Raw genomic sequence first — 57671 nt, forward strand, 5'->3', positions numbered from 1 at the left:
GAAGCGGTAAAAAATTCAGGTATCAATCTTGAAACAATCAATAAAGACCGTGCTGGTGTAATATGGGGCTCTGGAATTGGAGGTTTAGACACATTTACTTCGGAAATTTCAGAATGGGCAAAAGGAGACGGAACTCCGCGCTTTAGCCCATTCTTCATTCCGAAAATGATTACAAACATGGCATCGGGATTATTAGCAATTGAATACGGACTCAAAGGCATTAACTACACTTGCGTATCTGCATGTGCCAGTTCAAGCCACGCTATGGTCGATGCAATGAACTATATTCGCTGGAACAAAGCCGACGTGGTATTAACAGGTGGCTCAGAAGCAGCTGTTAACGAAGCCGGCGTTGGAGGTTTTAACAGCATGAAAGCTATTTCAACCAGAAACGACGATCCAAAAACAGCTTCACGCCCATATGATGCAGATCGTGATGGTTTTGTTATGGCAGAGGGAGGTGTTAGCCTGATTTTTGAAGAGTACGAACACGCTGTTAAACGCGGTGCAACCATATTAGCAGAAGTTATTGGTGGTGCAATGAATTGCGACGCACACCATATGACTGCCCCAGATCCTGAAGGAGATGGAGCTGCTACAGTTATGAGTCTTGCTATTCAGGATGCAGGGTTAAAACCAACTGATATTGACTACGTTAATACTCACGGAACTTCAACAGGATTAGGTGATATAGCAGAACCTAAAGCACTGCTAAAAACTTTCGGAGAACACATTTATAAATTAAGTGTAAGCTCTACAAAATCAATGACAGGACACATGTTAGGTGCAGCTGGAGCAATGGAGGCATTAGCATGTATTAATGCTCTTCGCGAAGGCATTATACCACCCACAATCAACCTGTTCAATCTTGACCCGGAAATAGATCCGAAGATTGACTTTACTTTTAACAAAGCTAAAAAACGTGATATTAAAGTAGCTCTTTCAAATAATTTTGGATTTGGAGGGCACAATGCTACCATAATATTCAAAAACATGTAACATTCTCTTACATGCATAAAAGTATTAAAGCTTTAGTTTCAATATTTTATTGCAGTAATAGTGGATTAAGAAAAAAGTTAAAGAAAATAATTGGATTTAATCCGTTAAACATTGAGTATTACAAGCTAGCCTTAATTCACAAATCGGCTTCCTTCGTTTCATCAGACGGCACTACAATAAACAACGAACGCCTTGAATTTCTTGGCGACGCTGTGCTTGGTATGACCGTAGCCGAGTATCTCTACAACAAATATCCCGATATGACAGAGGGAGAACTAACTAAAATACGTTCAAGATATGTGAATGGCACTAATTTAGAAAAGTTTAGTAAAGATTCAGGGATTGATAAAATAATCGTTACACGTGCCAATCTACGAAAATCTATTCACTTAACGGGTGATGCTGTTGAGGCTCTGATAGGTGCAATATTTCTCGATAGAGGATTTGGTAAAGCAAAACTCTTTATAATAAACAAGTTTTTACCCTCATGTATATCTGTTCAAAACAGAAATAATGCAATATATAACTTCAAAAGCGAATTGATTGAGTGGTGTCAACATAAAAAAATTGATTTCAGATACGACACTATACTACATCCTACATCAAACAACCATAGACCGCTTTTTATATCAAATATTTACATTAACGATAGAATAATGGGTGTTGGGGTTGGACGCTCAAAAAAAGATGCAGAACAGGCAGCCTCACGCGAAGCTCTCTACGCTTTTCAATAATAAGTAATTGCAAAATTACTGAACAAACAGCATGGCAAAAAGGAACATAATAACAACACCCGATATTACTAATGATGACAACATTATAATAGGTCTTGTGACAGACATTGTCTCATATATGGCGTGTTATCAAATAAGCTCAATAATGAACTGTCACTTATCAATACATTATTATGAAGATAATGAATCATCAGACGAAACTATATATTTTGAATATTTTAAATGGAGTTCTGAGACTAAGGGTAAAAAAATTTTAGTTATTCCCAATATTCAAAGCTTTGATACATTCGAGAAATCGCCCACATCATCACTTTACGCTAATGAAATAACTATCACAACAAAAGATTACACATTACTTCCTGTATGGAAACATGTAAAATATATTATGCGCTTCGAAGGATATGAAAACAAAGAAATTATTGACATAGCGGAAAAAATTAGGGGGTCAAAAAAAATGCAGCTAGTTATAACAAACTACGCATCAGAAATCGACAATATTTCTGTAATATATTTTTTTAATTAATTACGCAACTTTTTAGTTTTCAACTCTTTTTCTATCACTTTTACCATTTGGTTAAAGCTATCTAAAGTAAAACCATAGCCCTGATATATTAAAACTCCTTTCTTGTTAATAATATAATTTCTAGGTATCATTTTCTCAGCATACATACTATAAATCTTTCTGTCGGGGTCAGCTGCAATATTGAAGGAGAATTTCTTATTACGATTAAATATTTCAAGTTCTCCGATTTGATGCTCTCTGCCTATAGAGATTATCACAAACTCATCATCACTATATTTTTGCCTAAGTAAATTTATATGAGGCATTTCCTCCATACATGGGCGGCACCACGTTGCAAAGAAATTTATAAGAATCACTTTCCCTCTCAACTTGTCAATATCTATAACTTTCCCATCAATGGTTCTGACAGTGAAAGTTGGAGCTGATTTCCCTATATTAACAAACGAATAAGCATCTTCGCTCTGAGAACAAACAAGAAGAGGAAAAGATATGATAATAAAAATAATTACAGACTTAATCATCTCAATAGTATCACTGTCTTGGTATCGTCTCAAAAATCGTGCAAAGTGTAATTTTTTATATCATTAAATTAATCATTATGGCAATAAAGACGTGTTTTTATGCACCTTTGGAAACAGCATTCCAATGTATTGATTAATCCTCGATAATACTAAATCTAATAAAAAAGCAGCCGAACCTGTCGGCTGCTTTTAATCTATAAATAAATTGCTTTCCCGTTAACCTACAATTGATGTAAATACGGCATCGCTAAAATATTTGAAAAACTCTAGGTCTTTTTTAGCATATTCTTTAAGCTCTGGTAACTTTTCACACGCTGTGCGTAAATTGTTCATTGTAAGATCTGAATCTTGACGACGAGCACCAATAATAGCTTTCAAGTAATATACATAAGCATCTTCTTTGTTTTCAACTTTATCAAGAATTTCAAGAGCAGAGTCGTAAGCTCTTTCATTTTGTGTTTGACTGTAGCTTACTACTTTTTGTAATGCATTGTTGAAAGTATCAAATCCTGCTGAGTTGAAAAGATTTCCTGCTTGCTCATATTTTCCTTCTTTCAATGCTATTACAGCTTGGTTGTAACTAGCTTCTTTCGAGCCTGAGCCTCCTGCACTTAAAGTTTCTTTAGCTGCAGCATAATCTTTGCGCATCAATTGGCATGCGCCAACGTTATTTGTTACAGTAGCATTCTTTTCAACATCACCTGCAGCTTTAAAATATTGTTCAGCTTCGTCATATCTACCTTGTTTAAATGCTGCCCAACCACAGTTGTTGTGTGTTCTCCAATCATCTGCATAAAGCTCAGCTGCTTTTTTGTAGATATTATATTGATTGTCTAAATCACCTTCATATAAAGTAGCTGCAAATAAAATTTCTTCGAGTTTTAGTGTATCAGGATTATTGATTGCTAAGTCTTTCAACTCTTCATCTGTATAACCACTTACAGTTACAATAACTTTAAATTCTGCACGACGAAGGTCGGGTAAAATTTGTTTTTTAATTTCTTCGAAAGCAGCAGTTATGTTTTTAATCTCTTTTTCACGTACAACGGGATCGGTGTACATTGAAAGAACTCTCAAGATTAAATCTTTATCTTGAATGTCAGATTCCTGCATTAATTTTTGGAAACCTTCCCAGTCTTCTGCAGTAGAACGAGCTTTATATGCTTCTGGAGCAATCTCAATTTTAGCTTTTTTATATGTTTGATTCAAGAATTTTTGAGAAACATCTTTACGTTTTTCCGAAAGTTTGGTGTTCAACTCTATTGGACCATCGGGAGATGCGTAAGCTTCTAAGATTATGTCTTGAATTTCAACTCTTTCTGCTTGTGAAACTTCAACGATATAATCTTGCAATGCTTTAATCTCTTCTTTTTTCAATTCTGAAGAACGAATGTCTGATTGATTGATAAGGAAGTTGATTTTTGCTCCTTTTTCTTCGCTTGTTGTACGAACGAAATTATCTGAAGCGCGAACAACCATTGCATCTGCTTGAAGCAACAATGGTGTAATTATTACACCGTCAGCAATTTTCTTGTCGAAAATTCCAAGCGTTTTACCTTTCATAGAACCTTCTCCTCTTGCAAAAAGTTCTGCTTGCATCATGCCTTCTTCATATGCGAAGACACCTTCGATTTCAAAGCTTCCTCCTGTATCAAACGATATCGTTTGATTGTTTCCTTGGACATCTTCTCCTTGGAATTTTTTAGAAGGAATAGTAACCTCTTTTCCAGCGAATTTTAGCACTGGAGTAACTTCAAGCTCAGCTTTTTTAATGAAGAATTTCGGAGGAAATGTTCCTTTGATTTTCACTTTTACGCTATCGCCGTGCAATTCTAATATTTGTGGTGTTACCTCAAATCTAACATCGTCGGCTAGCTTTTTCATTTTTTCAAGGTTTTTACAACCGCCAAGTGCAACAACTGAAAGTGCTGCAGCTGATAGTAAAATTAGTCTGATTTTTCTCATATTCATTTGGTGTTTATGTGATTAATATCAAAAATTATTGTTTTAAAAAATTATTTTCAAGTACATGATTACTAATACCAGTGTACAAATTTATTAAATCATTTTTAATAACAAAAACTTTGAGCAAAAAATCTATTTATCTTATCATTTTTATTACATTATTTTTTATGTTGTTAACCTCATGATAATTTGTTTTTAACTTTGTTAAGACTGCCAATAGAGTGTTTAAAAAATTGCTAAATACCTTATTTTCACTACTTTCTAAAATTTCAATGGCTCTATCTGGATCCCCTTTTACCCCTCTATATTTACCTAGTCCAACAAAAACATTTTTTAGCGTATTTAAGTCTTTATAAAGAGTCAACCACTTGTTGCGAACAAAAAAGGGCAACATTACTTTACCTTTAAGTGGTATTATGGAAAAATTTTGTAACAAAATAGTGTTTATTTTTTTTTGAAAATCAAATAATGATAGTTCACAAAATTCTTTCCAATGTTTTGCCAGCACATAATCATATGCCATGTCGGCAATTATTCCGCTGTATCGTCCATGTGATTCAACAAAAAGCTTCTTTACTTCTCTATACTCTTTGTTTCTATCGGTAACAAAATCAATTTGTCTGTGCATAAGTATCCCGCGCGATATTTCAGAAGGGTATTCCTTATATTTGCTTCCTTTAACAAAATCGGCAATAAAATTACCAATCATCAAATCTTCATCTTCGTGTCCTATATATAGATGTGCCAAATAGTTCATAAAATACTGTTCATCAATATCTAATGTTGTATAATATGTTTCTTAACATATACGCTGTGTTAATAAAATGAACACTAATAGTGTTTAATTTTCTTAAATTTGCTAAAAACAAAGTTAATTAAAAAAATAAAGGAGGATTTACTTATGTCTAAAAAAAATGTGATTATTATTGGTGCTGCTGGCAGAGATTTTCACAACTTTAACACTTACTATCGCAATAACGATCAGTTTAATGTGGTAGCATTTACAGCTGCTCAAATTCCCGATATTGACGGCAGAAAATATCCTGCAGAACTAGCAGGACCTTTATATCCACAGGGAATTCCAATTTACGCTGAGAGCGAATTAATGGACTTAATCAAAAAATTTAAAGTTGATGTATGTGTGTTTTCATACAGTGATGTTACCTATCAATATGTTATGAGCCTTGCTGCAAAAATTAACGCTGCAGGAGCAAATTTCGTACTATTAGGAACTAAAGGGACACAAATAAAATCAACAAAACCCGTAATTGCTGTTTGTGCAGTTCGTACTGGTTGTGGTAAGTCGCAAACATCTCGTCGTATTGTAGAATTACTTGAAGCAAAAGGATTAAAAGTTGTTACCATTCGCCACCCAATGCCATATGGAAACATTGCAGCGCAAAAAGTACAACGTTTTGCAAAAATTGAAGACTTAGCTAAACATAAATGTACTATCGAGGAGATGGAAGAGTACGAACCACACGTAGTAGCAGGCAATGTTATCTACTCTGGCGTTGATTATGAAGCTATTCTTCGTGCAGCAGAAAATGATCCCGATGGTTGCGACGTGATTCTTTGGGACGGTGGTAATAACGACTTCTCATTTTATGAAACTGACCTTATGGTTACAGTAGTTGACCCACACCGTGCTGGTCATGAGCTAAATTACTATCCTGGCGAAACCACTTTAAGATTAGCTGATGTTGTTGTAATTAACAAAATTGACACCGCTGATGCTGCAGATATTCAAACGCTACGCGAAAACATTCAAATGGCTGCACCTAAAGCTGTTGTGGTTGATGCAGCGTCTCCAGTCACTGTAGATAAGCCTGAAATGATTAGAGGTAAAAAAGTATTGGTAGTTGAAGATGGTCCAACCTTAACACATGGTGACATGAAACTTGGTGCTGGTATTGTCGCAGCTCGCAAATTTAGTGTTGGTGAACTTGTTGACCCAAGACCATACGCTGTTGGAAAACTTGCAGAGACATTTAAAACATATCCAAATATTGGAACACTACTTCCAGCAATGGGCTACGGAGAACAACAAATCAAAGACCTTGAAAAAACTATTAACGCTACTCCTTGTGATGCCGTTATTATTGCTACTCCTATCGATTTAAGCCGTGTTGTTAAAATTAACAAACCAACCATAAAAATTGGATACGAGCTTCAAGAGATTGGAGAGCCAAATTTGGCAGGACCAATTAACGATTTCATTAAAAAACACAAATTAGGAAAATAGTTTTGTAGTTTAATAACTAAAGCCGGCACAAATAATAATTTGGTTGCCGGCTTTTTTATGATGTTTTAAAACATATCACAATAATTGGGAATTTCGCTTAATTGCGATGTGTTGCCTGTATCAAAATTAACTTTATAACCAAATAGAACCAATCCATTGGTAACTAATAGGTATTCTGCCTTAACTGTTAAGTTGTAATTTGCAATCTGCTCCAAGGTTTCTTGAGTGATTTTTACAACTGGAGCTTTACATTCAACAATCATAACTGGTTTACCAGTTTTGTCACAAACAATAATATCAGTCCTACGCAATCCAACATTACTTTTGTGAGCGGCTTCTGTTTTCATCAAAGCCAATGGATAATTTCTGTGACTAATCAGAAAGTCAACAACATGTTGTCGTACCCACTCTTCTGGAGTTAATACAACCCATGTTTTACGAACTGGATCGAGTATGTATTGTCGATTATCCTCCGTTTTTATTTTTGGATTAATAGGAGGGAATATTAAATCCTGCACTTTATAGAATAATATTTGACTGATTGAGTTAAAAACTTTGTTTTAGTACATTTAGCCATAAAAATAGCTAAACCCATTAGTTTGATTTTTTAAATATATAGTATTGTTTATAATTAATAGGTAATTAATATTTCAACAGATTTATGATTTTCCTGTAAACCATTATTATATAGTAACAAAAATTTGTATCCGATTGTATCACGAAAAATGTATAAAACTTTATTAATAAAATTATCTTACAATGAGCTGTTTATTAATTGCATTGATATTTGATCAATCCAACCTGTTTTGGTTCTTAGCCATTGGTGTTTACGACCGCAAGAAACAAATCCGAGCGACTCAAATAGTTTGATACTAGGTTCATTATCAGCTGGGATTGTACAATAAAGTTGTTTAAGTAGTAATATGTCAAAAGAGTAGCGTACCAACAGTTTAAGAGCTTCTGAAGCGTAGCCTTTTCTACGATTTTCATCGGCAGCAATTAAGATTCCTACTCCTGCACGTTGATGCTGTGGGTCAAAATCATACAAATCAATAGAACCTACAGTTATTGCTTGATTGTCATTAGTTTCTATCATTAAGCGGAGCTGTCGCATTGCAAAAATATCTCTATTTGCTGTTTTAACATATCGAATTATCTCATCTTTGCTAAATGGAGCTAATGTAGTGCTAATAAGCCAAACTTCTGTATTGTTCTCCCACTCAAAAATAATTTCAGCATCTTCAGGTTCTACTGCTCGCAAACGTATTGAATTACCTGTTAATGAAATGCTCATATAAAAACTATTTTGTTATAATTAAAATTGCTGTGCTACTGAATCCCAATATTTTCAGCTGTTTTTGCATCTGCTTAGCTGAGTTTAAATCTTCAAACGGATAAATATAACGATAAATTCCATTGCGATCTATTATCGTACAAATATTTTGAACTTCTGGCAGTATAGAAATATCTATTGGTTGAGCCGAAGCCCAAATTTGAACGTAAAAGATCTGATTTTCAGTTTGATTTGTTGGTATTTGACCCTCTTTTATGGGCTTTATTCTTTCTCTATATTCGTCATAAACAGCAATATAAGCCCGCTTAAAATTACCATTCGATAATTTTGACATCACGATTGCCGCCTCCCAATAATTTTCAAATATTCCAAGACAATAACGTGGATTCCTTCCTGAATTATCAATCCAAACATTTGTGTAACCTAATATGTTTATTTTATGATATCGCAATGCGTTAACATCTTCAAAATTATCAGATAAGACAATTGTGTATTTTTGATTCTCGGCACTGTTTCTAAAATATTTTGCATCTGAAATATCAATAACAGAATATTCAGGATAAATGCGCACAGATGAAGATATTGTAAAAATTCTATTTTCCGGAAAAATATCCAAGTTACTATTAATTGCATTTACACTATTTGAAAAATTAGCAGTCTCTTTAATAGAAATATTTTTGTCAGATATTCCATTGTCAACCAGCAACTTTCCAATATAATTCCATCGCTCAATAGCAATTTTCGATTTGCTGTTTTTTACCGCCTTGCTCCTACTGATTGAATAATTCCCTTCCGATATTTTTGTTGTCTGTAGCCATGTTTGCAATTCGCTAAGTTGCATATTATCAATGATACCTACATTCTGATTAAAAAAAACGTCGAAGGAATTATCTGTTTTGTTGTTAAAACTTGCAGCGAAATCAACAATATAAAGAGGGTAATTATATTTTGGCGGGATTTTTATATCACGTGTGATAGTTCTAATCTCGTTGCCAGAAATGGTAACGTAAGAGTTTTTATCGCTGTTGTTATCTATTTCAAAAACTTTGGAAATGCCATCTATAACTGTTGTTTCTACTAAAATCCCAAGCGAATCTAAAACTGAAACTTGTATATTTTCACTCTGATTTTCAGACTTACAAGCTACTATCCCTTTGACTTCAGGATAAAAATCACTCTTGTTTTTTGCCGACCGAGATATATTCAACTTACTAGATGTTTTAAATTCAACTTTAACGTCAATAACTTCATTCTGTTGCAATGTGGCATCTATATCTCTCCTTGTGATAATTCCCATTTTTCCATCATCAAATGTAAAAAGGCGAACGTCACTTTTTTCTGTATTTATGTTTGAGCCAATGTTTAAGGCTTTATTCCAATTGCCAGCAAATGAACTGGTTGAGTAATAAATATCAAAACCTCCAAAGCCTCCTTCCCTATCACTTGAAAATAGTAAAACCGAGTCGTTTTGAGTAAATTGTGGATAAATTTCATTGTAAGTTGTGTTTATCTCAAGCGATATACTCTTGATTGATAACGAGTTTTGATTATCCTGCAAGATTACATAAAACAAATCGTAACCTCCCACACTACCCACACGCCGACTCGAAAAAACAACAGTTTCTCCTTTCATGTCAATAGTTGCCGAGTGAATTGGGAATCCACCATTAGAAAAACCCTTTATAAGTGTGGGTTTAGAGTTGCGCGATTTATTGGTTTTTAAGGTATAGAGTGATGTTCTTGTTTTTTCATCTGTAAACAAAATTATTGAGCCTGTCTGACTTGAACCCACAATAACTAATTTCTCTTTTTTATAGATATAAGGCGTGCGAAACTCAGGCAATCCCCAAACAGAATCGACAAATGCCGAAACAAATGGAATATTTAACTTAATAGGGAACTCTGTGTCAATACCTTTATGTGTTACGGTTTGCTGAAAAAGTATTGTTTTATCGTTTGCCAGAACTATCGGAAAATCAGCATTTTGAAAAGCTGAAACATCGCTAAAAATAGAATCCTGACTAATTTGATTTGACAAAACAGCTTCATAGTAAATGCTGATTTTTGAATTGCAAAAAAACGTTTGCACTACTGTCAAAAACAAATAAGTAAAAGCTAGTTGTTTAAACATAATAAACTGATGAAGTAGTGGCAAATTTACTCTTTTTAAGTATAGAAAAGTTTTCTATTGCCTAAAATCAGTATTTGGAATTAATTCAACAATGGTTTTTATTATCTTTGTTGCTCTAATTAACGCTGTTTTGATAAAAATCTAATTATTATGTTTTTTAAACTATTGGCAATTTGCCTTTTATCACTTTTAATTACTGTAAACAGCGTAACATCCCAGCCGTATTTTTCAAACCCTTTAGATATTAATCAAACCTTATCGGGCAGTTTTGGCGAACTTCGCTCTTCCAACTTCCACTCCGGCATTGATATAAAAACCAATGGTGTAACAGGTCATAATATTTACGCAATTGCTGACGGATTTGTAAGTCGCATAAATATTTCCCCTTTTGGATATGGGAAAGCAATTTATATTGACCACCCTAACGGTTACACATCTGTTTACGCACATTTAGACGGCTTTGTGTTGCAAATTTCGGACTACATTGAAAGAGAACAGTATGAAAAACAGTCGTTTGCTGTCAATCTGTTTTTAGAGCCAAATGTAATGCCCGTTAAAAAAGGAGACATTATTGGGTTTTCTGGAAATAGCGGTACAAGTATGGGACCGCACTTACACTTTGAAATACGCGATACAAGAACACAGAAGGCATTAGATCCACTCAAATTTAATTTCAATATAGTTGATAATATTCCACCAAGATTTTACAATCTATATCTATATCCATTTGGGGAAAACAGCCATGTCGACGGTGAAACTCAACGCATTAGAAAACACATTGTTAGAAAAGGTAATACATTTCAACTTGCCAATAACGATACCATAAAAGCCTTAAATCGAATAGGATTTGCGGCACACGTTAACGATAGGGTAAATAACAGTAATAATATTTGTGGCATTGTTAATCTTATTGTAGAAGTAGATGACATTAAAACGTTTGAGTTAAACATATCTGAAATATCATTTAACGAAGTACGATACGTGCAGTCGCATATCGACTACGAATTATACCAAAAACAAAAACGTTTAGTACACAAATGTTTTATTGAACCTGGCAATAAGTTTTCCAATTACACCAAAATCAACGGAAACGGGTATATGCAAGTTGGGCCTACTGACACATTGGATGTCAAGATTACAGCATACGATAGCAATAAAAATCGTTCAACAATAAAGTTTGTAGTTTGCGGCTCAAAACAAGTTACTGGAAAAGTTCACGAACAAACATATATTCAAAAGTTTGTTCCAAACAGTTCTAACATATTTGAAGATAGTATATTAAAAATAATTACTCCTGCTAATGCTCTTTACGATACCGTTTTGTTTAACTATTCTGTTTTGCCTAAAAAATCTAATACAGCAACGTCTGTATATCGAATAGGAAATCCTAATACTCCTTTGCATAGACCCATTGAAATTGCACTAAAAAACTTATCAATACCGGTAGAGTTATCAGACAAAGTTGTTTTAGTAGATTGTTCTACAGAAAAAATCACTTCGATTGATGCCAAACCTACTGTGAATGACAATGAAATTATTGGAAAAACCAGAGTGTTTACTGATATATCAATAGCTTACGACACAATTGCACCAACTATTACTCCTCTCAACATCAAAAACAATGAAAATATTACCTCAAAAAAGTCAATAAAATTAAAAATTATTGATAACTTGAGCGGCATAAAAAGGTACGACGGTTTTATTGACAACCAATGGGTTATGTTTGATTATGACGCTAAAAACGATTTATTAGAATACACCTTTGATTCTAGATTCCCCAGCGGTATAGAGCACGTCTTAAGAATTACAGTTTCTGATAATGTGGGAAACATATCAGAACGAGAAATTAAGTTTATAAAAGAGATGCAAAATGACTAAAAAGAAAACCTATTGTATAGGAGTAATGTCGGGGACATCACTCGATGGCTTAGATATCGCTTTATGCAGCTTCTGGGAAGAAGACAATAAGCCAAAATTTGAAATCATTGAAGCAGAAACCGTTAACTATTCAAACGATTGGTATTTTAAGCTCTTATATATGCATTATTTTTATGCGTACCAATTTTCATTGCTAAATAACCAATACGGACAATTTATTGGCAAACAAGTAAACTCTTTTATCGAAAAACACCGTATAAATAAGAAAGATATCGCTTTCATTGCCTCACATGGTCACACTGTTTTTCATACTCCAGACAAAAACATAACAGTACAAGTTGGTGACGGCTCGGCGATTTATGCCGAAACTGGTATTAAAACTATTTACGATTTTCGACGATTAGACATTTATCGGGGAGGTCAAGGTGCACCATTAGTCCCAATTGGCGATCATTTACTTTTTTCCAATTATGAATTATGCCTAAACTTGGGTGGCTTTGCTAATATTTCATATGCAAGCGACAATGGCAGAATTGCTTACGATATTGTTCCTGTAAACATCGTTCTTAACGGTATCGCTCAAAGTGTTGGATTAAAATATGATGCAGAAGGCGAAAAAGCCTCACGTGGCCACACAAATGAAGAGTTATTAGAAAGATTAAATTTATTAGAATATTACACCAAAAAACCTCCTAAATCTTTGGGACGCGAATGGGTAGAACAGAATATTAATCCATTAATTGAAGTAAACGATATCAATGTAAAAGATATGTTGCGAACATATGTCGAACATATTTGTATCCAGATTAACAATGCTGTTTCGAAATTTCCAAAAGGAAAAATACTCGTTACCGGAGGGGGAACTTACAACACATTCTTAATAAATCGGTTACAAGAATTATGTAAACATGAATTAGTTATACCTGAAAAAAATATAATTGAATATAAAGAGGCCCTAATTTTTGCATTTTTAGGATATTTAAAAACCACGAGCCGTGTTAACACATTAGCAAGTGTAACTGGTGCAATCTGCGATTCTATTTCAGGCATCGTTATTGAAGAATAATAAAACTGTACCCAAAAGTTAAATAATGCAGCTACAATGTTTTCAGATTGACGCTTTTACAAACAATTTGTTCGGTGGCAATCCTGCTTGTGTTGTTCCTCTCAACGAATGGCTGTCTGACGAGATTTTACTTAAAATAGCAAAAGAAAATGCAGTTGCAGAGACTGCTTTTTTTGTCGACAAAGGAGAGAAAATCCATTTAAGATGGTTTACTCCCGATATTGAAATGGATTTATGTGGTCATGCAACATTAGCGACAGCTCACTGTTTGAAAACAATTATAGGGTACAAAAAAGAGAGTATCGTTTTTGAAACTCTGAGCAGAGACTTGACTGTTAATGTAGAAGGAGATATATACAAATTAAATTTCCCTGCAAGAGTGCCACAGCCAGAAAATTTGCCAAAAACTATTAAACAATCACTCAATATTCAACCCGAAGAGGTGTTAAAATCACGTGACTATCTGCTCGTATATAAGAGTGAAAGCGATGTTAAAAACATAAAAATCGACAAACAGATTTTTAACCAAATAAACATTGATCCGGGCGGCGTTATTGTTACTGCTAAAGGTGATAATTGCGATTTTGTTTCAAGATTTTTTACACCACAAGCCTCTATTTTAGAAGACCCTGTAACAGGCTCTGCTCACTGCTCGCTAATTCCTTTTTGGGCAAAAAGACTTAACAAGAACATACTTTCTGCCACACAAATTTCCGAACGAAAAGGCGAACTATTTTGCGAAAACAGAGGAGAGAGGGTAATTATCGGAGGTAGGGCAAAAACGTATTTAAAAGGTACTATCTATATAGATTGAAAAAGATTGAACACTGAATAACAATTGATTAAAACTATAAGTAAATGGAAATTTTCAATATATACAACCCTGTTAATGTTCATTTTGGAAAAGACGTCCTCAATGATTTTGAACAAACTGTTGCTCAATACGGTAAAACTGTTCTGCTAATTTATGGAGGCACTTCAACTACAAAACACGGTTATGTCGATTTAATAAAAAACAAATTAATCAATCATAAAATTGAAGTTTTTGAATACAGCGGTGTTAAACCAAACCCGACAGTTGAACAAGTTGCCGAGGCTCAACAAATTGCAATAGAAAAATCGGTTGAATGCATTGTGGCACTTGGCGGAGGAAGCGTAATAGATGCTGCTAAAATAGTATCAATTTGTGTTCCCGAAAAGTTAAACCCTTGGTTAGTAATGACTCGTAAGCAAAAGGCAACCAAAGCATTACCTTTAATTACTGTATTAACATTAGCTGCTACTGGAAGCGAAATGAATAATTCTGCAGTAATTCAAAGTCAAAATGCAGGTAAAAAAATAGGATTAACTGACCCTTTAATTTATCCTAAACACTCGTTTCTAAATCCTGAGTTTACCACCACAGTACCGGTCGAACAAACCGCCTACGGAGTTGTTGATACAATTGCTCACGCTATAGAGGCGTGGTTTGGAACGGGAATGCCAAATCTTACTAAAAAGTTTGTATCCTCGATTATCACAGAAACCATGCACTATGGACCTCTAGCTATAGCTGACCCTAAAAATTACGAATACAGATTTAACCTTATGTTAGTTGCAACCTGCGCTCTTAACGGAATTACCGAAATTTGCTGCAGTTATGGAGATTGGGGTGTGCACAGTATAGGGCATGAGCTTAGTTTTCAGTTTGATATTGCCCACGGTGCAAGTTTAAGTATAGTTTTGCCAGCTTGGTTAAGACATCATGCCAAACATCTCGACAAAGAGATATCTCAACTCGGAACATACCTTTTCAATCAACCAGACACAATGAAAACCATTGAGTTATTAGAAAAATTCTTTTCTTCAATTGGTAGTCCTACATCACTCCCATGGAGAAACATAACGAAAGAACACAAACAACAAATTATCGATGGTCTGAATAAAAACCGTGCCGGAGGGTATGTTCACAAACTAACCGATGATGATAGAGCATCAATAGTTAATTTAATGTTTAAATAATTATAACTGCCAAAACCTACTTACCGAATTAATATTTCACTAAAAAACAGCAACTTAGATGACAAAGTAGCATAAAAGTAAAACAAGCACGGTATTTGCATGCTATATTTTACATATCTTGAATTAATGAAAATACAGAGAGAAAACTTATACGAAAAATTGCGTTTGATTTTATCTGAAGGAGATCAAAGGGTTAATATTTTGCAGGAATCTGTTGATGTCCTACAGCAGATGTCGTATTATAAATTAACAAGAAAGGCGAAGAAAAACATTAAGCAAGATGTTGATTATCTGTCAGATGTGGCGCAACTTTACGATCCTGAGGTGGATTTATCAAGAAAGAAACTGCTTTTATGTACTCTTGCTTCTATAGATGATCCCAAATACTTCAGGGCTATCGAAACATTTAAAGAAAATGCACCAGAAGAGTTGAAAGATTGGACAACTTTAGCTCTTCAAGAGAGTAAAATGTTGTTAGAGTCATCGCTATTAGATACTAAACAGCTGTATATCAGTACAGGACTTGGAGGCAAAGGCGAATCTTTGCGATTTTTTGCTGCTATTATAAACAAAACTGGCACTCCTTTCGATAGTGCGCAACGCGAAATCATCGAGAAAGAGTTTGACTTTCAGTTCAGACAGCAAAATGGCGAAATTGAAGAGATTGAGTTCAATGATAAGTATGCTCAAATAATGTGTCTTTTACCTTTAGAACTCAACGTCGGAGATGTCGTAAAAGGAGCTGTCAAAGAGTGCAATACATACGGCGGATTTATTGAAGATAACTTTTTGCTTACAAACGTTAAAAAGTTAAATACAGAGGAAATCAATCAATTACTTGAAAATCCGAAAATGGACGATGAAGAAGATGATGACGAGCTGTATATGGATGACTTTGATTTGGAAGAAGAATAGGCAATTTGCAATTAGCAATGTGCAATGAACAATTGAGTTAAATGCATTGCATTGAGCGTAGCCGAAGTGTTAAAAGTTTGTAAAGCGGTGCACTGAGCGCAGCATTTCGGTAAGCTCAATAACCACCGAAGTGTTGAAAGTAGTTGGAACACAGAACACACAGATTAGACAGATAATCACAGATTTAATGTTGGTGAGACTGCTGTAGTCGCACAAATCTTAATGATTCAATGTTGGCAATTAACTAACAGCCAGTTGCTTTCAGCTTTTATTTTTATTTTGACAACAAATCTAAGGTATATTCAAGCACTGTGTCTTTTCCCTCTAAATAATCTTCGGCAGACTGACGGACTAAATGGTGAGGTTCTATACCAACTCCCTCCATCGGAAAGCCCTGTGGAGATATTTGCATTTTTTTGCGCGTAGGTATTCTGAAAACGATGCCGTGCGAGGTTTGAAATTCACGCGGTCTATTTCCTGTATCTCCGCCTGTGGGTTCGCCAATTACAGTTACGTTTCCACTCTCTTTCAAGTCTATAACAAAATTTTCAGCAGCAGAAAATGTTGCATTCCCTATTAATAAATAAACTTTTCCTTTGAAAGATTCTACAACAGGCTCTAATTGTTGACCAGAGACACAAGCCGTTTGAGGTTTGGCGATAAAATATTTTGCAATTTTTTCACTCGTACCACTGTTCCCACCACCATTTTCACGCACATCAATTATTATATGTGAAGCATTACTCAAACTTGGATAGACTTGTTGGAATTGTGGAAAAATACGATTTCCGCCCATAGTTATAATCTTAAGATAAGCAACACTGTCATTCAACATTTTTCCAATAACATATAGTGTGTCTATGTCTGATTTCAAGTCTTTATACAATGGAATAGTAACCTCTGATTCACCCTCTGCATTCCGAATTTTAAAGGTACGAACCGTATCCGTATAGCTGGTAAAAATGTGATATGTTAATTTTGTAAGTCGGTGTTCTAGAGTTGATGACCCTGCAAAAAGTTTTTCTGCATCCAGCCACTCACCAATAGGAATGTTATTAATGGCTACTATCTCATCTTTAGGCTTAATTATTGTTGGATTTAACTCCTTATTTATCACGCCGTCCACAAAAACGCGATTATCTATAATCGTTGCCCAATAATTACCTTTGTAGCAATAAAAATTTACAGATGTATGCCCATTTTGTAATTCAGCAAAAAACTGAGCTAATAAATTGGTGTATTCAATTGAACTTTGGGTATTTTCCACCTGTTTAGCATATTTCTCAGCGAGTTTATCAAAATCTATTCGCTGAATAACAAAAGAGTTTGTTCCTTTCAGTATTTTACAAACTTCTTCAAAATCACTCACTCGCTCACTTTCCGAAAGAATAAGTTCATTCATATACACCCAAGGATATGACTTTTGTTGATATGCAATTTTCAAATAAACAAATAAGCCCACTAAAGATATCACGAGCACACCTATTACGATAAAAAACCACTTGAGAATTTTCTTTATTGCTTTTTTCATTGTTGTTATTGTTTTTTTACACTTATATAATCCAAAACAGATACTGTCCAATAAACTTGTAAAGACTAACCAAACTAAATACAATAAAAAGAAGTAGGTAGATTCAACTATCTTTGCTACTGTCTTGGTTTGTATTCAGGTTCTTTTTATTTAACAGAACTCCTTGTTTAGCACTTAACGAAGAGATTGCTTTTTCGCCTGTTTTTGCTTCCAATTCAAGACGTGCATTGCGCGCTATTTCCCCACCCTGACGCGCTACATTGCTGTGTTCTTCCATTGTTTCTGGATTTGAGGTTTCTGATATACGTGTAGTTGACAATTCTGCTAACATATTCAAAACCAACTCGGTATTTGTCATATTATCTCGCAAATTTTCCTTTTTCAACCCCTTGAATTTCTTATACTCCTTAGCGGTTTTGCCAGCCCATGTCTTGTAGATAATATCGGTTAGGGAAGCAAACTGAACGCCCTCTTGCAACCCACGTTTCTTCCATTCATCGGTAAGATCTTTTCGTATTTCAATACTTTTCAAGCGTTGATTTATCCAATTGTCAGAATAACCCAAACGTTTATAATCTTTCATTGCTTGATCTATCGACAATTCAGGATCTTGCAGCTGATCCAAGCGTTCGCGGGCTACTTGCGCAATCCACAGCTTAAACGGCTCAGCTTTAGGAGATGGTATAGACTGAATTAATCGAAAAAGTTGCTCTGTATCAGCTACATCTGTTAATCTCATTTTGCCATCTGCAGCACGCATTTTCAAACCGTGACAATTCGTCACGGTTTCATTGCCCTCTTCTTTTAAACGTTGCTTTAGTTTTCGCCAATAGGCGGTAGGATCTACGCTATCCGTGAGTATAGCAACGGTATCTACAATAGAAAAATACCATTTTTCCTGCTCCTCGTCCCAAACGGTGCGAACCCTTTTCTCCTCAAACAGTTGTACAGCTTCTCGCTGTGTCATATTATTCTCTTTCTTTAACTTGGTTAATGCAATTTTGAAGTTTTTACTTCGCCTCAGCCGGCGTTTTCAAAAACTTTACAAATCTTTTCCAAAAACGAATCACTTTTTTCCGCTCAATAATTCCCCAAACTATTAGCCCTGCTAATACTATAAGTGCCACAACGCCAACTGCTTTAATCCACGCAATCATAAGATTATTGCTGTGCAATAGCTTAGTATGCTGTTCAGGTGTGGCAAAAGATAATTTCGCTATTTCTGCAATCTTTGTCAACATCCGATTAGGAATAGTGCCTTTTGGAATATCTATATGACATGCTACACAAGAATTTTTGCGAGTCAATAAATCACGCTGCGATTGTGTTAGCGGTATAGAGGTAGGCCAGTGAGTATCAATAGTTTGTACTTGCTGTCCGTCGGGGGTTAGCAATCGCATAAAATCTCCGTGTAACTCGCTTATGGCGGCTATTTGTACCTGTGTATATTTACTCACATTATTTCCCTCAGCGTCAACTACATCGGCATAACGAGGTGTGCCCGGCGTTGCGTCATAAATTCCTCCATCAATGCCGTATCCTGCTGCAACAGGGTTTCCATGACAATCGACACACTCTCTTGATTTTAAAGAAGTTGTATGTGGATTGAGTGGAGCCAATTCTATAGCGTCGTAACCCTCTTTCGTTTTGGCTACATGGTTCCACACAACGGTTTCACCATCTTTGTCAATCACCGTGCTAACTGTTTGAATTACACCAACTAATGGAGAAACTCTTCCCTCGCCGTTGACACCAAGCGGGGCGTTCTCCCAACGGATATGGCTGTAGTCACCATAAGTAGGTGCGCCCGGCTGCATTGCAAACTTCTGATGATAATCGGCTGTTGTTCCGTCCTTTCCGTAGAGTTGTGGCGAGCGTAACCAGTCTGTAGATGATTTGGAGTAGTCAATCACGTATCTATACCCGTAATATTGTGGCATCCATGTAGCATGACAAGCATAGCACTCCAATTTTTCAATGTGTTTGGTGCTAACCATTGCTACTTTGGCATCTATCGGATTTTTCCAACTCTTTTTCTTAGCTATCTCTTTTAGCGTGATAAGTTCAAACTCATTGTTGCTTCCGTCAGAGTGCACAATAACGCGGTCGCCACGCCTTACTACGTTGCCTAACGGATTTCCTCGCGCCGATAGCAAATAGCCGTCCTCTTTTGGATAAGTGATACCAAACTCTTGGGTAACCTTAAGTGGCTCATCGGCTACTCCTCGGGCTTGCTTCATATCTAATGTTTTATCAAACTCGTCGCCGTAGCCCAATGGAAGTTCCCATGGATAGTGAGTGGGCGTTCCGTGACAGTCGGCGCACTCAATCTCTATCGCACCCAAAGAGGCAACATCAATATTTCCATTACCATGTATGCCTATGGTTGTATGGCAATCCTGACACAGAAGTCCGTTAACCATTTTGCCATCTTTTTCTATTTTTCGGTGAACGTCTCCCTGCATATATTTAAAAACATAACCTGCATTGGGCTTTTGCGGTAACCCTTTTTCATCGAAAGGACCTTTATTATAAGAGGATTCCAATGGCATAAACCCTTGGTAAGAGTGACCAATTCTGCGTCCGCCGGCATGGCAAGCGGCACATGTAGAGACTTGTACACCACTTAATTTTTGGTCGTTAAAGTTTATACTCGACTTTCTTGTTCCTTGCATGGCGTGTACCATCAAGTGTCCGGGTCTGTTTTTGGGGATTTCGGGGTCACCACCCTCATAATAGCCCTCATTGCTGTAAACACTGTGACAAGCTGCACAACCCATTCCCCGATAATGTCCTCTGCCCTGATTTCCTTTATTGCTCAAGTGACAAGCATTACAGTTGCGCAGGTAGGTAAATGCTGCAAGCTCTGGGTTTGTCTTTATATCTTCGGCAGAAACAGTGGGAATCTCTTTTAGTTCAGATGGGAACTGTCCTGGGAAAGTAGCTGCCATCTCTTTCATGTAATCAATGTATTGTTGAGTCCCAAAACGGGGTGTTGCTCCGTCAGTATCAACAAGTGTACTGTTGGCATAAACATGGTCGTAATTTTCGGTGCCAATGCCGAAGCTCCATGCAATTGCTTTCATCTTGCCTGCATCGCTGTTCATCATTGATAGTCGAACATTATAGACATGATCCTCATGACACTGTCCACAAGTATTTTCATTTACTTGTAGTGCTGCAGGAACAGGCGTAAACGCAGCCAGCAAACTTCCTTTAGGAACTCCGCTGTGTGCCCTGTCTTTATTGTGCAATTCAGATGGTGTGCCTCCATGACAAACAACGCAACCGTTGGGATCGCCAAGCGATGCGCCTTTTTCTAATATCTGCTGCATCATCTTCGAGCCGATGGGACGTGCAGGTTCTATCCCCTGATGACAGGCGAGACAGTACTTGTCTTCGGCAGGAAACGGCTTTTCTGCTACAATTTGCGAAATATCAGGGTGTACATAGTGCTCTGACAAGTCCTGTGTTGATTGTCCACTATCTGCACGTGACTCGCCGATAAGATTGGCATAATAAGCTAATATCCAGCCTACTACAAATAGAACAAAAACCATTAATAGCAGGCTGCTTATTTTTCTTTTTCGTGTGTTCTTATTTTGTTTCGACATAATGCATTCTTTTAATATATTTGTGCAATATCACTATTTTTTTTCAAATAAACATTTAAAACTTATTAATAAATCTTAATAAGATTATCCACAATAAATTCGTCTAAAAAGCGAAACTAAAATTAAAACATTATGAATAGGATTTTCACATTTTTCATTGCAATCATTTCAACCACTCTTGTAGGTTATCTAAACTGCTCGTCTCTGTTGGCTCAAGCAACTGACCAAGAGACATCTATCACCGATTCTTCTGCGCAAAATACAAAGCAATCTGTGGATGCCGCACTACACCTGCGCCCCGCTTATCACGCACAATTCGCAGGGAAACCCATGGGGTTTGACGATGGCTCATTCCGTTTCGACCACGTAATGATTGACTTTGCAGGACAAATTGTCCCAAAACTCTCTTACAAATACCTACAACGATTAAATAAGGTTTCACCGATTTTTTCAAAAGAAAACTTGCCTTCCTCGATCGATTACGCCTATTTAAAATATGCGTTTAACGAACAATTTTATATGATCGCCGGAAAACAAGCCCTTTCCATTGGAGGTTTCGAATACTACAAATATCCTGTAGAAGTTTATGATTACAGCGGTATAATAAATAGTGTAACGTGTTATCTTACTGGTGCACAGATAGCGTACGCCCCTACAAAGAGTCAAGAGCTGACCTTTCAGGTTCTCAACAACCGTATGGGTACTTGGGAAGAAGCTGTAGGAAGACCACAGGTAGGCTTACAGATTGAGGCACCCACCGTGCCACTATACTATTCGCTTGGCTGGAATAGCAACTATTTCAACAACGCTCTGCAACTTCGTTATGCTGTAAACTACACTTCACCTGCAAAAAACAAAACACTATTTATGGTAAGCGGAGGACAAAAGTTTCAATCAGGTCCTTTTAGCATCTATATTGATGCTTTCTACCAACGCTCCGAAATTGACTATCTTGGCGAAATTAGAAAACTGACTGCTGATCCGATAAATATTGCAGAGTATGTTGACTATCTTTCGGTGCTTGGCGAAGTAAATTACAGATTTCATTCCAAATGGAATATTCTTTTGAAATGTTTTTACAACGATTTTTCTACTTATAAATCAAGTGGTTATTTAGACAAAGGCAGTTGTCTGACTTCGCTGAATTATCAAGCTGGTATTGAGTACTATCCTTTAGAAGATGACAATTTGCACTTCTTTTTCACCTCAACATTTAAACAATATAGCGAATCAAAAATGGTACAAATAACCACGCCTGCCGATGAACTCAGACTCTCGGTTGGCTTAGTTTATCGAGTTCCTGTTCTTTCGCTAAAGCGTTGATTTAGTATATACGTAACGAAAAACGTTATTTATGGAAAAAACTAAACGCTACCTTTCGTCATACAAAACAACAATAGTCTTGCTACTGACTTACGCGGCAGCAATGGCTATTGCTACTTTTGTCGAAAAAGATTACGGAACAGAAATGGCAAAAAAGTGGGTCTACTACTCTCCCGCTTTTTTCCTCTTGCAGTTTTTGTTAGTGCTAAATTTTATTTTTGCATGGAGAAGATATGGCTACTTAAAGCAGAAGCGTTGGGCTCTTTTAACCGTGCATCTGGCTTTTGTTGTGATTTTGGGAGGTGCACTAACAACGCATCTTTTTGGGAAAGAGGGCACTGTACATATTCGCGAGGGAAGTAAAACCGACGAAATGATTGTCCGCACAGGCGACAAGCTTAGCATTGAGAAGTTGCCGTTTGTGTTGGAACTGACCGATTTTCGCCTAAATCGCTATCCCGGTTCGGCAAGTCCTTCATCATACGAAAGCGACTTGTTAGTACATGTTGACGGCAAAACACAAGAGGCAAAAGTATTTATGAATAACGTTTTAGACGTGAAAGGATTCCGATTTTTTCAAGCCTCGTATGACCAAGATGAGCTTGGAACAATTCTATCTGTAAACAAAGATGTGGCAGGCAGAACTATAACTTACATAGGTTACCTTTTGCTTTTCTGTGGATTTTTACTCGGCTTTATAACGAAAAACTCTCGTTTTCGACAGTTAAGCCACCGGCTTAAAAGTTTACGAGAGGATAGTAAATATCTTATAATCACTTTATTATTCTTGCTGGTTGGAGCAACCGCCATACAAGCACAATCCACAGAGAACGTGCAAAATGTTACAATTCCACAGGAACATGCCGCTCAGTTTGCTGCATTACCCGTGCAATCGGGTGGTAGAATTATGCCACTGCACACACTTTCATCAGAAATAGTGAGAAAAGTTTACAAGGAGCAAAAAATGGCACAATTTAGCCCCGAACAGTTTTTGCTAAGCTTCCTTGCAATGCCACGAGTGTGGATTAATGAACCATTTATCGCAATAGATAATAGCGAAATCTCATCGCTCTACGGGTTACCCAAAGATTATGCCTCTTATGTTCAGTTTTTCGATGAAAATGGTAATTATAAGTTGCTTAATCAGATGCAAAAGATTTACGGGAAGTCTCCTGCTGAACGTTCAGCAACCGATAAGGACATGATGAAATTAGATGAGAGAGTCAACATTGTCTTTCAGCTATTGGACTACAGTCTGTTACGAATTTTTCCCGACCCAAACGATGAGACACACACTTGGTATTCGCCAAACGTTAATCCGTCTATTTTTCCAAAAGAGGATTCTCTGTTTATTGCTTACTCTTTCAAACAGTATCTTGTTGAAGTTAACAACTCGCTACGAAGCGGAGAGTGGAGCAAGCCCGAACAGTTACTTACCGAACTGAAAGAGTTTCAATTGAAAAACGACATCGGAAAGCATATTGACGATGGAAAGATAAAAGCAGAAATCAGCTACAATAAACTGCGAGTTTTCGACCGGTGTAAGTTGTCATATTTTATTTTAGGTGGTTTACTACTTGTTTTTGCCTTTATGCAGTTGCTTAAAAAGCGAAAATGGGAGAATATCGGCATTAAAATTTTGACTATCGCTATCTGGTGCATTTTCTTATTTCACGCTTTCGGCATGGGAATGCGTTGGTATATAGGCGGTTATGCTCCGTGGAGCAACTCCTACGAGACAATGGTGTATGTAGCTTGGGCAACTGTTTTGGCAGGAATTATCTTTGGCAGAAAAAGTGCCATTACAATGGCGTTAGCAACGCTTTTCGGCGGGATAATTCTGTTTGTTTCAGGATTAAACTGGATGGATCCAGAAATCGGGACGTTGGTACCTGTGCTTAAATCGCCTTGGCTGATGTTTCACGTGGCAGCTTACGGTTTCTTTGGTATTGGCTTTTTATTGGGAATTGCTAACCTTTCTTTGATTGCTTTTGCAAAAAAGAGCGAGTTAATTCGCTTCAGAATAAAGGAGTTGAGCATTACAAACAATATGGCTCTGCTTGTGGGGCTTGCACTGATGACTATCGGCACGTTTCTCGGAGCCATCTGGGCAAATGAGTCGTGGGGACGTTACTGGGGCTGGGACCCTAAAGAAACCTGGGCACTTATAACGGTGGTTGTTTACACCATTGTAACGCATATTCACTTAACTAAAAAACGAGATAATATTTGGATTTTTAACCTATTATCTGTACTTGCATTCGCCTCGGTTTTAATGACTTTCTTTGGGGTCAACTACTTGCTGAGCGGCATGCACTCCTACGGAGTAACGGAAGGAGTCTCTGCTGTATTTATCTATATTGTCCTTGCTTTTGTGGCTTTAGGCGTGTTGGGTGTTATTTCTTATCAGAAGAAATATTTGAATCAAAGGTAGAGACAGGGCATGCCCTGTCTCTACGTGTCGATATTGTCCTAAAACATGTTTACATTTAAAAGAGGACAATAAAATGGTTTGGTGATATTTTATTTAGCACCGCCAACAACAATTACTATTTCGCCTCTGGGAGCATTTTCAGAAAAATATTCGATAAGTTCAGACAATGTTCCCCGTTTTATCTCCTCGTGCAGCTTGCTTATTTCGCGGCATACAGCAGCTTTTCTATCTTCTCCAAATGCCTCCTTAAATAGTTCCAAACTTTTAACAAGGCGGTTGGGCGATTCGTAAAAAATCATAGTACGCTGTTCACTCTTAAGCATCTCTACTAATTTGTTTCTACCTTTTTTTTGAGGTAAAAACCCTTCAAATACAAACTTATCGCAGGGCAGTCCACTACTTACAACAGCTGGAATCATTGCAGTTGCACCGGGTAGGGTAACTACCTGAATATCATTGCTAATTGCTTCTCGTACCAACAAAAAACCCGGGTCGCTAATTCCGGGTGTTCCTGCATCGGAAATCAAAGCTAATGTTTCACCTTGCAACATCTTATCAATCAATGATGTTACTATTTTATGCTCATTAAACTTATGAAAAGATATCAAAGGTTTTGATATTGAGTAGTGTTTCAACAATATCCCACTCGTTCGAGTATCTTCAGCAACAACAGCATCAACTTCTTTAAGAATTCTAATTGCTCTTAAAGTAATATCTTCCAAATTACCTATCGGTGTGGGAACAACGTAAAGCATATTTTATTGTATATATCGGCGATAAACGATGTCTATAAACATTTTAAAATTTTCCGAATCCTGGTCCCACACAAAGTTTTCGCTCAAAAAACTGAATGCCTGTTCAAAATCCTCAAAGTTATTTAACTTATCAATTGTATTAGCGTACAGTTGTGCATCTCCTGCAAAAAGCTCACGAACAAAACCAAGTCTTTCGTTAATTTTTATGGCTTTATTAATATCGCTAACAGGCTTTTGACCTAAAGATGATGCTCTGTCAGTGGTTCCCCCCGGTTGGCCCACCATTTCATTGAGCGAGAAATTTTTATCGATATATTGATCAGCTAGTGTTTTGCGACTAACACCACCATCCTTTGTTGATTCAACTTTTGTTTGATTTTCAACTTTTACCTGAACTTGCTTAACAGTATCTGACTTTGACACTTCTGGTTCTTTTACTAATTTTTCAGCTGGTTCTGATTTTTTGACCTCAATAACTTCTGCTTTTTTTTCAACGACCAATTTATCAGATTTTGATTCAGACTTATTTTTCTCAACTATAGAAATATCCGTTTTTTCATCACTTGCTTTATGAGTAATAATCGCCTCTGTTGACTTTTTTACAACTGTTTTGGAATCAATTTGTAAATTATCTTTACTATTATCATCCTTACCAATTGACACTTTTGGTTTGTTTAAATCATTATCAACAGCTGCCAAATTGCTTTTTTCTATAATTTGGCTCAATAAACTTTTAATTTCGTTAGATAAACTTGTTATTCTGGATTTAAGGATTTGTACCTCAATTTTACTTAAACAGTACCCCGGTTCAAGTATTTCTGCAATATCTTCTAAATCAGACAGATCTCGTAACAAAATGTTTTTTAGCGATTCTATTTGCATATTTCTAATTAATAAGTTATTTCTATATCAAATTTTTGCAAATTTAACGATGTTTAAGTCAATTAGCAAAACATAAAAGTACTACAAAAATGAGTTATTAGCTACACAATATTATATAATTACCATCAAAACTATAAAAAGTTAATTTACGATATTTGAATTATAATGTTTTTTAGCGATATTTGAGGGTTGTAAAATGTGAATTTTCAATTTTTTGAAATCAAAACAAAACAATATGGCTGCAAAGTTTTTCAGAAATCTAAATATCAACGGACAGATGTTGATATTTGTACTAGGGACTACAATGTTGATTTTTATACTTTCAATAGTGTACGTCAGCTACAGTTCACGGCATATGGCATATAACGAATCTGTAACATTGGTAAAAACCGTTTCTAAATCATCGGCTTTACAAGTAGAAAATGAGCTTAATAAAAGTATGGATGTAGTTCGAACAATGGCACAAATGTACAGTGTCTACAACTATTTACCTGAAGAACAGTGGAAAGGGTTATTCATTAAAATGTATAAAAATGTTTTTAAAGACAATTCACAATTTTATAAACTTTGGGACAGCTGGGAACTAAAAGCAATAGACTCAACATATACAAAAGATCACGGAAGATACGTAGTCACTTACTTTCGTGAAAACGGCAATATTAGACACCAAACAAATTTAAGAAGTTTGGAGGGAGACCCTACAATATATGCAAAAATCAAAAAAGAAACTACGGAATTGATATGGGAACCATACTGGGATCAGTTTTCCGAAGATGTTGGTACTAAAAAATTTATGACATCGCTTTCCGTACCGATGATAATTGGTGGGGAATATACTGGTATTGTAGCCGTAGATATCACTATGGATAAAATTCAGGAAGATGTTGAGAAAATAAAGCCTTTCGACGAGAGCTACGCTTTTCTCTTATCAGCAGAAGGAGTGTTTGTTAGCTATCCTGACAAAGAGTTTATTGGCAAAACTTTTGCCGCTCAAATGCCTGAAATAGAAAGCAAATACAATATTACCGATAAAATTAAACGTGGTGAGAATATAGATTTGGTGTTGCATGATCCGCTAACTGGCAAAAATGTTTTAATGGTTTTTAATCGTGTTCAAATAGGGAAAACCACCACACCTTGGTCAATTGCGATTACAGTTCCAATTGAAGTTATAATGAGCAAAGCAAATCGAGGTTTTGTAATCAGTATGATTGTTGCCCTGATAGGATTAATTATTCTGTTTGTAGTTATTTTTAGAATCTCTAGAAGCATCAGTAAATCAATGCAACACACTACACAATTGCTGAAAAAAATGTCTTTAGGAGAGATAGATTCAGTTGAACAACTAAAAACAAACAGAGCTGATGAAATTGGACAAATGACTGAATCCTTAAATAAACTTATAGAAGGATTAAACAGAACTGCTCACTTTGCAAAAGAGATCGGAAAGGGTAATTTAGAACAGGAATTTCAGCCTTTAGGAAATGGTGATGTTCTTGGCAACGCACTTTTAGATATGCGAAAAAGCCTAAAAACAGCTGCAGAAGAAGAAGAAAAACGAAAAGAAGAAGGCGAAAAACAAAGATGGGCAACGGAGGGTCTTGCAAAATTTGGCGAAATTTTAAGAAATAACAGTAACGATTTGAAAAAACTCTCGTTCCAACTAATGTCAAACCTTGTCAACTACCTAGAAGCAAATCAAGGTGCCTTATTTGTTATAAACGACGATAATGAAGAAGATGTTTATTTTGAAATAACAAGCGCAATTGCCTATAATCGTGAAAAGCTTGTAAAAAAACGTATAAAAATTGGTGAAGATTTAGTTGGTCGTTGTGCTCACGAGCGCATGACAATTTATATGACCGATATTCCTGAAGATTATATTGAAATAACCTCAGGAATGGGAACAGCAAACCCAAGATGTTTAGTTTTAGTGCCCGTTTTGCTGAATGATGAAGTGTACGGAATAATTGAAATTGCATCATTCAAAAACATTGAAAAGCATCAAATAGAATTCCTTGAAAAGATTGGTGAGAGCGTGGCTTCAACAATCTCGAGTGTTCGTGTAAACGAAAAAACGCAAAAGCTCCTTCTTCAATCACAACAACAGCGTGAAGAGCTTTCTGCACAAGAGGAGGAAATGCGTCAAAACCTTGAAGAATTACAAGCCACGCAAGAAGAATCTCTACGAAAAGAGTTTGAAATGCGCGGTTTAGTTAGGGCATTAAGTACTTCCACGTGTACAGTAGAATATGATCTTGACGGCAGGATAACGTCAGTTAATGAGGGTATGGCACAGCTTTTAGGAGTAAATCCAGATCAAATTGTTGGAGCATACCATAAAGACGGTTCCGATTTCAAAAACCTTACTCCAGAAGAATACGAGATTTTCTGGAGTAGTTTAAAAAACGGTGTTACCCAAAAAAGGGTCACACACTTCGTACACAATGGACGAGATATATATCTATCTGAAACGTACACCCCAATACTCAATGACGACGATGTGCCATATAAAATTTTAAAAATTGGTTTTGAAATAACCGATTTGCAGAAAAGAGATTTTGAAGCCAAAAAGTCAGAAAAAGAGATAATCAAATTAAAAAATGAAATTGAAACACAAAGCGAACTAATTGAAAAATTAGAAAATGAAGTCGAGGAATTAAAACAATCTGTGGATAATCAAGTAGATGCCAAACCCGATAAAGATACTCAAGAAACAAATGCCAAAGACAAAGGCAAACTTGCTCCTTTAGTTCCAGAAGGAGAACCTTTTATTGAAAAATCACCAGAATTAGAGACTGGAATAAACGAAATAGACGAACAACACAGTCGCATTATAACATTGGTCAACCAACTTTATGAAGCATTTATCGCTGAACGTTCCAAAAAAGAGATAAGAGAAATAATTAAAAATTTATCGGATTTTTCGTCATATCATTTCAACACAGAAGAGCGATACTTTAAACAGTTTGGTTATGAAAAAGCTTCTGAACATCAGCAAAGTCATAATTTATTTACTGACGAGCTAGCTAAGTTCAGAAAAGCTTATCAAGCCGGAAAATCTTTTGATATAAAAGAATTTATGTTATTCTTGCAAAACTGGATATTAAAGCACTTTAGCACAGATGATCAGGATTTTGTTGAGTTATTTATCCAAAACGGTCTTTAAAGTGTGATTTTAAACCATTAAGGCATTAAGAAAAACAAGTAGAGACGTCACATTGTGGCGTCTCTACTATATTTTGATTTTCAGTTATTTATTCGCAAATTGTTTCCAAATTCAAGCTAAAGACCAAAACACGTGTGTCAACCCTACCAACCAACGACTTAAAAGTCGTTTGCTATTGATGTAACAATCACCCTATCAACTAATTGTTAATTGATAATTGTACATTGCTAATTGCCTAGTCTCTACGTCCCATAAAAATAGCAATATAATAAAGCAACGTTGCAAGTGACGACAATGCTGCAACCACGTACGTGTAAGCTGCCCAACGCAATGCCTCTTTAGCTTTCGGATGAGACTCAGATGTCGTTATTCCTGCAGAATTAAGCCAAGTCAATGCTCTTTGGCTGGCGTTAATTTCAACTGGTAGCGTTATAAATGAGAAAAGTGTTGTAAGTGCAAACAAAAGTATTCCAATAAAAAGTATTGCCGGAAATGATTCAATTAACAATATCCCTGCTAATATCACCCACTGTACCCACTGCGAAGCAAAACTCACAACTGGCACAAGAGCCGAACGCATCTCTAAAAATGCATAAGCTCTGGCATGTTGTACGGCGTGACCACACTCATGTGCTGCAACAGCAGCGGCGGCAACATGTCGTCCGTTATAGACATCTGGACTTAAGTTAACTGTCTTATTTTTAGGGTTATAGTGATCTGAAAGATAGCCCTTAACCGAAACAACTTTCACATCGTAAATGCCGTTTTCTTTTAGCATTTGCTCGGCAACCTCTTTGCCACTCTGTCCGGCACTTGTTGGTATTTTCGAATATGCAGCAAATTTCGATTTAAGTCGAGCTCCGACAAGCCAACTTATACCCATTGTTGCAAAAAATATGATCCAAATCAATGACATAATATTAAATTTTAATTACGTAAATTTTTTTATAATGTTGTCGCAAAAACTTTACCAATAGTTAATACGCCAAATTGACAGTAATAATTGTGTGTTAAGACAGACAACCTATTCGCAATCAATGTGTTTTGTTTAATTTTTGCAAACTATATTAAACCCTTATTCTTCTTTTCTCTGATTTTTTCCAACATATCAACTGTCATTGAAGCCAAATCGTATGTAGGTTTCCAGCCCCACTCTTTTCTTGCACAGCTGTCATCAAGGCTGTTGGGCCAGCTGTTGGCGATTTGTTGTTTTACAGGGTCAATTTTGTAATCCATTGTAAACTGTGGGATATGTTTTTTAATCTCGTTGGCGATAATTTCAGGGTCGAAGCTCATTGCCGTGACGTTGAAAGAGTTTCTGTGAACAAGTTTGTCGGGATTAGCTTCCATCAAATCAACACATGCTTTAAGGGCATCGGGCATATACATCATATCCAAGAAAGTTCCTTTTTCAAGATTGCATGTATAGCACTGTTTTTTAATGGCTTCGTAGTATATTTCAACTGCATAGTCGGTTGTTCCACCACCGGGAAGGGTTACGTTTGAAATTAATCCTGGGAAACGCACCGAACGAGTATCTACGCCAAAACGGGTAAAATAGTAGTTGCTTAGTAATTCGCCTGCTACTTTGCAAACACCGTAGATTGTTGTTGGACGCATTATGGTGTCTTGTGGTGTATTATCGGCTGGAGTGTTTGGTCCAAAAGCTCCTATTGAACTTGGGGTAAATACGGCGCATTTCTCCTCTCGTGCTATCTCTAAGCTGTTTTCTAATGCACCCATATTGATTTTCCACGCTAACGTTGGGTTTTTCTCTCCTGTTGCCGAAAGCAGTGCAACTAAATTATAGATAGTGTCAATTTTATATTTTTTGACTATCTCGTGAAACTGCTTACTATCGGTAGCATCCAACTTCTCAAAAGGTCCAGATTCTGCTAATGCTTTACATTTTGTTTCATCAAGATCTGCTGCTACGACATTCTGCGCACCATATATCTTACGTGTGTAAGGGACAAGTTCCGAGCCTATTTGACCGCCGGCTCCGATAACTAATATTTTTTTCATATCTATACTGTTTTATATGTGAACGTAATCAATTAGCAATGAACAAAGATAGTAAAAATGTTGCTGATATTGCTTATAGCACTTCTACAACATACTAACGTGTCTTTTATTTATGTGTAGTAATACCGATTGTAAAAAACAGTGTTATTAAACATCAACCGTTTTGTTCTTTATACCAACCGGCGTACATTAAATAGTTGTTGGCTATTTTTTCAATCATATTTTTCGACTGCTCTGGCTCTATCTCCTTTACTTTTTTTGCAGGGATACCTGCATAAACAGAGTTTGGCTCAACAACCTGACCTGCTAAAACTACCGAACCCGCTGCAATTATTGAATTGCTACCTATTCGGGCATCATCTAACACAACAGCTCCGATTCCTACTAAAACATTATCTTCGATGATACAGCCGTGTAAAGTGACATTATGGCTTACCGTAACGTTGTTTCCGATATGTATTTGCGATTTCTGATACAACGTGTGCAAAACCGCACAATCTTGGATATTTACACGGTTTCCTGTTCTTATAGAATTAACATCTCCGCGTAGTACAGCATTGTACCATACACTACATTCATTGCCAAGAATAACATCACCAACAATTACGGCTGTTTCAGCAAAAAAACAGTTTTCGCCATATTTTGGAACAAATCCACGGACTTCTCTAATAATAGCCATGACTTAAAATTTACATTAATTGATTAAAAGTCCATCACGCATCTCAATTCGTCTGTCAGCCATTGTTGAGAGTTCACTATCGTGGGTAACGATTACGAAAGTTTGCCCATACATATCGCGAAGCTTAAAAAAGAGTTGGTGCAGTTCTGTGCGGTTTTTAGAATCGAGGTTTCCACTTGGCTCGTCAGCGAGAATAAATGATGGATTATTCATTAATGCACGGGCAACTGCTACACGCTGCTGCTCTCCACCTGATAATTCGGAAGGTTTGTGATTTACTCTCTCACCTAACCCAATTTGAGACAACAACTCATGTGCTCTCTTTTTTGATTTTTTTAGGCTTGCTCCTCCAATCATTGCAGGAATACAAACATTCTCAAGAGCAGTAAATTCAGGCAATAGACGATGGAATTGGAAAATAAATCCAATATTACTGTTTCTAAACTCCGATAGCTTTTGATCTTTCAGGGAGCTAATTTTAACACCTTGAATAAAAACCTCACCCTCATCTGGTTTATCGAGCGTTCCAATAATATTCAACAAAGTTGTTTTTCCTGCACCCGATGGACCTACAATTGCAACGACCTCGCCTTTGCTTATCTCTAAATCAATACCTTTCAAAACGGTTAAGGTGTCATATCTTTTAACAATATTTTGAGCCTGAATCATAATCGAGGGGTTAAAGTGTAAATAAAAGCAAAGCAAAACTACCCTTGCCGAAGAGTTCGATAAGGGTAGTTTTTATATTTAAAAGGATAGTTGTATTTCTATTTTACTTTTGGTCTTCATCTGCTTTAATAGCTTTCCTTTTCATTAAATCGTAAGTGATTGGAGATGCGATAAATAGCGATGAATATGTACCAACGGCGATACCGAGCATCATTGCAAAAACAAATCCACGTATCACTTCACCTCCGAATGCAAATATTATAAACAGCACCAAAAATGTTGTTGATGACGTAATTATCGTACGGCTTAATGTTGCGTTCAATGATTGGTTCATAACAAGACCTATCTCTCTGTTTTTGTACAATCCGAGATACTCTCTAACACGGTCGAATACAACAACAGTATCGTTGATTGTGTAACCAGCCACAGTCAGAATTGCTGCTATAAAAGATTGGTCAATCTCCATTGAGAATGGCATTGCGTAGGCAAACAGTGAATAGAATCCCAAAATAAAGATTACGTTGTGTGTAAGACCAACAACTGCACCTAAACTGTAACGCCAATTTGAAAAACGTACTAAAATATATAAGAAAATAACAAACAGAGCAGCAATAATTGAGTAGACAGCTGATGTTTTGATATCATCTGCAACGGTAGGTCCTACTTTCATCGAACTCATTCTACCTATTGATTTTTGTCCATCGCTAACAAAATCGTTGTAGCTTAAATCAGTGTAGAATTTAGACAAACCATTATACAGTTTGGCTTCAACAATATCGTTAACTTCTACTGTTTTTTCAGGGTCGTTATTTCCTGATATTATGCGATATTCTGCTATCTCCTCATCGGTTAGTTCGTGGTCGGGGTCAATCAAGTGTCGAGTTGTGATTTTTACTTGATCTGTGCCTCCGAATGTTTTAACATCAGGTGTGGTTCCATATTCTTCTTCCAAAGCATCACGAACATCTTGTACCGTAACTTCCTTATCAAACCGTACTATATATGAGTAACCTCCCGTAAAGTCAACACCTAAATTAAATCCTTTGACTACTAAAGAAATTATTGATATAATCACAATAGCACCAGAAATTGTATATGAAAATTTGCGTTTCTCAAGGAAATTGAATTCTGTGTTTCTAAACGCTTTTTCTGAAATTTTTGTAGATAATGTAATTGGTTTGTTCCTTTTTAGCATTGCTTCAAAAACAAGCCTTGTAATGAAAATTGCTGAGAACAACGAGGTTAAAATACCAATTCCCAAAGTAATAGCAAAACCATAGATAGGTCCTTTGCCGAAATAACCAATAATAATGGCTGTCAGCAATGTTGTAATGTTGGAGTCGAGAATGGCTGAGTAGGAGTTTTTGAAACCATCGGCAATTGCTGTTTTAATGCCTTTACCTGCTAAAAGTTCCTCTTTTACACGCTCATAGATTAGAACGTTGGCGTCAATCGCCATACCCATTGTCAGCACAATACCTGCAATACCCGGCAACGTTAGAACAGCTCCAAGCGATGCTAAAACTCCCATTAGGAAGAAGAGGTTGGCTAACAATGCAATATTGGCTACTAAACCTGCGTGTCGGTAGTAGAACAGCATAAACAGAAGAACTGCCGCAAACGCAATAACGAATGACCACAACCCTTTGTTTATTGTCTCTGTACCAAGCGATGGACCAACAATTTCTTCTTGGATAATTCTTGCTGCAGCAGGCATTTTACCCGATTTAAGGATATTTGCCAAGTCTTTTGCTTCAGCCACAGTAAAGTTTCCTGAAATTGATGAACGACCCTCGCTTATTTCCGTTTGAACAACCGGATAGCTGTAAACATAATCATCAAGAACAATTGCTATTTGTTGTCCAATATTGTTTTTAGTTAAGCGCGCCCATTTTTTTGCACCTTCGCTATTCATCACCATTGTTACTTGTGCCGTAGCTTGGCGATCGCCGAACTCTTCACGTGCATCAACTATAACGTCACCAGATAGAGCTGCAAGCCCTTCGCGGTTATTTACTTTGATAGCTATAAGTTCGAAGTAATTCTTTTCAGCATCAATAGGTTTAACACCCCACAAAAACCTAATACGCATTGAGCGTGGGAAAATGTTTTTAACCTCTTCTAAATTTAACATCCTATTTACTAACGCAGTATCTTTTTTATGCGCATAACCAACTGCAGCTCCCTGACCTATTGAGCCATCTTGCATTACACGTGGGTTAAGTATAGCAAAAAGCGGGTTTTCTTCTTTCCATTTATTGGCGTCAAACTCCTCTTTTGCTTCAACTTGAGTTGTATCAACGATTTCTAAAAGTGATTTACTCTCTTCTTCAACTTTTTCTTCTTGAACAACAGCCACACTATCAGCAACTACATCAGCTTTTTCGGCTTCATCGGTTACAATGGATTGTTTAGCGAGGTTTATTTCACGTATCCTTTGGTTTGCTTGAAACAGATATTGGTAAACCTCTTCATTTGAGTATGTTTCCCAAAACTCAAGGCTTGCCGTTCCTTGCAAAAGTTTTTTCACCCTTTCGGGGTCTTTAATACCGGGAAGTTCAACCAATATTTGTCCATCAACACCGAGTGGCTGGATATTTGGTTGTGCAACTCCAAATCGGTCGATACGATTTCTTAAAATAGTAAAAGAGTTGTCAATAGCTGCACGTGTCTCCTCTTCAATTATCTTTAGCACTTGTTCATTAGTGCTATTGAAGCTGATTTTTTCTTTTAGGTTTTTTGTTCCGAAAATAGCCGCTAATTGTCCATTAGGTGAAAGCTCAGAATAGGCACGTCCGAAAAGGGTTACAAAACTCTCTTGGCTATTACGTTGATAGCGTTTTGCTAATTTAAGTGCTTCCCGGAATGTACTGTCTTGTGAATTATCGGCTAAGGCAACAATAACGTCTTCAACTGCAACTTGCAAAATAACGTTCATACCGCCTTTAAGGTCAAGACCGAGTCCGATTTCTCTATCTTGTACTTCTGCGAAGTTAAATTTTCTAATCCACAAAAAATTATATACCGGTTCACTTGCCATTGAGTCAAGATAAAATGCTTCTCTATCACTATCAACAAGATTATCGGGTCCGGTTGCATATTCTTTTGCCTGTTTGCGTACTTTGCCTGCTATAAAAGTGAAAGACAACTGATACAGACATACTAAAGCTAATGCAATAGCTACAAATTTGATTGCTCCTTTATTTTGCATTGTAATTTATGTTTAAAATATCTGACAAATTATTTTTTCAAATCGAAGCGCAAAGGTATCTAATTTTTTACAATTATTTTGTTACTATCTGTTTTTTTTCAAACCGTAACAGTTTTAGACATTTTGTTCTGCGTTTTCGTTTACTGTTTTTTTATTTTTATCTATTGTTTTAAAAAATTTGCTTTGAAATAAAATTAGGTATATAACCCCGCAAGTTATTGCACTGTCAGCAATATTGAAAACCGGACGGAAAAACAGAAAGTGCTTATTAGCCCAAAATGGAAACCACGATGGTAGATGTGTATCAATAATCGGAAAATAGAGCATATCAACTACATGTCCTTGAAATAGAGGCGCATAGCCACCGGCTGCGGGTAAAAATTCGGCTACTTGACCATAACTTGATGAAAAGAGAACTCCGTAAAAAACACTGTCGAAAATATTGCCCATTGCTCCCGCCAAGACAAGCGAAACGCCTACAATAACACCTTTTGGAGCGTTGTGCTTTTTAATTAAATAATTCAAATACCACAGTATTCCAATAACAGCAGCAATTCTTATAAGTGTTAACACTATTTTCCCGAAAGTTCCACCGAATGCCATTCCAAAAGCCATTCCGGGATTTTCTGTAAAATGTATCAAAAACCAATTTCCAAAAACCGAGAACTCCTGCCCAATAACCATATTTGTTTTAACCAAGATTTTCGACACCTGATCGATTATCAATGTGGCTGAAACAACTAATATTATAAGGTTTTTTGGTTTTTTAAAGTTTAACTTCATAGAATCACAACAAATCTACATGCCTTACAATCATCTACTTGTATATCAAGTTTTGATTGGCATGTAATTTTAAGACAAATTTATCCACAACAATATTTAGTTTTTGTTTTGGGCATTTTTTGCTTCAATGCTCAATGTTGCATGTGGCACAGCCATTAAACGTTCCTTTGGAATTAGTTTTCCTGTCTCTCTGCAAACGCCGTATGTTTTGTTTTCAATACGCACTAAAGCAGCTTTCAAATGCTGAATAAATTGCAGTTGTCGTTGTGCTAATCTGCTTGTCTCTTCTTTCGATAAAACAGCTGCCCCCTCTTCAAGCACCTTGAATGTTGGAGATGTATCTTGTGTATCATTTCCATCGTTATGTGCAAGAGAATCACGTAATATTTCATAATCGTGCTGAGCCTGTTCTAACTTTTTTAGAATAACTTCCTTAAACTCGGCAAGTTCTTCTTCGGAGTATCTTGTTTTCTCGCTCATTGCCCTTCCTCCTTATTTTTTAGTTAACTTTTTCGATTAATATTTGGGTTGTCAAATCTTCTTCCAACTCTACATCTTTAGCATCTTCAACTTCTTGATCATCAAAAAGTACTATTTCTGCTGCTAAGACTTGCGTTGAAATATATTCACTATGATTATTTACAGCCGTATCTATTAGTTTGTGACGACGAATATACAACTTTATTTTATCAGTCACATCTAAACCGCTATCTTTTCGCATATTTTGAATACGATTAATCAACTCTCGTGCTATTCCTTCATATCTAAGCTCTTCGCTTATCTGAATATCTAAGGCTACTGTAAGCTGACCTTCCGATGATACCGCCAATCCGGGAATATCTTCCGAAACTATCTCAACATCATCAATTCCTATTTCAAACTCTCCTGACGCTCCTTGCAAAACAATTTTGTTTTCAGCTTCAATCTGATTGATTTGCTTTTGTGTCATTGCTGTGATTGTAGCTGCAACATCTTTCATCTGTTTGCCAAAGCGAGGTCCGAGCGTTTTAAAGTTTGGTTTTACTTTCTTAACCAAAATATCGTCTGAACTTAAGATATACTCAATTTCCTTAATATTTACCTCCGACAGTATAATGTTTTCAACCTCTGCGATATCATTTTTCATGCGCTCATCGAGTACAGGTATCAATATTTTTTGTAGCGGTTGACGAACGCGTATATTGACTTTTCTTCTTAGACCCAAAATCATTGAAGATATTCGTTGAGCCAATTTCATTTTGCGCTCCAAGTCGGTATTAATCACCGAGTTATCCGCCTTTGGAAAATATGACAGGTGTACGCTTTGTGATTCTTTGCCTGCATTAGTTAAATCGCGGAATAATCTGTCTGAGAAGAATGGTGCTATAGGTGCCGACAATTGAGCAATTACCTTTAAACAGGTGTATAGTGTTTGGTATGCTGCAATTTTATCAGCGTTGTACTCTCCGCCCCAAAAACGTTTTCTGTTCAATCGAACGTACCAGTTACTTAAATCTTCATCAACAAAATTGGCAATCAAGCGTCCAGCACGTGTTGGCTCGTAGGTGTCGTACAACTCTGTAACCTCTTTGATTAGAGAATTTAATCCGCTTAATACCCAACGGTCAATTTCCGGGCGATTTGCAACAGGTATTTGCTCTTCCTTGTTTGCAAAGCCGTCAACATTGGCATATAGCGCAAAGAATGAGTATGTATTATAAAGTGTGCCAAAAAACTTGCGACTTACCTCTGCAACTCCCTCAATATCAAACTTTAAGTTATCCCAAGGCTGCGAGTTTGTTATCATGTACCAACGAAGTGGGTCGGCACCGTATTGATCAATAACTATAAACGGGTCAACGGCATTGCCAAGTCGCTTGGACATTTTATTTCCATTTTTATCTAACACCAAACCGTTGCTGACAATGTTTTTGAACGATACGCTATCACTTATTATCGTGGCGATTGCGTGAAGCGTAAAAAACCAACCACGAGTTTGATCAACGCCTTCGGCTATAAAATCTGCCGGAAATAGTTTGTCGAAATTCTCCCTGTTTTCAAATGGATAGTGCCACTGCGCATAAGGCATTGCGCCCGAATCGAACCAAACGTCTATTAGGTCTAACTCGCGTTGCATTGGTTGCCCTGTTTCGCTTACCAACAAAATATCATCGACAAATGGGCGGTGAAGGTCTATTTTTTCGTAGTTCTCTTTAGAGTAATCGCCAACGGTAAATCCTTTTAACGGATTCTTTTTCATAACGCCCTTAGTAACAGCCTTCTCAATTTCTGAATACAACTCCTCGACTGAGCCAATACATTTAATCTCTTTCCTGTCGGCTGACATCCAGATAGGTAGCGGTGTTCCCCAGTAGCGTGAACGAGAAAGGTTCCAATCTACAAGGTTTTCTAACCATTTACCGAAACGTCCCTCGCCTGTAGATTGCGGTTTCCAGTTGATTGTCTTGTTCAACTCAATCATTCTGTCCTTTACTGCGGTGGTCTTAATAAACCAAGAATCAAGAGGATAGTACAGAATAGGTTTGTCCGTGCGCCAGCAGTGTGGATAGTTGTGGACATATTTCTCTATTCTAAATGCCTTGTTCTCTTTTTTAAGCATTACGCTTATATCAACATCGGTATTCTCTTCCGACTTTCCGTCCCATGCAGGGTCGTATTCGTTTTTAACATATCGTCCGGCAAAATCGCGATATGTGTTTATATCAACATATTTTTTTACAAAATCGTCGTCTAAATCCTCAATGCGATAAAATCTCCCTTTTCTGTCAACCATTGGTTCGGGGGCTAACGCTTTGTCTCTCAATATCAGAGGAGATATGCCGTACTGTTTGGCAACGCGGTCGTCATCGGCACCGAAAGTTGGCGCGATGTGGACAATTCCGGTTCCCTCTTCTGTTGTAACAAAATCACCAACAATTACCTTAAAGGCGTTGCCTTCGGGTTTAATCCATGGTATAAGCTGGTTGTAGCTTATACCCTCTAACTCTTTTCCTGTGAATTTGGCTAATACTTTAAACGGAATTTTTTTATCGCCCGTATTGTACTCATTCATAGGGATTTCAGCATTTGCAGGGCTGAAATATGTGTCTAACTTATCTTCTGATAATATTACCGAAATAGGCTCGCCTGTATAGGGATTAAATGATTTGACAAAAACATAGTTGATGTTTGCTCCTACAGCCAAAGCTGTGTTAGACGGCAGTGTCCAAGGTGTTGTCGTCCAGGCTAATATATAAACCTCTGTATCGGTTTTGTCAAAAAGTATTGATGATTTTTTATCTTTAATGACTGAGAATTGCGCAACAACCGTTGTGTCTTTTACATCACGATAGCAACCGGGCTGGTTCAACTCGTGGGTACTTAATCCTGTTCCTGCGGCGGGTGAAAAAGGTTGAATGGTTTTGCCCTTGTATAGCAATCCTTTATTAAATATCTCTTTCAGCAGGTACCACAATGTTTCGATATAACGGTTATCGTAAGTGATATATGGGTTATCCATATCAACCCAGTATCCCATTTTATCGGTAAGCTCTTCCCATGCGTCTGTAAAGCGCATAACGTCAACGCGACAGTGGTTGTTGTACTCCTCAATAGATATGGTTTTTCCGATATCCTCTTTGGTGATTCCGAGCGATTTTTCAACTCCAAGCTCTACAGGAAGTCCGTGAGTATCCCACCCTGCTTTTCTATCGACTCTAAATCCCTGCATTGTTTTGTAACGGCAGAAAACGTCTTTAATGGCGCGCGCCATAACGTGGTGGATTCCGGGCATTCCGTTTGCCGATGGCGGTCCCTCGAAGAAGATATATTCAGGACCATCTTTTCGTGTCTCTAAACTTTGTTCGAATGCCTTTTCACTCTCCCACTGTTTTAGTATCTCTTTGTTTACAGATGGCAGGTCAAGTCCTTTGTACTCTTTGTATTTCCTTGTCATGAGAATTGTATATGCTTGTATCAAAAATTCGGCAAATATACGAATTTACGGTTTAAATGCAAGGGGGTTTTGGGATTTATAGTAAACGGAGTTGTTGGTTTGTATTAGCTACCTAAATTGTCGGACAGTATTATAGGAAATAAACTGTAAATTTGTAGCAATAAAGAAGAGAACTTTCTGCAAAAACGATACACGAATTATTAGTTTTACGTTTAGGATTGTATTATATTTGTTTCGTAAATTATACGTTAGCACCAATTAAAACAACGAACCAAACAACAGTCATAAATAGAAAATATTAAAATGGCAATACCTGACTTTCAATCATTTTTTTATCCCGTTTTGAAATATAGTTCAGAACACAACGAAATTTCTTTGAACGAAATACGCGAGTTTTTAACTCATTATTTTTCTCTGACAGATGAAGATAAAGCTGAACGAATTCCAAGCGGGACACAGACAAAATTTGACAATCGTATTTATTGGACAAAAAGTTATTTTTCAAAAGCCAAGCTAATTGAAAATACAAAGCGTTCACATTTCAAAATAACTGATAGAGGACGCAGTTTTTTGAAAAAGTTTACCAACTATATTTCAATCAACGACTTAAAAACTATTGATGAGTTTAGAGAATTTAACGAAGGAACAACTTCAACAAATGAACAAGGTACAAAAATCACAGATACAACAGTAACTGAAACTGTTACGAACATTGAAACAAAAACCCCACTAGAAAGACTTGAAGAAAGTTACCAGTTCATAAAACGTGAATTAGCTTCTGACCTTTTAGAAAAAATTCGTGTAAACACTTGGCAGTTTTTTGAAGACTTAGTTATTGACCTAATGGTAAAAATGGGTTATGGTGGTTCACGAAACAAAGCAGGCGAATCTATCAAAAGAAGAAATGACGAAGGCATTGATGGAATCATAAATGAAGACAAACTTGGCTTAGACGTAATTTACTTACAGGCAAAAATGTGGAAAGAAGAAACGAATATTGGACGACCAGAAATTCAAAAATTTGTCGGTGCTTTACACGGACAACGAGCAAAAAAAGGGGTTTTCATAACGACAAGTTCTTTCGCAAAAACTGCAATTGACTATGTAAAATCAATAGACCCTAAAGTTATTCTTATTGACGGAGAAACTTTGGCGAATTTAATGATTGAATATAATGTTGGCGTGACACCAATTGAAACGTATCAAATTAAAAAATTAGACTTGGACTATTTTGAACAATAACTGGTGCTAACACGGGTTTTGCGTCATGCGGGGTTAGTTGCAAATTTAAAGTTTTGTCGCCCGCACCAGCGTTCGCCTCGTGTTGACAGGACTTCGTCCCGCAAACCAGCCCGAACGCAAACCCCCGTCCGTTACCCCAAAACTACTACACAAAACAAAAGGGGGCTAACCCAATATAAAGCAACCCCCTTTCTTTATTCTATAAACTTTTACATTTCTACCCCCTCCTCTTAACAAACTCCTGAGCAATAAACGACGCCACATCATCAGCATAGGTGTTCATGCCGAAACCTGCATCGTAGCCAAGCTCTTTGGCTAACTCGTGCGAAATGCGTGGACCTCCGCAACAGAGTATTACCTTGCTTCGTAAGCCTTCGGCTTCTAACATCTCTACTAACTCTACCATATTATGTATATGCACATCTTTTTGTGTAACCGTTTGAGATACTAATAGTGCATCGGCTTTTAGCTCAATTGCTTTAGCAATAAACTCCTCGTTTGCTACCTGACTTCCTAAGTTATGCGCTTCAAAACCCTCGTAACGCTCTAATCCGAAATGTCCGGCGTAGCCTTTCATGTTCATAATGGCGTCAATACCAACTGTGTGCGCATCGGTGCCTGTGCTTGCTCCAATTACTATAAGTTTACGACCGATGTTCTCTTTTATATATTGGTCTGTTTCAGCCATATCCCATGTTGTTGACTCAACCTTAGGGACGTGTATTGAAGTATAATCAACCGTGTGCACGCATTTGCCATAACAGTTGAAGAAAGTATATCCTGGGGTTAGCTCCTTGTAGAATACCACTTGTGGCTCGTCGAAACCCATTTTTTTCATTAAAAGTTTTGCTGCCTCAATAGCCTCGTTACCGGCAGGAACGGGCAAAGTAAAGCTAAGTTGCGTTTTGCCGTCGTTCATGGTATCGCCATAAGGCTTTATGTTTTTAAGATCAAGCGTAGTGTCAAACGTACGCTCCTCCATTGAATATAAACCTCCGCTCATTTTTGTTCAGATTTTATATGATTTATTTTCTATTCTTCATTAATTCAATAAACGGGTTGCTATAGTTTGCACCTCGTTCTACAACTCCATCAAGTCCTTTACCACCTGTACGCGGGCGTTTTACAGCACCAAACTTACCTTGCTCCAAAGCATTAAACAAACCTTCTGTTTCCAGCACCTCTAAAAGTTTGATAGCATTTTCGAGTACCTCTTTTGCTCTATTGCGGATTATACCGCCCTCTTTAAACTCAACCTCGCTACCAAGATCTTTCATATTGTTGAAAATATATTTGGCGTTCTCAATAGCAAGATATCTGTCCGACATAAACGGTGTATGAACAGCCTCGGTAAGCATTCCCAAAAGCTGTATCCCTTGACCTGTCCAGATTGATATTTGATTGAAAAGAGCGTTCTGTACGTGCCCTAAGAAAATATTACCTGTCATAAACTTTGTTGGTGGCATATATTTAAGTGGTGCTTTCGGGAAAATCTCGCGAGTCATCTGCGCCTGCGCCAGTTCGTAAAGAAAACCGTTTTCAAGTTTCGGATCCATCTCAAAGGCGTGTCCAAGCCCCATTTGCTCCTCGGGCAATGCTGCTGAAAGTGCCAGCTGTTCGTTAATTAGGTCGGATGCGAGCACCGTGTGTGCCTCATCGTAGGCGTCAGCAGTGGTAAGATAGTTGTCCTCGCCTGTATTGATAATAACTCCGGCGTATCCGTTAATAATCCTCGAAAAATACTGGTCAACAAGCGTACGCTGCATATTGATATCGCGGAAGAGGATACCATAAAGAGCGTCGTTAAGCATAACGTCAAGACCCTCTAAGGCTCCCATTGCTGCTATCTCAGGCATACAAAGACCTGAACAATAGTTACATAGGCGAATATATCTACCGACCTCTTCACCAACCTCGTCTAAAGCTTTACGCATAATGCGGAAGTTCTCCTGAGTTGCATAAGTTCCGCCGAAACCCTCGGTTGTAGCGCCGTAGGGCACATAGTCCAACAAACTTTGCCCTGTTGTTCGGATAACTGCAATAATATCAGCACCTTGACGTGCGGCGGCTTGCGCTTGAACAACGTCTTCGTAGATATTTCCGGTGGCTACGATAACATATAAGTATGGTCGCGCTCCTTCGCCAATTGTTTCCAAATAGTGTTCGCGCCGTGCTTTGCGTTTTTTTATACGATTGAGCGTCTCTGTAATAATTGGTTCAAGTGCCTTATTAATCTTCTCTTGGGGGTTAATTTTAAGGGTCGTCAAATCCAATTTTCCTGCGTTAACCTGCTCTGCTATTTGCTGTGGGGTCAATCCTGTTTCAATAATAGCATTCCCTATATAGAAGATAACTCCCTGTCCGAGAACACCTTTATCTTTCAGTGAGTCGACCACGATATTTGGCAGAGGCACGGCGTTTTCGTCAATTCCGTCAATACCTAACAGTCGGCACAATGTGCGCTCAACAGCGACTGTCGTATAATTTTCCACAAAATTTTGAACATCGTCAGCAATATTTCTGGCGAGGCTCCTGGCGTACTCCACTCGTTTAAAATCGAGTCCTAATTTACTGTTCTGCATATTATATTATTATTAATCTGACTTTCTAACTTATTTATTATCAATCAATCGCGCCGCTTCGGAGATTATCTCACTGTCGAAGTCAAGGATTTGAGCAATCCTAAGTGCCTCGTGCGGGACATCAGTTTCGTTATCCTCTATCAGCGAGTAGTCGATAAAATCGCCAATATTTTGTAATGTAACTTGCGATTGATCACTATCTTCTACAAATCCTTTGACACGAAGTTTACGACACTGTGTACTCAATCCTCCATAGTGAGTTGTTATTACTGCTTTGACATTCAGCTGGTTGAAATAGTTTGCCACTGCACTTACAATCGCTCTGCCCTCGGTTGGATTGGTTGTCCTTGCAAGCTCATCAATTAACAAAAGCAATGGGCTCTGTTTTTTAGATATCTGTACCATTTCGTTTACGCACATCATCTCGGCGGCGTAAGAGGATAGCCCTGACAAAACGCTCTGATTATCGTGAAAGCTGTACATTATTTGGTTTACCAACACTATCTTGGCACTCTCGGCAGGCACGAAAAAGCCGAATTGACACATCGCTTGGCTTAACCCTAAAGTTTTCAACAATACGGTTTTACCTGCCATATTTGCTCCTGTAATCAAACACGAGCCGTTTAATAGCTCAATATCAATCGGTTGACAACGCTTGTTCTGTTTGTTTAAAGCATCTTTAAGCTCTGGGAAAAAGAGACCTTTGTATGATGTTACATCAGTAGCAATTTCAGGCTTAACAAACTTGTACTCAATCACCTGCTTTGCCTTAGCAATAAGTATATCAATATCTGCAACGGCAGCCAACGAGTCATTAAGCTGCGAGACGTGAGCAAACAACTGTTCAGAGAGTTCTGCTCTAATCTTATCCTCTAATTCAGTTATCTGGTTTCTTATATCGTTCGACTGTTGATAAAGCTCTGAGTCGCCTCCACTTATATCTCCAAGGCTCTCCAACAAAAACTCTACTTTAATTAGCTCCTTGCGCAGTGCTCCAAGGTTTGGGTCAAAGGCATTGCTAACATAAAACGATGGTGTTCTTGACTTTTCAGGGTCAAGAATCTCTATTACAGCGTTGAGGTTGGGTATTTTGGTATGTATAAAATCTATATCTGAAAAAAGCTCTTTGATTTCGGAAACTAAAAGCGCGAAGCTTTTTACCTCAAACAGCTCTATATCGTTGAGGGTTAAGCGTTTTTGAATGTTTTTTATAGTCCCTGCAATATCCCTAATTTGCGCAAGTTTGATTTCAGCTTTATCGAAAACGGATTTTTTATCTCCTTGCTTGTAAATATTTATCGTTTCGTCTATCTGGTTTAACTGATAGTCAACATCTTTTGCATTAACCATAAACTTCGTTGAAAGCAAAACACGCTGCCCGAGTTTCGATTTAATGTCGAGATTTTCAACAATATACCGAAGTCCGCTTATCTCCGAAAAAAGGTTTTTAATATTCATTATATTCAATTATTGAGCAATGAACCATTAAGACATTAAGAAACATTAAGTTTGGGCTAAAGCCCAAAACTTGTGTCAACCTACCAACCAACGACTTAAAAGTCGTTGCTATTGATAAAACAATCACCCTATTAATTGTTAATTGCACATTGTTCATTGTTAATTGTCTCTAAGGCATCGAACAGAAAACGCATAATGCGTAGGGCAGTAATTATGAGTTACTTCACTGTCATCAAAGTACACTCCACAACCGAACGAGCACATTTCATCAAACGCCGTCGTACTCCACCAACCATTATAGTATCCAAGCATAGTAAAGTCTCCATATCCATTATAGAGACCTCCCGGAATTGCAGTAAAACCTGTCTTGTTTGTTGCTCCTGTATTTGGCTCTTCCCAATGTTCCGTTCCTGCTTCTTTAAGTGGACCTCCTGCAACTGCCTCTCCACCAAGTAAATCGAGTAATTGTACCCACTCAGTATCGCTGGGGATATGCCAACCTGCCGGACATATACCTTGCACGCCACTGGGATTAGTATTACTACTTGTTGCACCATTCATAACTGCTGCCCAGTTATACAGCACACCATAGGTTATGTAATTCTCTGTTGCTTTTGCAGCTGCGATATCAGTACTATCATAACCGTAAACATAGTAACACGGTTCAGTATTTGAACTTGTATCAGGAACAACTATACTTGGTAAGTACTTTAGGTTCTCTGCCATCCAAATCTGCTCACCGATTCTCACCCATTTATATACTGTACTGTCGCGTGCATCGGTAAAAGTTCCTGTTTCTATACCTCCTACTTCGGGTCTATAAAAAATAATACTGTCAATATCGGCTACTTTGTATTCCCATATCACACTGCCATCTTTCATAATGAAAATGCTGTCGTTTTGCGCAAAAACTGTGTTTAACGACAAGCCGAAAATTGCTGTTAATAGACCAATTATTGAAATAAACTTTTTCATTGTTAATTGAGTTGAAAGTTATTTTTCATTGCTAATTGAGATTTTTTATATCATAAACAGGCAATTGCAATGCATCTTGCAACGCCGTTCTAAGTTCGTTCGAATTTAATTTATATCCTTGTGGCGATATTGGATTGATACAAACCGCCGCAAGATTTGTTTTTTGTACAACCTTTACTGTGCCTCCTCGTGTTATAAATAAATAAAACAGATTTGGAGTTGCAAATATCTTTGTAAAATCTTTAACTATCAACTCAATATCTGACAGGTTTTTCTGCATTCGCAAAAATTCAAAAAGATTGTTACTTGCTGCTCCCGCAACGTACAGTCGATTGCCATGGACAAATATAGTCTCTTTTGATTTTTCTAACACAAAAACCGATTTTATATTCAAATCGTGTATTTCTCCCGCATCATCAATCGCGTGAATGCCCTCGTCAATCATATCTAATTTATCTTTCAACGGTTGCTCTACTTCGGGCAAGGCAATCAAATCAACCACATACTTTGTTTTCCTTACAAGCTTTGGAATATTTGCTGAAAGAGCTGCACCTGTAGCAAGAACCATTCCTTCAGTAACAGCCGGCGATGCCAAACTTAGACGTGATAACGCGCCATCGACAATTGTCAAATCTATCCCGTATTTATCCATTTCAGATATTAGATCTTTAAGTGTATGAGTATCAGGCGGTCCTGAAAGCAGAACTTTATCAGCTGATATTGCTCTTGCTATCACTAATCTGCCCAACGATGTGCGGATATTGCTTACATCTAATATTTCTGAAGTGATACGTCTTTGTAAATAGTGTTTTTCGGCAGAAATGAAAATCGTGCCTTTCCCTATTTTAATTTCTGGTTTAGGTGTATTGGTAACGATATCTTTACTTTCACCATCAATGCCTATTGATGTTAAAGCAATTCTCTTTTCCGAGTCTTTCAATCTGCCCAAAATATAATTAAGACATTCGGTTTTGCCTGTATTTTTCTCAAGCCCGACAATCGAAAGACTTTTAAAAGTTGCGATATCGTTAATAAACGGCATATTTATTTTATTAAAAAACGAAACGCATTACCCAAAAACAATTTACGATTTTGAGAGTAATGCGTTCCAGTGTAAAAGTTATTTACTCAGACCTCTTGATTTTCGAGCTAGTTTCTCTGGTTCAATGGATATGTTGTTGCCATGCATCAAGCCTGCAACACCATCTTCTTTTGATGCTCCCTTGGTATCGTAACACTTACAAGTGCTACTATATTCTGTAGGCTCTGTGTAAGAGGCTATTACTCCCTCAAAGTTTCGGAGAACAACTTTTCCTGGCGCTTGCGAAATCAAATATTGCGGCATAACCGGAATCTTTCCTCCACCGCCCGGAGCGTCAACAACGAATGTTGGCACAGCAAAGCCCGAGGTATGACCACGCAAACTCTCAATAATCTCGATACCTTTAGAAACAGGTGTTCTAAAATGTTCTAGACCCATCGACAAGTCGCACTGATAAATATAATATGGTCTTACTCTGATTTTTACCAAATCATGGACAAGCTGTTTCATAACAGTTGTACAATCATTCACCCCTCGCAACAGAACTGATTGATTTCCAAGTGGAACACCTGCATCTGCTAAGCGTTCACATGCCAAGGCACTTTCGGGTGTTACTTCGTTAGAGTGATTAAAGTGAGTATTTAACCAAACAGGGTGGTGTTTTTTAAGCATATTTACCAAATCCTCTGTAATACGTTGTGGCAGCACAACAGGTGTACGGGTTCCGATACGAATAATCTCGACATGCGGAATTTCTCGCAAACGTTTGATAATGTTTTCAAGTCGTTTGTCGGAAACCAACAGAGCATCTCCACCTGAGAGAAGTACGTCACGCACTTCTGGGTGTTTTGCAATATACTCTATTCCTTTATCGACATTATCCTGCGATGTCTCGGCATCTTTTTGTCCTGCAAAACGTCTGCGAGTACAGTGTCTGCAATACATTGAACACATGTCTGTTATCAAAAACAGAACTCTGTCGGGATAGCGGTGTGTTAATCCCGGAACCGGCGAGTCTTCATCCTCATGTAATGGGTCTAACAAATCAGCCGGTGATTGATATGTTTCTTGAATAGAAGGGATTGCCTGTTTTCGCACGGGACAATTTGGATTGTCTTTATCAATAAGCGAAAGATAGTACGGCGTGATTGCCATACGTAGGGTTTGCAATGATTTGCGAACTCCCTCCTCCTCTTCTTTTGTTAAGTTGATGTATTTTTTTAGCTCATCAAGCGTCTCGATGCGGTTGCGAACTTGCCATTTCCAATCGTTCCATTCGTTATCCGGAACATTTGGGAACAGCTCCTTACGCCTACTTTTGTTTTCTATCTTGACCATGATAAATTATTTAGTTAAAAGTTTTTATCAATTAACAATTAGCAATGTGTAATGAACAATAAACCATTAAGAAATTAAGAAACATTAAGATTGGGCTAAAGCCCAAAACACGTGTGTAAACACACGAACCAACGACTTAAAAGTCGTTGCTATTGATAAATAACATCCCAATTAATTCATAATTCGTAACTCGTAATTGCTCATTGTTAATTGTTAATTGTTGATTGTTCATTGATTTAAGCATATAGCTCATTAAAAATATTTCGTATTACTTCGCTTTCGCGCAATATCTGTAATGTTATCTCTGCGTGACCTTTGGTATATCCGTTGCCAACAATCATTGTAACATCGCTACCTACGCCCTCTGCTCCCAATGCAGCTTTGGTAAAGCTTGTAGCCATTGAGAAAAAGTAAACAATACCTGTATCTTTTGTACAAAGAATGCTTGTCATTTCGGTGTCGGGGATATTTACGTTGTTAATTGTAACGTCTGCCATTTGTCCGTTGGTAAGCTCTTCCATTTTTTCAAGAATAGGCACCGGCATAGTTGCGTCAGCAGCAAAAACGTGGTCGCAAATGTTAAGGCTTAGAAGTCTGTCGGTACTTCTTTGACTGTGAGTCATACCAATAACTTTACCTGTAACGCCAACGCGTTTTTTAGCTTCATAGCAGCACAACATTCCAGATTTTCCACCTGCACCTATTATAAGCACAGTATCACCGGGTTTGCAAAGTTTAGCTGTTTGTGCCGGAGCACCTGCAACGTCAAGTGCAGAAAGAGCAAGCTTTTCGGGTAAATCGGAAGGTATTTTTGCATAGATACCACTTTCAAACAGAATAGCTTTACCGTCAATGTCCACTTGGTCAACATCGGGGCGAATCTCTTTGATTTTATCAATACGAAGCGGTGTAAGCGATAGTGAAACTAAAGTTGCAATTTTATCGCCAACTTTAAGGTCTGTTTTGCCTTTTAGAGCATCGCCAATTTTTTCGACTGTGCCCAAAAGCATTCCACCCGAACCTGTCCAAGGATTACGATGTTTTCCTTGTTTGTCAACAATTTCGTGCATTATTTCGGCTATTTTCTTGTGGTCATTGTTTGCACGAGCTTTAATGTCAGTAAACGATGCCGAATCTATGTTTAATGTTTGTACGTCGATGAGAATTTCGTTGTCGTAAATCTCATCCATATTGTTATCGATTTTGTTTGCTGGTTGCGGTAGAACTCCTTTGGGTTCAATTACTCTGTGAATACCGTATTTGTTTCCTTTTTTCATTATATGATATATTATTGTGTTGTTATAATCAAATAAAACTCACATGTTAGTTCTTTTTGTTGTGTACAAATTGAGGCTTACACGTGAGTTTTATTCTGTTAAATTGTTTTTATTTTATCTTTTTTTTAATCCCAATATTTCTCGTGCTTCAGCCGATGTTGCAATTGGTCTTCCCAGCTCTTTTGCTATTCTGACAACTCTTGAAACCAGTTCGCCGTTTGATTTAGCTAAAACGCCTCTATCTAAATAAAGATTGTCCTCAAATCCCACTCTTACGTGTCCGCCCATAGCAATTGCGTGTGCTGCCAATGGAAACTCGTGACGACCTACGCCTGTAGCGCACCATGTTGAACCTGTTGGAATTGCATTTACCATCCAAGCCAAGTTATTGATACTTGCGCTTGCACAGCCCGGAACACCAAGGACAAAATTAAAATGCAATGGAGCACCTGGTGCTTCACCTTTTCTTACCAAATGTAGGATTGTTTCCAAATGTCCCATTTCAAAACATTCGTATTCCGGTTTAATTCCATTTTCTATCATTCGTTTTCCGAAAGCTCGCATCATTGGAATTGTGTTTTCAAACACCTCATCACCAAAGTTACAAGTTCCGCAATCGAGAGTAGCCATTTCAATTGGCAACTCAGTTGGTTGCAGACGTGCTTCGGCTGACATTCCTACTGCACCACCTGTGGAAGGAATAAGTATCACTTCAGGACACTCTTTTAAAATAGCGTCAATATTTTCTTTAAAACGAGCTTTATCTTGTGTTGGAGTTCCGTCGTCATGACGAACATGTAGGTGTACAATTGCAGCACCAGCATCAACAGCTGACTTTGCTTCTCTAACAATCTCTTTAACCGTATAAGGTACAGCAGGGTTCATCTCTTTGGTGACTTCAGCACCACAAATTGCTGCTGTTATAATTAATTTATTACTCATAATCAAATAGTTTTATTTACGTTGGCAATTTTTTGGTACAACACATGTACCACTTGCACGACAAACAACAATAGGTTCATCTAAAAAATCTGCTGCCGAAGCAGAAATATCTGTGCGTGGAACAATAACTTTACGCGCTTCGAATGTCATTTTCCGTGATGAGTTTCCCTCACTTGTTATCTCTCCAGTGGCTTCTATAAAATCGCCGGCATGAACAGGAGCTAAAAACTCTACCTTGTCGTATGCAACAAAAAGACCTTCATCGCCATCGCGTCTGATTAATAGTTCGGTTGCTACATCACCAAATAGTTGTAGCATTTTTGCGCCGTCAACCAAACCTCCACCATAGTGAGCATCTTGCGAGCTCATTCTTACTCTGATAATTGCCTTGTTCTTCATAATATATTTTATTTAATTTGTTTAACAATGTAATCCACAAATATTGACTGTGTTCTAACGCTTTCAGGAGCTATCTCACCAATCTCAACAATCTCTTCTGCCTCAGCAATTACAATGTCGGCTGCTGTAGCCATTATTGGATTAAAGTTTTGTGATGAGCCTTTATAAAGCAAGTTTCCAATTTTATCAGAAACATTAGCACCTAACAATGCCACGTCTGCTCGCAGCGGTTTTTCTAATAGGTAATCGCGACCATCAACATTGATTTTGGTCTTATTTTCTTCAACAACAGTACCTATTCCAATCGGAGTAAGAACACCACCTAAACCTGCTCCAGCACACCTGATACGCTCAACCAATGTTCCTTGTGGATTAAACTCAATTTCTATCTCTTTGTTGTTATATTGCTCAATGGTACTTGGATTTGTTCCAATATGCGATGCGATAACTTTTTTAACTTGCTTGTTTGCAATCAAAAGTCCCACACCTTTGTCCGGGAATGCGGTATCATTACAAATAATTGTAAGATTTTTCACTTTGCGTTCTACTAATTTATCAATAATGCTCACCGGACTTCCAACTGCCATAAAGCCACCAAACATGACTGTCATGCCATCTTTTACCATTGCGGCAGCTTCATCGACTGAAATAATTTTTTTACTCATAATAGATATTCTAAACAATTTTTAAATGGTCATTCCTCCATCAACGCTTAATACAGCTCCGTTGATATATGCAGCCTCATCGGAAGCAAGGAAAAGATACGCTGATGCAATCTCTTCCGGCAAGCCTAACCGTCCCGATGGAACTTTAGCTTTCATTCCGTCCAATACATTTTCTGGCATTTTAGCAACCATTTCAGTTGCTATAAATCCCGGTGCAACAGCATTAACTGTAACTCCTTTACGTCCTAGCTCACGCGCCCATGTTTTGGTCATACCAATAAGTCCCGATTTTGCTGCAACGTAGTTTGTTTGTCCGAAATTACCGTACAATGCCACTACCGATGAAGCATTTAAAATTCGACCATAGTTTTTTTCGACCATATAGTCTGAAATAATTTTGGTACAATAGAAAACACCTGAAAGGTTAACATCAATAACTTGTTGCCAAAGTTCGGGGGTCATTTTTTTGAGAGAGCTATCGCGTGTAATACCTGCGTTATTGATTAAAATATCAATTTTACCGTGCTTCTCAACTACTGCTTTAGCTGCTTTTTCAATCTCGGAAAAGTTTGCGGTATTTACTTTTGCAAATTCTGCTTTCTGCCCTTTGCTGTTAAGCTTGGCTGATAATTCCTTGCCACGCGCTTCATCTAAATCCCAAATTATTGTTATTGCACCTTCGGCAGCAAACCTTGTTGCTGTGGCTGCACCTATACCTGCTGCTCCTCCTGTTATTATAGCTACTTTATTTTCTAATCTTTTCATTTGTCTGTAATTTTTTCAGTTTAATTAAAACTCGGATATTCTCAACAAAAAATCAGTTTCATTGCTAATTTGGATTACACAAATTGTGCATCATTTTTTAGCTTAGCTACGCCAACAATACAAGGCTTTTCTTCGGCATCAACCAAAGAACAGCTAATTGTACCGATATGTTTTTCAGTATTCACTTCAGTTACTTCAAAACGTGCCTCATATTGAACTCCTACTAAAACCGGAGCAGTAAATTTCATCTCTTGTGAAAGATAAATTGTCCCTTCACCCGGGAAAAGTGTGCCGAACACTTTAGAAAACACTGCGCCTGAAAGAAATCCATGTACAATAGGTTTTTTGAACATTGTTTTTGCAGCATAATCTTTATCTAAGTGGATTGGATTGAAATCTCCTGTAACTTCAGCAAATTTCACAACATCATCCTGCGTAAAGCTAATTTTATGTGAATATTTATCTCCTTGCTTAATCATAACTTTTGTATTTAATCTATTGTGTAACTAAACATTTTTTAAAATAACTGCTGTTCCCATACCACCGCCAATACACAGAGATGCCAAGCCATATTTTTTATTGCTTCGCTTCATTTCATATATTAAGCTAACTGTAATTCTATTGCCTGATGCTCCAATTGGGTGTCCTAAAGCAATTGCTCCACCATTGACGTTACATACTTTGTCGAACCAGTCACGTGTAACGTTATGATCTTTACAAAGTTGTGTAATAACTCCAAGTGATTGTGCTGCAAAAGCTTCGTTGAGTTCCACCACCTCCATATCGGTAAGCTTCATATTAGCTTTTTTCAGTACGTTAGCAATAGCTGGAACTGGTCCCATTCCCATAATTGCCGGATCGACTGCTCCTTGTCCTGTTGCAACAATTTCAACAAGTGGAGTTAATTTATACTTCGACACAGCCTCTTCGGACGCTACAAGCACAAACGATGCTCCATCATTAAGTCCTGAAGCGTTGCCAGCGGTAACAGTACCATCTTTTTTGAATGCTGGACGTAATTTTCCTAATTTTTCAAGATTTGTTGTTCGATTAACATGTTCGTCAGTATCGAAAACGATTGTCTCTTTTCGGGTGACAACTTCAACCGGAACTATCTCTCCTTTAAAGCGTCCTGCATCTATTGCAGCAATAGCTTTTTGTTGCGAAGCGAAGGCAAATTCGTCTTGCGCCTCACGTGAAAGATTATACTTTTCTGCTATATTTTCTGCTGTAATTCCCATATGATAACCTTGGAAAGCATCTGTAAGTCCGTCTGTGACCATGTGGTCTAAAACTGTAATATCGCCCATTTTTTGACCATTTCTAACAGCTGCAGGTATAACAAATCCTGCGTCTGACATCGATTCTGTTCCTCCTGCCAAAATAAGATTTGCGTCTCCTGCTTTTATACTTGCTACGGCGTTAATAATTGATTTCATGCCGCTTCCGCAAATCATATTTATTCCATAAGCGGGAACTTCTTGTGGTATTCCAGCTTTGATAGATGCTTGACGTGCAATCCCTTGTTTTTGTCCTGCCATGAGAATATTTCCCACGACAACCTCATCGATTACGGCTGGGTCAATTTTTGTCTCCTTGATGATGTCCTTGATTACAACCGCTGCAAGATCTGCTGCTGATACGTTTGCTACTGTTCCGAGAAATCTGCCAACTGCTGTTCGTTTGGCAGCTACTATAAATACTTTGCTCATAATAATATTATTGTTGTATGGTTTTTAAATCTTTTGAAATAATTAATTTAGCTTCAGTGGCTGCCTGAACTTCCTCAACAGTGAACTTAGGATTAATTTCTACCAGCATTATTCCTTCAGGAGTGATTATTTTAACACCCATCTCGGTAATTATCATATTTACCCGTCCGACTGCTGTCAAAGGCAATGTACATTTTTTCATAATTTTATGTCTTCCCTTAGCAGTATGTTCCATTGCTAATATTACTTTCTTTGCGCCCATAAGTAAATCCATTGCACCACCCATTCCGGGAGTAAGTTTACCGGGAATCATCCAGTTGGCTAAGTCGCCTTTTTCGTCAACTTGTAAAGCTCCGAGTATGGTTACATCAACATGTCCCCCTCGTATAATTCCAAAAGAGGTTGCGCTGTCGAAGCATGATGCACCTCTTTCAAGAGTTACATGTCCACCTCCGGCATTCGTCAAGTTTTTATCCTCTTTACCAGGTTCTGGGGAGGCTCCCACTCCTATAAGACCGTTCTCACTTTGCAAAATCACGTTAACTCCTTCCGGTATATAATCAGGTACCATGGTTGGTAATCCAATGCCTAAATTTACCAAATAACCGTCTTTTAGCTCAAGCGCTGCACGGCGAGCAATCACCTCACGTATTTGATCTTTATCCATAATAAAACGTATATATTGTTATAGTTAAATTACTTTGTAATGAGTTTTTTATTAAAGCCCTACAAATATAGTGTTAATTTTTGGTAATTTTTAAAGAAAACAGATGTTTTTAGAAACAACCCTCCCAGGTCAATATTTTGAGATAAAATTTAACATTTTATCTCGAAAAACAAAATTCTACATCCTGTTTATAAGCCCAGTAATTATTTTTGTCATGTACGGCTCAACAGAACCTGCCACATCTTGAACTTCATCGTGGGTAGTCCCTTTTTCAGCATCTGTGGGTTTATCAGTATTTGCAATAACCGACATACCAAAAACCTCAATTCCCATATGAGTTGCCACAATAACCTCTGGTACTGTTGACATTCCTGTAGCATCGGCTCCCCAAATGCGAAACATGTTGTACTCCGAAGCTGTTTCTAATGTGGGACCTGACGAGCCAATATAAACCCCTTGTTGAACAAGTATTGAGTTCTCTTTTGCGATTTCGAGTGCAAGTTTTATCAATCTTTGCGAATATGGTTTACTCATATCTGGGAATCGCGGTCCTAGGTGATCATAGTTTTTACCTCGCAAAGGATTTTCAGGAAAAAAATTGATATGATCTTTTATTATCATAATGTCGCCAGCCTTAAAATCTCGGTTTAATCCGCCTGCGGCATTCGACACAATAAGGGTCTTGATACCTAAAAATTTCATTACTCGAATAGGAAATGTTACCTGATGCATGTTGTATCCCTCGTAGTAGTGGAAACGACCTTGCATTGCAAGCACCTGTTTATTTCCCAACTTTCCAATAACCAATTGACCGCTATGTCCTTCTACAGTTGATATAGGAAAATTTGGAATATCGGTGTACGGGATTTTCACCTCTGCATCAATTTTATTTCCGAGGTTTCCCAGTCCACTTCCTAGAATTATTCCCACTTCGGGAAGATTTTTGATTTTTGATTTGATAAAATCTGCTGTTTCAATAAATTTCTGTGTCATAATTTTCAGTTCTTGTTTTCTGTAAAAATAGGGATTTATAAAAAAGCAACCTAAAAAATAGTGCCTTTTCTAAAATTTTACGATTAGCCCCATCTCTTTATTAGAAAAAAATGGGACAACCGTATATTTTCCCTCTGACTTGTGGTATCTGTTCACAACTTTTCTTGCCACTAGATGTGAAATCCCTGCTGCAAAAACAACGTCTGACATCCAATGGTCACCGGCGATAATTCTCGAAACGCTTATTGAACCTGCGAACAGGTATAATACCGGAGGAACCCAAGAAACATCCTTATACTCTAAAGCAAAAACTGTCGCAACCGAGAAAAGCGC

The 57671-nt window shown here is 37.4% G+C and carries 48 protein-coding genes (1 of these 48 running past the window's edge); 13 read left to right on the plus strand and 35 right to left on the minus strand.

Annotated elements, in window-relative coordinates; genetic code table 11:
- The 3 genes from GX311_06660 to GX311_06670 all read left to right on the plus strand — a co-directional run.
- The coding region (locus GX311_06660) for a beta-ketoacyl-ACP synthase II (GenBank protein ID NLK16058.1) at positions 1-999 on the plus strand (999 nt) is incomplete at its 5' end.
- A gap of 11 nt (positions 1000-1010) precedes the next feature.
- Positions 1011-1733, plus strand: a complete 723-nt coding sequence (gene rnc / locus GX311_06665; protein ID NLK16059.1) for a ribonuclease III — start codon at positions 1011-1013, stop codon at positions 1731-1733.
- Between the two features lie 31 nt (positions 1734-1764).
- Entirely contained in the window at positions 1765-2256 is a 492-nt protein-coding gene (locus GX311_06670; GenBank protein ID NLK16060.1) for a hypothetical protein, read from the plus strand.
- Here GX311_06670 and GX311_06675 read toward each other — a convergent pair.
- From GX311_06675 to GX311_06685, 3 genes are all read right to left on the minus strand, one after another.
- Positions 2253-2810: a TlpA family protein disulfide reductase gene (locus GX311_06675; GenBank protein NLK16061.1), complete on the minus strand. Its 558-nt coding sequence runs from the start codon at positions 2808-2810 to the stop codon at positions 2253-2255. The two genes, GX311_06670 and GX311_06675, sit on opposite strands and share 4 nt — an antisense overlap.
- A gap of 183 nt (positions 2811-2993) precedes the next feature.
- On the minus strand, positions 2994-4742 hold the full coding sequence (locus GX311_06680) for a hypothetical protein (protein ID NLK16062.1): 1749 nt from the start codon (positions 4740-4742) through the stop codon (positions 2994-2996).
- A 136-nt stretch (positions 4743-4878) separates the two neighbouring features.
- The gene (locus tag GX311_06685; protein NLK16063.1) at positions 4879-5499 is read right to left on the minus strand and encodes a DUF479 domain-containing protein; all 621 of its coding nucleotides are present in this window, start codon (positions 5497-5499) and stop codon (positions 4879-4881) included.
- Between the two features lie 144 nt (positions 5500-5643).
- Here GX311_06685 and GX311_06690 point away from each other — a divergent pair, with 144 nt between their 5' ends.
- Positions 5644-6987 (plus strand): GTPase, encoded by a 1344-nt coding sequence (locus tag GX311_06690; GenBank protein ID NLK16064.1) that lies wholly within the window; start codon positions 5644-5646, stop codon positions 6985-6987.
- A gap of 65 nt (positions 6988-7052) precedes the next feature.
- On the opposite strand, the gene GX311_06695 is transcribed toward GX311_06690, so the two are convergent.
- The 3 genes from GX311_06695 to GX311_06705 all read right to left on the minus strand — a co-directional run bounded on the left by GX311_06695 (position 7053) and on the right by GX311_06705 (position 10412).
- A complete protein-coding gene (locus GX311_06695) occupies positions 7053-7505 on the minus strand; it encodes a type I restriction enzyme HsdR N-terminal domain-containing protein (protein NLK16065.1) in 453 nt (150 codons plus the stop codon).
- Positions 7506-7741: 236 nt separating this feature from the next.
- A complete protein-coding gene (locus tag GX311_06700; protein NLK16066.1) occupies positions 7742-8281 on the minus strand; it encodes a GNAT family N-acetyltransferase in 540 nt (179 codons plus the stop codon).
- A gap of 7 nt (positions 8282-8288) precedes the next feature.
- Complete coding sequence (locus GX311_06705; GenBank protein ID NLK16067.1) at positions 8289-10412, minus strand: hypothetical protein; 2124 nt, start codon at positions 10410-10412, stop codon at positions 8289-8291.
- A gap of 150 nt (positions 10413-10562) precedes the next feature.
- On the opposite strand from GX311_06705, the gene GX311_06710 reads away from it, so the two are divergent.
- The 5 genes from GX311_06710 to GX311_06730 all read left to right on the plus strand — a co-directional run bounded on the left by GX311_06710 (position 10563) and on the right by GX311_06730 (position 16272).
- Positions 10563-12290 (plus strand): M23 family metallopeptidase, encoded by a 1728-nt coding sequence (locus GX311_06710; protein ID NLK16068.1) that lies wholly within the window; start codon positions 10563-10565, stop codon positions 12288-12290.
- Positions 12283-13356 carry an anhydro-N-acetylmuramic acid kinase gene (locus GX311_06715; GenBank protein NLK16069.1) on the plus strand — a complete coding sequence of 358 codons (1074 nt, stop codon included), beginning with the start codon at positions 12283-12285 and terminating at the stop codon, positions 13354-13356. The genes GX311_06710 and GX311_06715 overlap by 8 nt, the downstream gene beginning before the upstream one ends.
- Positions 13357-13381: 25 nt before the next feature.
- A complete protein-coding gene (locus GX311_06720) occupies positions 13382-14170 on the plus strand; it encodes a PhzF family phenazine biosynthesis protein (protein NLK16070.1) in 789 nt (262 codons plus the stop codon).
- Positions 14171-14214: 44 nt separating this feature from the next.
- A complete protein-coding gene (locus tag GX311_06725; GenBank protein ID NLK16071.1) occupies positions 14215-15357 on the plus strand; it encodes an iron-containing alcohol dehydrogenase in 1143 nt (380 codons plus the stop codon).
- A gap of 126 nt (positions 15358-15483) precedes the next feature.
- A complete protein-coding gene (locus GX311_06730) occupies positions 15484-16272 on the plus strand; it encodes a hypothetical protein (protein ID NLK16072.1) in 789 nt (262 codons plus the stop codon).
- Between the two features lie 274 nt (positions 16273-16546).
- On the opposite strand, the gene GX311_06735 is transcribed toward GX311_06730, so the two are convergent.
- From GX311_06735 to GX311_06745, 3 genes are all read right to left on the minus strand, one after another.
- On the minus strand, positions 16547-17803 hold the full coding sequence (locus tag GX311_06735) for a hypothetical protein (GenBank protein ID NLK16073.1): 1257 nt from the start codon (positions 17801-17803) through the stop codon (positions 16547-16549).
- A gap of 103 nt (positions 17804-17906) precedes the next feature.
- Complete coding sequence (locus GX311_06740) at positions 17907-18770, minus strand: Bro-N domain-containing protein (protein NLK16074.1); 864 nt, start codon at positions 18768-18770, stop codon at positions 17907-17909.
- Between the two features lie 43 nt (positions 18771-18813).
- The gene (locus tag GX311_06745; protein ID NLK16075.1) at positions 18814-21417 is read right to left on the minus strand and encodes a hypothetical protein; all 2604 of its coding nucleotides are present in this window, start codon (positions 21415-21417) and stop codon (positions 18814-18816) included.
- 132 nt (positions 21418-21549) lie between these two features.
- Between GX311_06745 and GX311_06750 the strand changes: the two genes are divergently transcribed.
- Both GX311_06750 and ccsA read left to right on the plus strand, forming a co-directional pair.
- A complete protein-coding gene (locus GX311_06750; GenBank protein ID NLK16076.1) occupies positions 21550-22740 on the plus strand; it encodes a hypothetical protein in 1191 nt (396 codons plus the stop codon).
- Between the two features lie 31 nt (positions 22741-22771).
- A complete protein-coding gene (gene ccsA / locus GX311_06755; GenBank protein NLK16077.1) occupies positions 22772-25174 on the plus strand; it encodes a cytochrome c biogenesis protein CcsA in 2403 nt (800 codons plus the stop codon).
- 89 nt (positions 25175-25263) lie between these two features.
- On the opposite strand, the gene rsmI is transcribed toward ccsA, so the two are convergent.
- Both rsmI and GX311_06765 read right to left on the minus strand, forming a co-directional pair.
- Positions 25264-25929: a 16S rRNA (cytidine(1402)-2'-O)-methyltransferase gene (gene rsmI, locus GX311_06760; GenBank protein NLK16078.1), complete on the minus strand. Its 666-nt coding sequence runs from the start codon at positions 25927-25929 to the stop codon at positions 25264-25266.
- 3 nt (positions 25930-25932) lie between these two features.
- A complete protein-coding gene (locus GX311_06765; protein ID NLK16079.1) occupies positions 25933-26811 on the minus strand; it encodes a hypothetical protein in 879 nt (292 codons plus the stop codon).
- Positions 26812-27046: 235 nt separating this feature from the next.
- Here GX311_06765 and GX311_06770 point away from each other — a divergent pair, with 235 nt between their 5' ends.
- Positions 27047-29980, plus strand: coding sequence for a bacteriohemerythrin (locus tag GX311_06770; GenBank protein ID NLK16080.1), 2934 nt, complete (start codon positions 27047-27049; stop codon positions 29978-29980).
- Between the two features lie 235 nt (positions 29981-30215).
- On the opposite strand, the gene GX311_06775 is transcribed toward GX311_06770, so the two are convergent.
- The 8 genes from GX311_06775 to GX311_06810 all read right to left on the minus strand — a co-directional run bounded on the left by GX311_06775 (position 30216) and on the right by GX311_06810 (position 41281).
- A complete protein-coding gene (locus GX311_06775) occupies positions 30216-30896 on the minus strand; it encodes a zinc metallopeptidase (GenBank protein ID NLK16081.1) in 681 nt (226 codons plus the stop codon).
- Positions 30897-31042: 146 nt separating this feature from the next.
- Entirely contained in the window at positions 31043-32005 is a 963-nt protein-coding gene (locus GX311_06780; GenBank protein ID NLK16082.1) for an L-threonine 3-dehydrogenase, read from the minus strand.
- A 154-nt stretch (positions 32006-32159) separates the two neighbouring features.
- Positions 32160-32684, minus strand: coding sequence for a gamma carbonic anhydrase family protein (locus tag GX311_06785; protein NLK16083.1), 525 nt, complete (start codon positions 32682-32684; stop codon positions 32160-32162).
- 15 nt (positions 32685-32699) lie between these two features.
- A complete protein-coding gene (locus GX311_06790; protein ID NLK16084.1) occupies positions 32700-33353 on the minus strand; it encodes an ABC transporter ATP-binding protein in 654 nt (217 codons plus the stop codon).
- 103 nt (positions 33354-33456) lie between these two features.
- Positions 33457-36564 carry a protein translocase subunit SecD gene (gene secD, locus GX311_06795; GenBank protein ID NLK16085.1) on the minus strand — a complete coding sequence of 1036 codons (3108 nt, stop codon included), beginning with the start codon at positions 36562-36564 and terminating at the stop codon, positions 33457-33459.
- Positions 36565-36678: 114 nt separating this feature from the next.
- On the minus strand, positions 36679-37347 hold the full coding sequence (locus GX311_06800) for a lipoprotein signal peptidase (GenBank protein NLK16086.1): 669 nt from the start codon (positions 37345-37347) through the stop codon (positions 36679-36681).
- Between the two features lie 96 nt (positions 37348-37443).
- The gene (locus GX311_06805; protein NLK16087.1) at positions 37444-37827 is read right to left on the minus strand and encodes a TraR/DksA family transcriptional regulator; all 384 of its coding nucleotides are present in this window, start codon (positions 37825-37827) and stop codon (positions 37444-37446) included.
- Positions 37828-37846: 19 nt separating this feature from the next.
- Positions 37847-41281 (minus strand): isoleucine--tRNA ligase, encoded by a 3435-nt coding sequence (locus GX311_06810; GenBank protein ID NLK16088.1) that lies wholly within the window; start codon positions 41279-41281, stop codon positions 37847-37849.
- A gap of 303 nt (positions 41282-41584) precedes the next feature.
- Between GX311_06810 and GX311_06815 the strand changes: the two genes are divergently transcribed.
- On the plus strand, positions 41585-42523 hold the full coding sequence (locus GX311_06815; GenBank protein NLK16089.1) for a restriction endonuclease: 939 nt from the start codon (positions 41585-41587) through the stop codon (positions 42521-42523).
- A gap of 217 nt (positions 42524-42740) precedes the next feature.
- On the opposite strand, the gene GX311_06820 is transcribed toward GX311_06815, so the two are convergent.
- From GX311_06820 to GX311_06895, 16 genes are all read right to left on the minus strand, one after another.
- A complete protein-coding gene (locus tag GX311_06820; GenBank protein NLK16090.1) occupies positions 42741-43526 on the minus strand; it encodes a hypothetical protein in 786 nt (261 codons plus the stop codon).
- A gap of 22 nt (positions 43527-43548) precedes the next feature.
- Positions 43549-45105 carry a D-lysine 5,6-aminomutase subunit alpha gene (locus tag GX311_06825; GenBank protein NLK16091.1) on the minus strand — a complete coding sequence of 519 codons (1557 nt, stop codon included), beginning with the start codon at positions 45103-45105 and terminating at the stop codon, positions 43549-43551.
- Between the two features lie 30 nt (positions 45106-45135).
- Positions 45136-46563: a DNA mismatch repair protein MutS gene (locus GX311_06830; GenBank protein NLK16092.1), complete on the minus strand. Its 1428-nt coding sequence runs from the start codon at positions 46561-46563 to the stop codon at positions 45136-45138.
- A 159-nt stretch (positions 46564-46722) separates the two neighbouring features.
- Positions 46723-47538: a hypothetical protein gene (locus tag GX311_06835; protein ID NLK16093.1), complete on the minus strand. Its 816-nt coding sequence runs from the start codon at positions 47536-47538 to the stop codon at positions 46723-46725.
- 31 nt (positions 47539-47569) lie between these two features.
- Positions 47570-48580: a hypothetical protein gene (locus GX311_06840; protein ID NLK16094.1), complete on the minus strand. Its 1011-nt coding sequence runs from the start codon at positions 48578-48580 to the stop codon at positions 47570-47572.
- Between the two features lie 78 nt (positions 48581-48658).
- Complete coding sequence (gene ablA / locus GX311_06845; GenBank protein ID NLK16095.1) at positions 48659-49918, minus strand: lysine 2,3-aminomutase; 1260 nt, start codon at positions 49916-49918, stop codon at positions 48659-48661.
- 236 nt (positions 49919-50154) lie between these two features.
- The gene (locus tag GX311_06850) at positions 50155-51195 is read right to left on the minus strand and encodes an L-erythro-3,5-diaminohexanoate dehydrogenase (GenBank protein NLK16096.1); all 1041 of its coding nucleotides are present in this window, start codon (positions 51193-51195) and stop codon (positions 50155-50157) included.
- Between the two features lie 114 nt (positions 51196-51309).
- Positions 51310-52137, minus strand: coding sequence for a 3-keto-5-aminohexanoate cleavage protein (locus GX311_06855; protein ID NLK16097.1), 828 nt, complete (start codon positions 52135-52137; stop codon positions 51310-51312).
- 12 nt (positions 52138-52149) lie between these two features.
- Positions 52150-52536: a 3-aminobutyryl-CoA ammonia lyase gene (locus GX311_06860; GenBank protein NLK16098.1), complete on the minus strand. Its 387-nt coding sequence runs from the start codon at positions 52534-52536 to the stop codon at positions 52150-52152.
- An 8-nt stretch (positions 52537-52544) separates the two neighbouring features.
- Positions 52545-53201: a CoA transferase subunit A gene (locus GX311_06865; GenBank protein NLK16099.1), complete on the minus strand. Its 657-nt coding sequence runs from the start codon at positions 53199-53201 to the stop codon at positions 52545-52547.
- Between the two features lie 21 nt (positions 53202-53222).
- Complete coding sequence (gene fabG, locus GX311_06870; GenBank protein NLK16100.1) at positions 53223-53966, minus strand: 3-oxoacyl-ACP reductase FabG; 744 nt, start codon at positions 53964-53966, stop codon at positions 53223-53225.
- A 74-nt stretch (positions 53967-54040) separates the two neighbouring features.
- A complete protein-coding gene (locus GX311_06875) occupies positions 54041-54445 on the minus strand; it encodes a MaoC family dehydratase (GenBank protein NLK16101.1) in 405 nt (134 codons plus the stop codon).
- A 27-nt stretch (positions 54446-54472) separates the two neighbouring features.
- Positions 54473-55678: an acetyl-CoA C-acetyltransferase gene (locus GX311_06880; GenBank protein NLK16102.1), complete on the minus strand. Its 1206-nt coding sequence runs from the start codon at positions 55676-55678 to the stop codon at positions 54473-54475.
- A 7-nt stretch (positions 55679-55685) separates the two neighbouring features.
- Complete coding sequence (locus GX311_06885) at positions 55686-56345, minus strand: 3-oxoacid CoA-transferase subunit B (protein ID NLK16103.1); 660 nt, start codon at positions 56343-56345, stop codon at positions 55686-55688.
- A 177-nt stretch (positions 56346-56522) separates the two neighbouring features.
- The gene (locus GX311_06890) at positions 56523-57338 is read right to left on the minus strand and encodes a purine-nucleoside phosphorylase (GenBank protein ID NLK16104.1); all 816 of its coding nucleotides are present in this window, start codon (positions 57336-57338) and stop codon (positions 56523-56525) included.
- Positions 57339-57407: 69 nt separating this feature from the next.
- Positions 57408-57671 carry the 3' portion of a phosphatase PAP2 family protein gene (locus GX311_06895; protein NLK16105.1) on the minus strand. 579 nt of this gene lie beyond the right edge of the window, so 264 of the gene's 843 nt are visible here — the last part of the coding sequence; its start codon lies beyond the right edge, outside the window; the stop codon is at positions 57408-57410.

The sequence above is a fragment of the Bacteroidales bacterium genome (genome assembly GCA_012519055.1).
Taxonomy (GTDB): Bacteria; Bacteroidota; Bacteroidia; order Bacteroidales; family Salinivirgaceae; genus JAAYQU01.

What these genes read in the sequence shown, in the direction of transcription:
- rnc (NLK16059.1), top strand. Translation starts at nt 1,011, where the DNA reads ATGCATAAAAGTATTAAAGCTTTAGTTTCAATATTTTATTGCAGTAAT.
- GX311_06670 (NLK16060.1), top strand. Translation starts at nt 1,765, where the DNA reads ATGGCAAAAAGGAACATAATAACAACACCCGATATTACTAATGATGAC.
- GX311_06680 (NLK16062.1), bottom strand. Translation starts at nt 4,742, where the DNA reads ATGAGAAAAATCAGACTAATTTTACTATCAGCTGCAGCACTTTCAGTT.
- GX311_06685 (NLK16063.1), bottom strand. Translation starts at nt 5,499, where the DNA reads ATGAACTATTTGGCACATCTATATATAGGACACGAAGATGAAGATTTG.
- GX311_06690 (NLK16064.1), top strand. Translation starts at nt 5,644, where the DNA reads ATGTCTAAAAAAAATGTGATTATTATTGGTGCTGCTGGCAGAGATTTT.
- GX311_06700 (NLK16066.1), bottom strand. Translation starts at nt 8,281, where the DNA reads ATGAGCATTTCATTAACAGGTAATTCAATACGTTTGCGAGCAGTAGAA.
- GX311_06705 (NLK16067.1), bottom strand. Translation starts at nt 10,412, where the DNA reads ATGTTTAAACAACTAGCTTTTACTTATTTGTTTTTGACAGTAGTGCAA.
- GX311_06710 (NLK16068.1), top strand. Translation starts at nt 10,563, where the DNA reads ATGTTTTTTAAACTATTGGCAATTTGCCTTTTATCACTTTTAATTACT.
- GX311_06715 (NLK16069.1), top strand. Translation starts at nt 12,283, where the DNA reads ATGACTAAAAAGAAAACCTATTGTATAGGAGTAATGTCGGGGACATCA.
- GX311_06720 (NLK16070.1), top strand. Translation starts at nt 13,382, where the DNA reads ATGCAGCTACAATGTTTTCAGATTGACGCTTTTACAAACAATTTGTTC.
- GX311_06725 (NLK16071.1), top strand. Translation starts at nt 14,215, where the DNA reads ATGGAAATTTTCAATATATACAACCCTGTTAATGTTCATTTTGGAAAA.
- GX311_06730 (NLK16072.1), top strand. Translation starts at nt 15,484, where the DNA reads ATGAAAATACAGAGAGAAAACTTATACGAAAAATTGCGTTTGATTTTA.
- GX311_06735 (NLK16073.1), bottom strand. Translation starts at nt 17,803, where the DNA reads ATGAAAAAAGCAATAAAGAAAATTCTCAAGTGGTTTTTTATCGTAATA.
- GX311_06740 (NLK16074.1), bottom strand. Translation starts at nt 18,770, where the DNA reads ATGACACAGCGAGAAGCTGTACAACTGTTTGAGGAGAAAAGGGTTCGC.
- GX311_06745 (NLK16075.1), bottom strand. Translation starts at nt 21,417, where the DNA reads ATGTCGAAACAAAATAAGAACACACGAAAAAGAAAAATAAGCAGCCTG.
- GX311_06750 (NLK16076.1), top strand. Translation starts at nt 21,550, where the DNA reads ATGAATAGGATTTTCACATTTTTCATTGCAATCATTTCAACCACTCTT.
- ccsA (NLK16077.1), top strand. Translation starts at nt 22,772, where the DNA reads ATGGAAAAAACTAAACGCTACCTTTCGTCATACAAAACAACAATAGTC.
- rsmI (NLK16078.1), bottom strand. Translation starts at nt 25,929, where the DNA reads ATGCTTTACGTTGTTCCCACACCGATAGGTAATTTGGAAGATATTACT.
- GX311_06765 (NLK16079.1), bottom strand. Translation starts at nt 26,811, where the DNA reads ATGCAAATAGAATCGCTAAAAAACATTTTGTTACGAGATCTGTCTGAT.
- GX311_06770 (NLK16080.1), top strand. Translation starts at nt 27,047, where the DNA reads ATGGCTGCAAAGTTTTTCAGAAATCTAAATATCAACGGACAGATGTTG.
- GX311_06775 (NLK16081.1), bottom strand. Translation starts at nt 30,896, where the DNA reads ATGTCATTGATTTGGATCATATTTTTTGCAACAATGGGTATAAGTTGG.
- GX311_06780 (NLK16082.1), bottom strand. Translation starts at nt 32,005, where the DNA reads ATGAAAAAAATATTAGTTATCGGAGCCGGCGGTCAAATAGGCTCGGAA.
- GX311_06785 (NLK16083.1), bottom strand. Translation starts at nt 32,684, where the DNA reads ATGGCTATTATTAGAGAAGTCCGTGGATTTGTTCCAAAATATGGCGAA.
- GX311_06790 (NLK16084.1), bottom strand. Translation starts at nt 33,353, where the DNA reads ATGATTCAGGCTCAAAATATTGTTAAAAGATATGACACCTTAACCGTT.
- secD (NLK16085.1), bottom strand. Translation starts at nt 36,564, where the DNA reads ATGCAAAATAAAGGAGCAATCAAATTTGTAGCTATTGCATTAGCTTTA.
- GX311_06800 (NLK16086.1), bottom strand. Translation starts at nt 37,347, where the DNA reads ATGAAGTTAAACTTTAAAAAACCAAAAAACCTTATAATATTAGTTGTT.
- GX311_06805 (NLK16087.1), bottom strand. Translation starts at nt 37,827, where the DNA reads ATGAGCGAGAAAACAAGATACTCCGAAGAAGAACTTGCCGAGTTTAAG.
- GX311_06810 (NLK16088.1), bottom strand. Translation starts at nt 41,281, where the DNA reads ATGACAAGGAAATACAAAGAGTACAAAGGACTTGACCTGCCATCTGTA.
- GX311_06815 (NLK16089.1), top strand. Translation starts at nt 41,585, where the DNA reads ATGGCAATACCTGACTTTCAATCATTTTTTTATCCCGTTTTGAAATAT.
- GX311_06820 (NLK16090.1), bottom strand. Translation starts at nt 43,526, where the DNA reads ATGAGCGGAGGTTTATATTCAATGGAGGAGCGTACGTTTGACACTACG.
- GX311_06825 (NLK16091.1), bottom strand. Translation starts at nt 45,105, where the DNA reads ATGCAGAACAGTAAATTAGGACTCGATTTTAAACGAGTGGAGTACGCC.
- GX311_06830 (NLK16092.1), bottom strand. Translation starts at nt 46,563, where the DNA reads ATGAATATTAAAAACCTTTTTTCGGAGATAAGCGGACTTCGGTATATT.
- GX311_06835 (NLK16093.1), bottom strand. Translation starts at nt 47,538, where the DNA reads ATGAAAAAGTTTATTTCAATAATTGGTCTATTAACAGCAATTTTCGGC.
- GX311_06840 (NLK16094.1), bottom strand. Translation starts at nt 48,580, where the DNA reads ATGCCGTTTATTAACGATATCGCAACTTTTAAAAGTCTTTCGATTGTC.
- ablA (NLK16095.1), bottom strand. Translation starts at nt 49,918, where the DNA reads ATGGTCAAGATAGAAAACAAAAGTAGGCGTAAGGAGCTGTTCCCAAAT.
- GX311_06850 (NLK16096.1), bottom strand. Translation starts at nt 51,195, where the DNA reads ATGAAAAAAGGAAACAAATACGGTATTCACAGAGTAATTGAACCCAAA.
- GX311_06855 (NLK16097.1), bottom strand. Translation starts at nt 52,137, where the DNA reads ATGAGTAATAAATTAATTATAACAGCAGCAATTTGTGGTGCTGAAGTC.
- GX311_06860 (NLK16098.1), bottom strand. Translation starts at nt 52,536, where the DNA reads ATGAAGAACAAGGCAATTATCAGAGTAAGAATGAGCTCGCAAGATGCT.
- GX311_06865 (NLK16099.1), bottom strand. Translation starts at nt 53,201, where the DNA reads ATGAGTAAAAAAATTATTTCAGTCGATGAAGCTGCCGCAATGGTAAAA.
- fabG (NLK16100.1), bottom strand. Translation starts at nt 53,966, where the DNA reads ATGAAAAGATTAGAAAATAAAGTAGCTATAATAACAGGAGGAGCAGCA.
- GX311_06875 (NLK16101.1), bottom strand. Translation starts at nt 54,445, where the DNA reads ATGATTAAGCAAGGAGATAAATATTCACATAAAATTAGCTTTACGCAG.
- GX311_06880 (NLK16102.1), bottom strand. Translation starts at nt 55,678, where the DNA reads ATGAGCAAAGTATTTATAGTAGCTGCCAAACGAACAGCAGTTGGCAGA.
- GX311_06885 (NLK16103.1), bottom strand. Translation starts at nt 56,345, where the DNA reads ATGGATAAAGATCAAATACGTGAGGTGATTGCTCGCCGTGCAGCGCTT.
- GX311_06890 (NLK16104.1), bottom strand. Translation starts at nt 57,338, where the DNA reads ATGACACAGAAATTTATTGAAACAGCAGATTTTATCAAATCAAAAATC.